52 protein-coding genes and 2 tRNA genes (1 of these 54 running past the window's edge) are annotated in these 57,671 nt (G+C 48.7%); 21 read left to right on the plus strand and 33 right to left on the minus strand.

The window, feature by feature from the left end; all coding sequences use genetic code 11:
• Window positions 1-1,057: 1,057 nt before the first annotated feature.
• The 6 genes from Y697_RS03970 (at window position 1,058) to Y697_RS03995 (ending at window position 5,235) form a co-directional block, all read left to right on the plus strand.
• Window positions 1,058-2,089, plus strand: a complete 1,032-nt coding sequence (locus Y697_RS03970; RefSeq protein ID WP_121550410.1) for an LVIVD repeat-containing protein — start codon at window positions 1,058-1,060, stop codon at window positions 2,087-2,089.
• Between the two features lie 42 nt (window positions 2,090-2,131).
• Complete coding sequence (locus Y697_RS03975) at window positions 2,132-2,545, plus strand: hypothetical protein (RefSeq protein WP_121550411.1); 414 nt, start codon at window positions 2,132-2,134, stop codon at window positions 2,543-2,545.
• 100 nt (window positions 2,546-2,645) lie between these two features.
• Window positions 2,646-3,011, plus strand: a complete 366-nt coding sequence (locus Y697_RS03980) for a hypothetical protein (RefSeq protein ID WP_121550412.1) — start codon at window positions 2,646-2,648, stop codon at window positions 3,009-3,011.
• 181 nt (window positions 3,012-3,192) lie between these two features.
• A complete protein-coding gene (locus Y697_RS03985; RefSeq protein ID WP_183083701.1) occupies window positions 3,193-3,597 on the plus strand; it encodes a hypothetical protein in 405 nt (134 codons plus the stop codon).
• A 171-nt stretch (window positions 3,598-3,768) separates the two neighbouring features.
• The gene (locus Y697_RS03990; protein WP_183083702.1) at window positions 3,769-4,203 is read left to right on the plus strand and encodes a hypothetical protein; all 435 of its coding nucleotides are present in this window, start codon (window positions 3,769-3,771) and stop codon (window positions 4,201-4,203) included.
• Window positions 4,204-4,227: 24 nt separating this feature from the next.
• A complete protein-coding gene (locus Y697_RS03995) occupies window positions 4,228-5,235 on the plus strand; it encodes a hypothetical protein (RefSeq protein ID WP_121550415.1) in 1,008 nt (335 codons plus the stop codon).
• On the opposite strand, the gene Y697_RS04000 is transcribed toward Y697_RS03995, so the two are convergent.
• The 5 genes from Y697_RS04000 to Y697_RS04020 all read right to left on the minus strand — a co-directional run bounded on the left by Y697_RS04000 (window position 5,232) and on the right by Y697_RS04020 (window position 12,688).
• Window positions 5,232-6,233 (minus strand): LVIVD repeat-containing protein, encoded by a 1,002-nt coding sequence (locus Y697_RS04000; protein ID WP_183083703.1) that lies wholly within the window; start codon window positions 6,231-6,233, stop codon window positions 5,232-5,234. The two genes, Y697_RS03995 and Y697_RS04000, sit on opposite strands and share 4 nt — an antisense overlap.
• A gap of 72 nt (window positions 6,234-6,305) precedes the next feature.
• A complete protein-coding gene (locus tag Y697_RS04005) occupies window positions 6,306-7,379 on the minus strand; it encodes an LVIVD repeat-containing protein (protein WP_259462320.1) in 1,074 nt (357 codons plus the stop codon).
• A 163-nt stretch (window positions 7,380-7,542) separates the two neighbouring features.
• Entirely contained in the window at window positions 7,543-9,054 is a 1,512-nt protein-coding gene (locus Y697_RS04010; RefSeq protein ID WP_183083704.1) for a PLP-dependent aminotransferase family protein, read from the minus strand.
• Window positions 9,055-9,239: 185 nt separating this feature from the next.
• The gene (locus tag Y697_RS04015; RefSeq protein WP_259462302.1) at window positions 9,240-10,955 is read right to left on the minus strand and encodes an ABC transporter substrate-binding protein; all 1,716 of its coding nucleotides are present in this window, start codon (window positions 10,953-10,955) and stop codon (window positions 9,240-9,242) included.
• Between the two features lie 14 nt (window positions 10,956-10,969).
• On the minus strand, window positions 10,970-12,688 hold the full coding sequence (locus tag Y697_RS04020; RefSeq protein WP_121550420.1) for an ABC transporter substrate-binding protein: 1,719 nt from the start codon (window positions 12,686-12,688) through the stop codon (window positions 10,970-10,972).
• 711 nt (window positions 12,689-13,399) lie between these two features.
• Here Y697_RS04020 and Y697_RS04025 point away from each other — a divergent pair.
• Window positions 13,400-14,092 (plus strand): N-acetylmuramoyl-L-alanine amidase, encoded by a 693-nt coding sequence (locus Y697_RS04025; RefSeq protein WP_121550421.1) that lies wholly within the window; start codon window positions 13,400-13,402, stop codon window positions 14,090-14,092.
• Window positions 14,093-14,295: 203 nt separating this feature from the next.
• Here Y697_RS04025 and Y697_RS04030 read toward each other — a convergent pair whose 3' ends face one another.
• The 16 genes from Y697_RS04030 to Y697_RS04105 form a co-directional block, all read right to left on the minus strand.
• Complete coding sequence (locus Y697_RS04030) at window positions 14,296-15,603, minus strand: MFS transporter (RefSeq protein WP_121550422.1); 1,308 nt, start codon at window positions 15,601-15,603, stop codon at window positions 14,296-14,298.
• Between the two features lie 15 nt (window positions 15,604-15,618).
• Complete coding sequence (gene era / locus Y697_RS04035) at window positions 15,619-16,515, minus strand: GTPase Era (protein WP_183083710.1); 897 nt, start codon at window positions 16,513-16,515, stop codon at window positions 15,619-15,621.
• A 7-nt stretch (window positions 16,516-16,522) separates the two neighbouring features.
• Entirely contained in the window at window positions 16,523-18,559 is a 2,037-nt protein-coding gene (glyS, locus tag Y697_RS04040; RefSeq protein ID WP_014730627.1) for a glycine--tRNA ligase subunit beta, read from the minus strand.
• Window positions 18,552-19,406, minus strand: a complete 855-nt coding sequence (locus tag Y697_RS04045) for a glycine--tRNA ligase subunit alpha (RefSeq protein WP_014730628.1) — start codon at window positions 19,404-19,406, stop codon at window positions 18,552-18,554. Before Y697_RS04045 ends, glyS begins: the two co-directional genes overlap by 8 nt.
• A 22-nt stretch (window positions 19,407-19,428) precedes the next feature.
• Window positions 19,429-21,093 carry a DAK2 domain-containing protein gene (locus Y697_RS04050; protein ID WP_121550424.1) on the minus strand — a complete coding sequence of 555 codons (1,665 nt, stop codon included), beginning with the start codon at window positions 21,091-21,093 and terminating at the stop codon, window positions 19,429-19,431.
• 15 nt (window positions 21,094-21,108) lie between these two features.
• Window positions 21,109-21,456: an Asp23/Gls24 family envelope stress response protein gene (locus Y697_RS04055; protein WP_014730630.1), complete on the minus strand. Its 348-nt coding sequence runs from the start codon at window positions 21,454-21,456 to the stop codon at window positions 21,109-21,111.
• Window positions 21,431-23,311, minus strand: a complete 1,881-nt coding sequence (gene dxs / locus Y697_RS04060) for a 1-deoxy-D-xylulose-5-phosphate synthase (protein ID WP_121550425.1) — start codon at window positions 23,309-23,311, stop codon at window positions 21,431-21,433. The genes Y697_RS04055 and dxs overlap by 26 nt, the downstream gene beginning before the upstream one ends.
• A 3-nt stretch (window positions 23,312-23,314) precedes the next feature.
• Window positions 23,315-24,136, minus strand: a complete 822-nt coding sequence (locus tag Y697_RS04065) for a bifunctional 5,10-methylenetetrahydrofolate dehydrogenase/5,10-methenyltetrahydrofolate cyclohydrolase (protein WP_121550426.1) — start codon at window positions 24,134-24,136, stop codon at window positions 23,315-23,317.
• Window positions 24,137-24,146: 10 nt separating this feature from the next.
• The gene (locus tag Y697_RS04070; protein ID WP_121550427.1) at window positions 24,147-25,814 is read right to left on the minus strand and encodes a formate--tetrahydrofolate ligase; all 1,668 of its coding nucleotides are present in this window, start codon (window positions 25,812-25,814) and stop codon (window positions 24,147-24,149) included.
• A gap of 10 nt (window positions 25,815-25,824) precedes the next feature.
• A complete protein-coding gene (gene nusB, locus Y697_RS04075) occupies window positions 25,825-26,271 on the minus strand; it encodes a transcription antitermination factor NusB (protein ID WP_121550428.1) in 447 nt (148 codons plus the stop codon).
• A 4-nt stretch (window positions 26,272-26,275) separates the two neighbouring features.
• Entirely contained in the window at window positions 26,276-26,740 is a 465-nt protein-coding gene (locus Y697_RS04080) for an Asp23/Gls24 family envelope stress response protein (RefSeq protein ID WP_014730635.1), read from the minus strand.
• Between the two features lie 19 nt (window positions 26,741-26,759).
• Window positions 26,760-27,317, minus strand: coding sequence for an elongation factor P (efp, locus tag Y697_RS04085; RefSeq protein WP_121550429.1), 558 nt, complete (start codon window positions 27,315-27,317; stop codon window positions 26,760-26,762).
• 21 nt (window positions 27,318-27,338) lie between these two features.
• Window positions 27,339-28,415, minus strand: a complete 1,077-nt coding sequence (locus Y697_RS04090; RefSeq protein WP_121550430.1) for a Xaa-Pro peptidase family protein — start codon at window positions 28,413-28,415, stop codon at window positions 27,339-27,341.
• A 35-nt stretch (window positions 28,416-28,450) separates the two neighbouring features.
• Window positions 28,451-30,904 (minus strand): DNA mismatch repair protein MutS, encoded by a 2,454-nt coding sequence (gene mutS, locus Y697_RS04095; protein ID WP_121550586.1) that lies wholly within the window; start codon window positions 30,902-30,904, stop codon window positions 28,451-28,453.
• A gap of 69 nt (window positions 30,905-30,973) precedes the next feature.
• On the minus strand, window positions 30,974-31,591 hold the full coding sequence (gene clpP / locus Y697_RS04100; RefSeq protein WP_121550431.1) for an ATP-dependent Clp endopeptidase proteolytic subunit ClpP: 618 nt from the start codon (window positions 31,589-31,591) through the stop codon (window positions 30,974-30,976).
• Between the two features lie 8 nt (window positions 31,592-31,599).
• Window positions 31,600-31,839, minus strand: coding sequence for a DUF370 domain-containing protein (locus Y697_RS04105; RefSeq protein ID WP_121550432.1), 240 nt, complete (start codon window positions 31,837-31,839; stop codon window positions 31,600-31,602).
• Between the two features lie 66 nt (window positions 31,840-31,905).
• Here Y697_RS04105 and obgE point away from each other — a divergent pair, with 66 nt between their 5' ends.
• The 6 genes from obgE to Y697_RS04135 all read left to right on the plus strand — a co-directional run bounded on the left by obgE (window position 31,906) and on the right by Y697_RS04135 (window position 38,123).
• Window positions 31,906-33,225: a GTPase ObgE gene (obgE, locus tag Y697_RS04110; protein ID WP_121550433.1), complete on the plus strand. Its 1,320-nt coding sequence runs from the start codon at window positions 31,906-31,908 to the stop codon at window positions 33,223-33,225.
• Window positions 33,209-33,781 (plus strand): nicotinate (nicotinamide) nucleotide adenylyltransferase, encoded by a 573-nt coding sequence (nadD, locus tag Y697_RS04115; protein WP_183083712.1) that lies wholly within the window; start codon window positions 33,209-33,211, stop codon window positions 33,779-33,781. Before obgE ends, nadD begins: the two co-directional genes overlap by 17 nt.
• Window positions 33,774-34,712 (plus strand): tRNA-dihydrouridine synthase, encoded by a 939-nt coding sequence (locus tag Y697_RS04120; protein ID WP_121550435.1) that lies wholly within the window; start codon window positions 33,774-33,776, stop codon window positions 34,710-34,712. Before nadD ends, Y697_RS04120 begins: the two co-directional genes overlap by 8 nt.
• Window positions 34,713-34,842: 130 nt before the next feature.
• Complete coding sequence (gene tdh, locus Y697_RS04125; RefSeq protein ID WP_183083713.1) at window positions 34,843-35,874, plus strand: L-threonine 3-dehydrogenase; 1,032 nt, start codon at window positions 34,843-34,845, stop codon at window positions 35,872-35,874.
• A gap of 23 nt (window positions 35,875-35,897) precedes the next feature.
• Complete coding sequence (locus tag Y697_RS04130) at window positions 35,898-37,082, plus strand: glycine C-acetyltransferase (RefSeq protein WP_121550437.1); 1,185 nt, start codon at window positions 35,898-35,900, stop codon at window positions 37,080-37,082.
• 72 nt (window positions 37,083-37,154) lie between these two features.
• Window positions 37,155-38,123: a calcium/sodium antiporter gene (locus tag Y697_RS04135; RefSeq protein ID WP_259459847.1), complete on the plus strand. Its 969-nt coding sequence runs from the start codon at window positions 37,155-37,157 to the stop codon at window positions 38,121-38,123.
• Here the strand turns inward: Y697_RS04135 and Y697_RS04140 are convergent.
• On the minus strand, window positions 38,113-38,766 hold the full coding sequence (locus tag Y697_RS04140; RefSeq protein ID WP_259462303.1) for an N-acetyltransferase: 654 nt from the start codon (window positions 38,764-38,766) through the stop codon (window positions 38,113-38,115). The two genes, Y697_RS04135 and Y697_RS04140, sit on opposite strands and share 11 nt — an antisense overlap.
• Window positions 38,767-38,840: 74 nt before the next feature.
• The gene (locus Y697_RS04145) at window positions 38,841-39,584 is read right to left on the minus strand and encodes a type 1 glutamine amidotransferase (RefSeq protein ID WP_121550438.1); all 744 of its coding nucleotides are present in this window, start codon (window positions 39,582-39,584) and stop codon (window positions 38,841-38,843) included.
• 49 nt (window positions 39,585-39,633) lie between these two features.
• Between Y697_RS04145 and Y697_RS04150 the strand changes: the two genes are divergently transcribed.
• Window positions 39,634-39,721: transfer RNA gene (locus tag Y697_RS04150), tRNA-Leu, on the plus strand.
• Between the two features lie 131 nt (window positions 39,722-39,852).
• Here Y697_RS04150 and hutH read toward each other — a convergent pair.
• The 6 genes from hutH to Y697_RS14565 form a co-directional block, all read right to left on the minus strand.
• Window positions 39,853-41,346 carry a histidine ammonia-lyase gene (hutH, locus tag Y697_RS04155; RefSeq protein ID WP_121550439.1) on the minus strand — a complete coding sequence of 498 codons (1,494 nt, stop codon included), beginning with the start codon at window positions 41,344-41,346 and terminating at the stop codon, window positions 39,853-39,855.
• A 101-nt stretch (window positions 41,347-41,447) separates the two neighbouring features.
• Window positions 41,448-42,110, minus strand: coding sequence for an amino acid ABC transporter permease (locus Y697_RS04160; protein ID WP_121509940.1), 663 nt, complete (start codon window positions 42,108-42,110; stop codon window positions 41,448-41,450).
• A gap of 14 nt (window positions 42,111-42,124) precedes the next feature.
• On the minus strand, window positions 42,125-42,877 hold the full coding sequence (locus Y697_RS04165) for an amino acid ABC transporter ATP-binding protein (protein WP_121509821.1): 753 nt from the start codon (window positions 42,875-42,877) through the stop codon (window positions 42,125-42,127).
• Window positions 42,874-43,521 (minus strand): amino acid ABC transporter permease, encoded by a 648-nt coding sequence (locus Y697_RS04170; RefSeq protein ID WP_121509822.1) that lies wholly within the window; start codon window positions 43,519-43,521, stop codon window positions 42,874-42,876. The genes Y697_RS04165 and Y697_RS04170 overlap by 4 nt, the downstream gene beginning before the upstream one ends.
• A gap of 49 nt (window positions 43,522-43,570) precedes the next feature.
• Window positions 43,571-44,293 carry a basic amino acid ABC transporter substrate-binding protein gene (locus Y697_RS04175; RefSeq protein ID WP_121550440.1) on the minus strand — a complete coding sequence of 241 codons (723 nt, stop codon included), beginning with the start codon at window positions 44,291-44,293 and terminating at the stop codon, window positions 43,571-43,573.
• A 36-nt stretch (window positions 44,294-44,329) separates the two neighbouring features.
• Entirely contained in the window at window positions 44,330-44,566 is a 237-nt protein-coding gene (locus Y697_RS14565; RefSeq protein ID WP_183083714.1) for a hypothetical protein, read from the minus strand.
• Between the two features lie 16 nt (window positions 44,567-44,582).
• Between Y697_RS14565 and mnmA the strand changes: the two genes are divergently transcribed.
• The 3 genes from mnmA (at window position 44,583) to Y697_RS04190 (ending at window position 48,355) form a co-directional block, all read left to right on the plus strand.
• Window positions 44,583-45,638, plus strand: a complete 1,056-nt coding sequence (gene mnmA / locus Y697_RS04180) for a tRNA 2-thiouridine(34) synthase MnmA (protein WP_259462304.1) — start codon at window positions 44,583-44,585, stop codon at window positions 45,636-45,638.
• A 14-nt stretch (window positions 45,639-45,652) separates the two neighbouring features.
• Window positions 45,653-45,728: transfer RNA gene (locus tag Y697_RS04185), tRNA-Pro, on the plus strand.
• Between the two features lie 158 nt (window positions 45,729-45,886).
• Window positions 45,887-48,355 (plus strand): vWA domain-containing protein, encoded by a 2,469-nt coding sequence (locus Y697_RS04190; protein ID WP_259462305.1) that lies wholly within the window; start codon window positions 45,887-45,889, stop codon window positions 48,353-48,355.
• Here Y697_RS04190 and Y697_RS04200 read toward each other — a convergent pair.
• The 4 genes from Y697_RS04200 to Y697_RS04215 form a co-directional block, all read right to left on the minus strand.
• Window positions 48,352-48,813 (minus strand): N-acetyltransferase, encoded by a 462-nt coding sequence (locus Y697_RS04200; protein ID WP_121550441.1) that lies wholly within the window; start codon window positions 48,811-48,813, stop codon window positions 48,352-48,354. The two genes, Y697_RS04190 and Y697_RS04200, sit on opposite strands and share 4 nt — an antisense overlap.
• Window positions 48,814-48,953: 140 nt before the next feature.
• A complete protein-coding gene (locus tag Y697_RS04205; RefSeq protein WP_220665723.1) occupies window positions 48,954-50,801 on the minus strand; it encodes an ABC transporter ATP-binding protein in 1,848 nt (615 codons plus the stop codon).
• Window positions 50,794-52,518, minus strand: a complete 1,725-nt coding sequence (locus Y697_RS04210) for an ABC transporter ATP-binding protein (RefSeq protein ID WP_121550442.1) — start codon at window positions 52,516-52,518, stop codon at window positions 50,794-50,796. Before Y697_RS04210 ends, Y697_RS04205 begins: the two co-directional genes overlap by 8 nt.
• 50 nt (window positions 52,519-52,568) lie before the next feature.
• Window positions 52,569-52,991: a MarR family winged helix-turn-helix transcriptional regulator gene (locus tag Y697_RS04215; protein ID WP_121509826.1), complete on the minus strand. Its 423-nt coding sequence runs from the start codon at window positions 52,989-52,991 to the stop codon at window positions 52,569-52,571.
• A gap of 193 nt (window positions 52,992-53,184) precedes the next feature.
• Here Y697_RS04215 and Y697_RS04220 point away from each other — a divergent pair, with 193 nt between their 5' ends.
• The 4 genes from Y697_RS04220 to Y697_RS04235 form a co-directional block, all read left to right on the plus strand.
• Window positions 53,185-54,402 carry an MFS transporter gene (locus tag Y697_RS04220; protein WP_099772131.1) on the plus strand — a complete coding sequence of 406 codons (1,218 nt, stop codon included), beginning with the start codon at window positions 53,185-53,187 and terminating at the stop codon, window positions 54,400-54,402.
• Window positions 54,403-54,794: 392 nt separating this feature from the next.
• Window positions 54,795-55,232, plus strand: coding sequence for a GNAT family N-acetyltransferase (locus Y697_RS04225; RefSeq protein WP_014730648.1), 438 nt, complete (start codon window positions 54,795-54,797; stop codon window positions 55,230-55,232).
• Window positions 55,229-56,206: a 2-hydroxyacid dehydrogenase gene (locus Y697_RS04230; protein ID WP_121550443.1), complete on the plus strand. Its 978-nt coding sequence runs from the start codon at window positions 55,229-55,231 to the stop codon at window positions 56,204-56,206. The genes Y697_RS04225 and Y697_RS04230 overlap by 4 nt, the downstream gene beginning before the upstream one ends.
• Before the next feature lie 110 nt (window positions 56,207-56,316).
• Window positions 56,317-57,671, plus strand: partial view of an HD domain-containing phosphohydrolase gene (locus Y697_RS04235; RefSeq protein ID WP_121550444.1) — the 5' portion only. Its footprint extends 1,024 nt past the window's final position; only the first 1,355 of its 2,379 coding nucleotides appear in the window; it begins with the start codon at window positions 56,317-56,319; its stop codon lies off the right edge, out of view.

Raw genomic sequence — 57,671 nt, forward strand, 5'->3', positions numbered from 1 at the left:
TTTCCTCCAGACTTATCCCGGGATAGTTGCACCCCCCGGTTTTGATGACACTAGTAGTTCTTACGACACGTTCACGGTGGTTCACTTGTATTCGTCTCCTCTGGTACTCACCTGACGGGATCACTGTCCCGCCTTTTCCCGTAACGTTCACTACCATGGCTCTTTACCACAGCAGCTTACGGTGGTTTGAAGCCTCCACCTGCATGACGGCTTCGAGGGGCCCACCCTCATCTTCGATTAAGCATGGCTAGAAGTTCCCTTCTTCGCCTTCTTGGCACACGACAACTTGCAACTTGGAACTGTTCCTTTGCTCTTTCCAACCCCCTACCTGCTGACCCCAACCCCGGTCTTTCAAAAGCCCAGATCCCGGATCAGGTCCGGGATGACTATCTTAGGTTGTCATGAATGCATCACATTGCGTCATGAACATGAGGTCCGTTCTTGATGTGCTCAGTGCACACACCCCGTCGATAATGGAGCCATTTACACCTCTCGAGAGTGGATTAAAGAGTTCTTCAGGGCTTTTCAAGATCCCAGATCCTTACCGATCCGCTCTGCTTTCCCCTTTTCTCTAAGCTCTTAATAAATGGTCTAGCCAAGAACGAAGAACAGTTCCTCATTCTGGAACGAATAACAGGTTCTCCTTGGAGAAAGAATAACCGTTCAACTATGGACCAGTTCTTTTGCTATTCCTACCACGAATCTGCGACCCCCAACCCCGGTCTTTCCCATTTTTAACCCTGCCAATTTGTGTCGGGAATTTCCGATAGTCTTCTTTCAACTGCTATAGTGCCCTCTATTAAATGTTTATAGAACAGAGTATTTCTTCAAAGAAAATTAAAGTGTTCCCCTGAACTTAGGAGTAAATGTACCCTTTGAAGGCGAAAAACGATCCTATACTTGTTTCAGGAAGATGAGGAACGGTCATTCAGAAGAGGTCCATATTTATCATAAAGGGGCCCAGACCCGAGGAAAAAGGTAGAGGGGGGCCAATGGCCCCCCTTGTATCTGAGAGTGAATTTTTACTGATTGAAGTTTCTAGAGCGAGGTGGACTGAATGAAGAGAGTTGTCGTTACAGCAGATTCTCACTTTCCATCAAAGAGCGATTGCGGCTTTGCACTGATAGACGTCAGCAATCCCCTTGAACCGGTGGTTCTAAGCAGAAGCAAGCTTCCCGATCATTGCGGGAGTTTCGCGAGCAGTAACGGCTTCCTCTATTGCACTCTTCCAGGCAGTTTCATGATCTTTGACATTTCTGACCCATTTGCGCCTAGATTGCTTTCAAGGCTCGCCGCAAACGGTGGCTGTCAGATAGTGATCTCGGAAAGAAAGAAGAAGGCCTTTCTTGCCGATTGGAAGAACGGTGTCTTAATAATCGACATAAATGATCCCTATGAGCCAAGAATGATTGGAGGAATGGGGTGTAACGGAGATGAAAGAAACAATGGAGAAATTCACCCCTATGGCGTCTCCGGTCTTGCAGTGCATAATGGGCTTCTCTTCGCCTCTACTATGGATTACGACATGCTCCAGAACAGAGAGGCTCTTTACGTCTTTGATATTTCGAGACCGCGCAGCCCAAAGTGGATCGCTAGAGTGAATACTTACCCATGTCGTGGCCACGGCATAGTACTGAAAAGGAATTACGTTGTCATAGTAGGCTTGAGAAGTACGATGGTTATCGATATCTCGAGGCCTGAAGAACCCGCAACCATCTCTTTGATAGAAACTCCCGACCGTTTTGGTATGAATCCCTGGCTTTCCGGTGATTATCTGTACGTTCCCGAAATAGTATATGAGCCCAACAAGAAGCTTGCAGGATTGAGGATACTCGACATTTCAAATCCTCTTCACGTAGAGAGTATTAGTGAGCTTCTGATTCCCGCAAGAGCGGCCACTAACGTCAAAGTTGTGGATAATCTCGCTTATCTCTCCTGTCAATGCGGCCTGGCGATAGTCGACGTAGCCGATCCCGAGAAACCTAAGCTGCTTAATCTGTGTACTCCTTGTGAAGTCGACAAAATTGCGGAAGGCATCGAGGTAATTGACTATCGGGATGAAGTGTTTAAAGAAGAAAGGGTTTCTTAGCCCATAGATCACGTTTCGAACCGATTATAGGAGGTGTTTGGTATGAAAAAGGTAGCGATTCTTCTTGTAAGCCTTGTACTGCTGTTCTCGGTCAGTGTTTTGGCTAGCACGGAAACAAGGACTATTTTCGAAGGCGGCGCCGGTCCCGAAATGCTCGCAGAAAGATCTGCAGTCAACAATTACCACGCTTCTCAGATCTTTGCCGTATACATTCACACGTCAGGAGGAGATGTTCAAGTCGCAGTTAACGAAAATTGCAGCGACTTCTGCAGTTGTGCATCCAGATGTTTGCTCTGGCAAGAAGTATGTAGGACGGCAATAGAGAGAGGCCTTTCGCTTTCAACAAGTGACAGGGTAATTGTCTTCTACATCGAAAAAGGTGTGGAGAAGGTTGCGGTACTGGCCGCAAATGAATGGAATTTCACGCATGATTATGGAACTACTATTGAAGCCTGATTATCTCGTACTATTCAGATGACTCTCAATGGTTTTGGAAAAGTGTGCATGGAATGATTCGATGAGACAATGAATTCTTTTCTGAAGGAGGTGCAAAAGAATGAGAAAGACTTTCATAATAATCTTTTTCCTGATAACGATATTTGCATCACTGGCAATTGCTAGATACGATCTCGATGGAACTGTGACAGTAACGCAAGTGTACGTCCACACAGCCGGGGGTGACTACAAACTGGACATCTCGGAAATCTGCCTGAATCTCTTCAGCAGAATAGGGATCGAAGTTCTGTGGAAGGAGCTTTGTCTGGGAGCAGAAAAGTACGGCTGCGTTCTCTGCCCCTTCGATAAGGTAATAGTCTTCTTCAAAGACGAAACCGGTCTGGAAAGCGTGGCAGTTGTCGCCGCGGATAAAGACAGATTTGCTCAAGAGTTTTTGAACGGCGTTCCCACTTATCTTACACTGTGATACAAGTCTCGATAAAAAGAGTACAAAACCCTTTTCCCTTCTAACTAGAGGATCGGCCCGCACAGCGGGCCATTTTTTTGATCAATGTTGGGCGAGAGACTGTTTTGGGATAGATGAAATAGATCCTTGTTAAGTATAATAATGCTGGATCAGGACCGATCAGAGAAGAGGTGCTCCGGTGATGAAAAGAGTCCTTGTTGTTAGCGAAAGCAATTTCCCGAAGGGAACCAAGTTCAGACTCAGTTTCATCGATGCGACCGACCCGTTTCGGTTGTCTTCGATATTTGAAATGGAGACTCATAGCTTAGTTGTATCCTTGGCATACAAAGACGGATTGATCTACTGCTCGATGTCCAAGGGTTTCTCAATATACGATGTCTCCGACCTGAATTCTGTGAAAGAGATCTCACATATTGACCTGTTTGGTGGAATCGATATGGAGCTTTCATCTGGCGGCGATTACGCTTATCTGACTTCCTGGAAGAGAGGAATCACTATCGTCGACATTCATGATCCGTATAATCCATCTTTGATCGGTAGGGCGTCGTGCAACTACCAGGTCTTGCCTGACGACGACAGTCCGTAAGGACCCTATGGGGTTGCAGGAATTGTGGTTCGAGGGAGATACGCTTTCTGCGTGACCTGTGACTATACTGACGACAAGCACAGAGAGGTCTTCATTGTTTACGATATTGCAGATCCATAAAACCCTCAGCAAAAGGGAATGATCAGCACCGCTCCCTGGAGAAGCCATGGAATGGTTGCTAAAGGTGATCTTGCTTATGCCTCGGGTTTTGAAAGCATACTTGTTTTCGACATTTCAGAGCCGCTCGATCCCGTTCTCATCAACAGGCATGAACAAAAGGCGAGAATGTGCTGTAACTCGGTTATCCGGGGAAACCTGCTTTACAATGCAGGGTCAGATTACGCTCCGGAAGGCTCTGCCGGGGTACTGTCGATTTTTGACATCACCAATCCCCTTCATATGAGGGAGATTGGAGAAACGCCGACATTAGGGCGTGTTAGCTGGAACTTGGCATTAGTTAAGGATCTTGTATATGTCGTAAGCGACGGTACTATTTCGGCAGTAGAAATCGCTAACCCCGAGAAACCTGCCGTTAGAAGTCTTTGTGGGCCCTCGGGAGCAGACATGGTCTATGATGCCATCGAGATCATAGACTTTTCTGCTTGAGATCGATGAGAGGCGGGAGAGATCATGAGAGACTTCGCGATTTCCATGGATTCTGATCCTGATGAGAGAGGTGACTGCGCCTTCATGGTGGTCGATATTACTCGTAATCAGACACCGGCGCTTGTTGGCAGGACACCATGTCAAGGTTTTTACAGAGACCTGTTCGGAATCGGCAATTATCTCGTCTGTTCAGGAAATTCCGAAGTCGATATCTACAATGCAGCAATGCTGCCGGAAGTAAGTCTTATCTCTCATTTCAAGGGGTTCGGAGGGAAGAAGATCGCTCCGGATGTACACAGAGATCTCATATTCGTTCTAAACGAAGTTCAGGGTGTTGGGATCATAAGCATAGCGGAACGAGAAGAGCCGAAGTTGCTCAGTCACATCTATCCTGGAAATCTTTCGGAAGATCTATTAATGACGGATATCGCCTTGCTCGACAACCGTCTTCTGTTGCTTGTTAATGATTTGAGCACTTCATCTCACCGTGAATGCCTGCTGATTTACGACGTCACTTCGCCCGAGAGTCCGCAAATGAAAGAAAGAGTGAGTATTGCCCCCTGCAAGGGCAACGTTCTTGCGATAAAAGGTGAGAGACTGTATATCTCTGGATTCAACAGTCTTATGATCAGGAACGTCAATGACATTAATGAAAGCGGACGTTCGGCACTTGTGGAAAGGGACGGGACCAGGGGAGTTGGATTGATTGTCTATGGAGACTTTGCTTATCTTGTCGAGCATGAATGGGCTCTTAGGTCGACAACGGCCTTTCTCAACGTTGTCGATCTGAGGGTATCAGATGAACCAAAGTTCATGGGAAAGACGCTTCTGTATATTAACTTTCTTTCAGACAATCAAGACGTGTCGATGAGAAAGACCGGGGAGAGACTCATCCTCGTCTCGAATTTCGGGCTGCGGGTCATCGACGTTAGTGATCCCGCTAATCCGGATATTACCCATCTGTTCCGCCCCTCCGACAGTTCCAGAATTGCTTCCGGACTGGAGATACTCACATTTGATCGAGCTTATTAGATATCATATACGTGTATTCCCGAGTTCCATTTGCCTTCAGGAGCGTTTCGAGCGGTGAGCAATCTCGGCGATTCCGGTCTGCCGATATCTACAATCGCCACGCCCGAGTCACAGACGACATAGGCTATCTCATTGTCGATCGTTATGCTGTCCCCGAAGAAACTCAACGGCAAGACAATTTCTCCAATGAGTCGAGGGTGCAGAGGGTTAGAGATATCTATTACGTCAAGAATTCCGTTGTGTTCGACGGAGCTGTGAATAACACCAACTGCAAAGAGAAAGTCATCTGCTAGCTTCGCGCTCACTAAAAAGTGATTGCCTGTCTTCAGCTCTCCAACAATCATGGGGTCTTCAGGAATGGAGATGTCGAATGATAGAACCCCGTGCGCACCGACGGCGAAGACATAGTTGCCTTTCGAATCCATGCCGTGCGCTCTGAATTCCGGAGTCGGGATTTTCGTGACTTTCTTTGGATTCGAAGGATCTGAAACATCGTACACGTACAAAGCTCCCAGGTTTCTCGACGTGACGTAATCCATGGTAGCTCCAAACAGGAAATTGCCTCTGAGACAAAGGCCGCTTGACATACCATATGGTCCATCATTTCCAACGGGATGAAGATCTACGCAGTCACAATCGGCGCTTCCCAGTGGAATCGGGTCGTCCCTTTTTGAGACATCCAGGATTGCAATTCCCCGCCTCCAGTTAGATAGGTAGAGCAGCTCCTTCATTTTATCTAAAAGAATGTATCCTCCACTATATCCTTCTATTCTTTTCAGCATTCTTATGTTCTCGATATCTGCGATGTCGAAGACCTCGAAGAACTCTCTTTCAAGGCAATAGAGTCTTCCCGAATCGACTAGGAAGGCCATGCAGTTTCCCGAAGCTTTAACCCTGGCGTTTACGGATATCTTCGCCGGGTCGGAGACATCTGCCAAGATGAATGAGGAACCGATATTCCAGCCAGATAGATTCTCGCCGAAAACAAGACGTTTCACAGAAATCATGCCTCCACCAGGCCCAAAATCATGAACCCGTTTTAAGAGTTAGAGGAGATATTTAAGACTTCTTCAGTCTGCTTCTACTGTTGCCACTCCTATGTATTCCTTTGTCTGATCCAGTTCATCAAAAAAAGCTAAAACTGTTGGGTTGTTTACATCTTTAACGTCCACAGTCGCGACACCGTTAGAGCAGGCCAGATAGGCGGTATCTTTATCCACGAGAAGTCCAAAGCCCTCTCCCGTGTCTATACGGGTCTCGCTCAAAAGACGAGGATGGATCGGGTTTGAAACGTCGATTACCTGAAAGAATCCATTCTGAGACCTGTCGCTCGAGAGGAGCGGCTTTGAAGACAATTTGCTGTCAGCCTTTGCATAACTCTCTTCTTCGGCGAATTCAAGTATTCTTCCCGAGATTAGGAGTCGATTCCTGTAATCTCGGGCGAAAACGCCGAATCTCCCTTCAAGCGGCAGTTCTCCAATCGTGAGTGGCTCCTCGGGAGATGATATGTCTATTGAGAGAATTCCGCATGCACCCACCGCGAACAAGTGGCTTCCTACTATTGCCATTCCATGACCCCTAACAGGGGTTGTACTCAATCTGGCAGCCTTCTCTATGTTTCCCACGTCTCCGACGTCGTAAACATAGAGAGCTTCACGCCCCTTTGTCATCGAGTAGTCCATAGCAACTCCATACACAAAGCTTCCCTTCTTTTCGATCTGGGAGATCCCATACGGTCCATAAGTGGCGGTGGGTTCAACCGAAATGTCGCAATCACATGACCCGAGCAGAACAGGCGAAGTCGGGTTCTTGACATCAATTACGCTTATTCCATGCTGATAGCTTGAAAGGTACAGGCGCTTTTCCGACACTTCATACAGTGTTGTGTTGCCTGGATGGTTTCCCTCAAACATGGATACTCTGGAGATTTTTGGAAGGCTCGAAACGTCGAAGATTTCCAGGTGGCCAATTTCACTGCAGAAGAGAAGCCCATTATGAGAAGCGAATGAAACGGTCGTACCCAGAGTCCTTATTCGATCTACGAAGGATATCTTGCGCGGATCGGTAACATCGAGAACGACGAAGGCCGGATCGTACGGTTCTATGGGGAGCTCGCTTTCCGAAGTGATCATGAACCTTTTCACAGACAATCACGCTCCTTCCAAAGAGCCAGGAGTGACTTCGAAACTTCACGTGTTAACGGCAGTCTTTGAATGAGTTTTCGATTAAGCTCCTTTGCACCGAACAGAAGTGAACTCTTCTCGTTGAATGAGCCACTTTCAACCTCGAAATCCACTACAGTGCACATCACCAGCTTGTGTATTCGAACTTCGTGACTGAGCCGAACTCGTGTTTTCTGTACCTCTCAATTGTCTTTCCTATTTCTATCAGCGCCGGTTCTATGTACTCTTCCTTCACATACAGTCCCAGTCTGAAGAAGTTGTACCCTTTTTCGTCATTGAAGAACCAGTTTCCCGGCGCAATCTCTATGTTCTTTCTGTTGAGATTCCTTCTTATGTCGCGCACATCAAAGCCCTTCGGAAGCTCTACCCACCAGCTGGTTCCCGAATCACAGATATTGGCTTTGGCATATGACGGCAGATATCTGTTACAGGCATGGATTAACAATTCTCGTCTTTTTGTAAGTTTCTCATGGACGAAGGAAAGATGGTGATCGTAAAACTCGGAGTTGAGTATCTCATTCGTCACCAGCTGAAGTAATCCTGCGACATCTCTCTCCATGACTCTCATTGAACTCCATAATATGTCCAAAGCTTTATCCGGGCCTACTATCCAGCCTGTTGTGACTCCAGCTCCAAAGGTTTTCACTATGTCATGTATTTCGAAAACAACGTTGTCTTCCTCAAAGTGGCGCATTGGAAAGGGAGTCTTTCCCGTGTACTGAAACTCGGAGCCGCCGGTCAAGTCGTCGACAATTGGAACTCTGTGACTTGCGGCAAGCCTTACAAGTTCCTGTTTCTTCCTGTCAGGCATAGTCGTACCCATCGGTTCACCCGCAGTTGACTGCAAATAGACAAGTTTCACCGAATTCGTTTTGAGTGCGCCTTCAAGTTGGTTAAGATCGATTCCTTCGATACTTCTTCTAACGGGAATTACCTTCAGATGCAGGGTCTTCAGAATTCCAAGCACGTTCATATTTGTGGGGTTTTCAATCACAACTGTTTCTCCCTGTCTGGTGAAGGCTTTGAATATCAAATGCTCCGATTCGACGTTTCTGCCGCTTACGATAACATTTTCCGGCTTTAGGCTCTCCCCATTACATCCGAGTCGCATACATATTGCTTTTCGAAGATCACGCAATCCTTTTGGATGCTCCACATAGTTAACCGTCTCCATGAAGATGTCACTTTTCATCGCTCTTTGCGTGAGGGCCTTAAGGAGCTGATGTGGGATCAGTTCATCGTCCGGCGATTCATTATGAAAAATCACCTGGAGACCGCGCGTCGCAGTTTCGCTCGTCGGTGATCTCTTCTTGAACTGATGTGTATGTCTGTACCAGGTATCCAGGTGTTTGCACCAGTCGATAGGTTCGGTGTCGGCTCCCTTCTCTTTTTTCGCGCGAATATATGTACCGCTGCCCACTTCTCGGTAGACAAGATCATCCACGTAGAGTTCGTTCATAGCTTTCAAGACAACATTCTTGCTTACGCCGAGAAGCTGTTCGATTTCTCTAACAGAAGGTAACTTAGAGCCGTCGGGATATTCACCTGAAAGGATTTTCTTTCTTAGCCTTTCGATTAACTGCAAATATAACGGAACCGTGCTGTCCTTATCCAGCTGAAAATCGATTCTGAACACCTGTCTCACCCACTTTTTGAGTCTAGTATATATTCAACTGACTGAAGTGAATCTATTCACCAAATTCATCTTGGTTTACCGGAGACTTCTGCAAAAAAAATAATCTTGCGCTCTCGAAAACACACAGCAGAAGGAAAGCACGACGATGAAGGCCGTTGATATGCGCTTCACCTGAGCATCTCCCTTCACTCTCTCCAGACATCCCATGGTCGCCATGGCAGTTCGAACATCGATCCATATATCCATGGCCCATGATGGATGCTATTGTCGTACGCATAGAGAAGAAGTTGTGTGGCCGTAAAGACGATCGGCAAATGTTGGGCCATCACCAACTGGAATTCGGAGAACAATTGGCATCTCTCTTCCAGATCAACAATGTATCTTTGCACTTCCAAGATCTCATCTATTCTCTTCTGCCAGTCGGGATAAAAATAGGTCTCCTCGGTTATGTGATCGCTTAGATTGTAATCTGGATGATAATTCCAGTAATGTCTCACCCCTCTTGAATGGTAGACCATTGTAAGGAGCCCCGGTTCAGCGCCTCCCTCTGCGAGAGTCATTGAGTCGAATGTTCCAGAATGGGCTTTGGTAACATATGTGTCCCAGTCCATGAATGCAGTAGTTGCGTTGATTCCAATCTTCGAAAGCTGATCTGAGAGAACTGTGACGATTCCCACCCACTGGCTGTTCCAAGGACAGGTTAGTATCTCGAATCGTACAGGATTTCCATAACTGTCGATACAGGTACCGTCGCTCCTCCATTCGAAGCCGCCTCGTTTTAGCTCAAGCCTTGCCCGGGTTGGCGAAAAGTCGTAACTGAACTCCTCCACCTTGGGATCGTAATAGATGCTCGATGAAGATAATGGCCCGTGAATAGAGGCGCCCAGTCCAGAAAAGATCGTGTTGAGAATCGATTCTCGATCCATCAAATAAGCTATCGCCTTCCTGAAGTGTTCGTTTCTGAACCACTCGCGCTTCACCGGATCGGGAGCATTGAAGTTGAACATGAGGAACTCAGTCAGCGGTCTCGGCTGACCGGCCAAAACACTCCAGCTCTTTTCCTCGGCCATCGAGAGCACACGGGGGAACTGTTCAGCCGATGGATTATAGACATCAAGTTCGCCAGCCTCGAAACGAAGAAGAGCTTGCTCCATGCTCGTGGAGACCTTGACAAAGATCTTATCTATATAGGGCAATCTGAAGCCCGAGCTATCGAATCTCCAATAATACGGGTTCTTCTCAAGTACTATCATATCTCCCAGGTGAAACTGCTCAATGACGAAGGGTCCCATAACCACAACTTTCTCGGTTTCTCCAATATTCCAGGCAGACGGAAAAGTCCCATTTGCGACATACTCTTCGAGAGAATGCTTCGGTAGTATGGGAGTCAGACCGATAGTCCTTGGTGCGAGGGCGTTTGGCTCGCTCCATGTGAATGAGATCGTGTTGCCCTCCACTTCCACCAATGGCAGATCACCTGCAGAGCTCATAAAAGTACTGTTTCCGAACAGAGTCATCTCCGCGACTAAATATATCTCTTCGAAAGTCCATCTCACGTCCTCAATAGTGAATGGTTGTCCATCTGACCACTGAAGGCCCTCACGAATGACAAAACTCAATGTACACCCGTCTTCCGAAATCCACCAATCCTTGCATAGAGCCGGATGCTCCGGGAATCCAAATTCATTTTCATCCAGAAGCGACTCTACAATGAATTTAAGTATGTTTAGAGAAGCACCGTCATTTCCGAAAGCAGGATTCAGAGATCTGGGATCCATTCCATCAACGCTCAGTGTCCCTCCCGGTTTGCCGGAGACTTCTGCGACATAATAATCTTGCGCTCTCGAAAACACACAGCAGAAGGAAAGCACGACGATGAAGGCCGTTGATATGCGCTTCACTTTAGCATCTCCCTTCAATCTCTCCAGACATCCCATGGTCTCCAGGGCATTCCAAGCATCGCCCCATAGATCCACGGGCCATGATGTATATCGCTATCATATGCATAGAGCAGTAGCTGAGTTGTCATGAAAATCGAAGGCATGTGCTCAGCCAACAGCAGCTGGAACTCAGAGAACAATTCGCATCTCTCGTCCAGTTCAATAACGGATTTTTGCGCTTCCAAGATCTCATCTATTCTCTTCTGCCAATCGGGATAAAAATAGGTCTCCTCAGTTATGTGATCGCTTGGATTGTAATCTGGATGGAAGTTCCAGTAATGACTCGTCCCCTTTGAATGGTAGACCGTTTCAAGGAGACCCGGCTCAGTACTTCCTTCCCCCATTGTCATTGAATCAAATGTCCCTAAATAGGCTCTGGTAACAAATGAGTCCCAGTCCATGAATGCAGTAGTTGCGTTGATTCCAATCTTTGAAAGCTGATCTGAGAGTATCGTGACGATTCCGATCCACTGGCTGTTCCAAGAACACGTTAGTATCTGGAAACTCACCGGATTCCCATACTCGTCGATACAGGTTCCGTCGCTCCTCCAGTCGAAGCCGCCTCGTTTTAGCTCAAGCTTTGCCCGGGTCGGCGAGAAGTCGTAACTGAACTCCTCCACCTGGGGATCGTAGTAAATACTGGATGAGGATACCGGACCGTGCAGTATGACTCCCAGACCACAGTAAACTGTATCCAGGACCGATTTTCGATCCATGGCGTAGGCTATCGCCTTCCTGAAGTGTTCGTTTCTGAACCACTCGCTTTTCACCGGATCGGGAACATTGAAGTTGAACATGAGGAACTCACTCAGCGGTCTCGGTTGACCGGTGACAGCTTTCCAGCCCTTTTCCTCTGCCATTGAGAGAATTCTCGGAAACTGGTCGGCAGTTGGATTGATTATGTCGAGTTCGCCTGCTTCAAACCTTATGAGAACCTGTTCCATGTTTGTGGAAACCGTTATGAAGATTTTGTCGAGATAGGGTAATCTGAAGCCCGAGCTATCGAATCTCCAGTAATAAGGGTTCCTTTCAAGAACTATCATATCGCCTTGATAATACTTCCCAACAACGAATGGACCCATGACGACTACTTTCTCGAATTCACCGATATTCCATGCGGTAGAGAAAGTCCCTTCAGTTACGTTCTTTTCCAGGCAGTGTTTTGGGAGAATCGGAGTTAGGCCGATAGTTCTCGGCGCGAGGGCATTTGGCTCGCTCCATGTGAATGAGATCGTGTTGCCCTCCACTTCTACCAATGGCAGATCACCTGCAGAGCTCATGAAATTACTGTTTCCGAACAGAGTCATCTCTGCGACTAAATATATCTCTTCGAAAGTCCATCTAACGTCCTCAATAGTGAATGGTTGTCCATCTGACCACTGGAGGCCCTCGCGAATGACAAAACTCAATGTGCACCCGTCTTCTGAGATCCACCAATCCTTGCATAGAGCCGGATGCTCCGGGAATCCAAATTCATTTTCATCCAGAAGCGACTCCGTAATCAGGTCGAGTGTAATTGCCGATCCCCCATCCATGCCAAACGCCGGATTTAGAGACAGTGGATCGGTGCCATCGATGCTCAGCGACCCTCCCGGCTTGCCGTTACAGTCGACAATGAAGTAATCTGGTTCTGAGGCCAATCCTGCGACAAATAAAATAGTAAGCATAGAAACGAGGATTAACACTCTTTTCATAATCCCATCTCCCTTCCAACAATTGTCCTCTCACAATGCGGACCCGGAGGACACATTTTTCTTGCACCTGCACGCTGAAAAAGCCTCGGTTCAACAGTAGGTTTCAGGGCAAAGCTTGTTCGCTGTTAGATGGAAGAACAGAGTGTGAAAGAGGAGTAATAAATGAGCCAGTATCAAGCTTCGTATTCCCTTTCCCTCCATCCAGATAGAGGGACACAAATGAAAATTCAATGAAGCGACACGGCATATGTAGCAAAACATCTTTTCGGTTACACGTAGATTATATTGCATGAAGTCTATCAATCAAACAACTGATCGAACAGTAGAGCATGATTTTTTGTAAAACAATGAAGTCACTAGAATTAAAATAAAAGCAAACGCAATTGAACCTACATCTAAAATCACTCCAGTCTATGACAGAAGTCAGTCTTGGGCCTTCATGGTTGATTATGTTCACTTGATAGTCCTAATAGCGTTTTAACGATCTCTCACATGAACATTCAGGCATTTCGAGAGATGTATTCTCTGCAAAGCCAATGACTTTCTATTAAGGTTCTGTCAAATGAAAAGTATCAGTCCTGAATGCAAATCCGAGAACGTCTCTTGAGACTCTTCTTTGAAGGAGAAACGCAATCTCATTTCGCGCTGCTTAACCTCGCGCATTCGTAAAGAAGTTATAATCTATATTGATTAAGAGTTAGGAGTGATTCAATGCATTCAAAGAGAAGAATAGTCCTTTCAACAATTGTAATGTTGTTTGCCACCCTGGGCCTTTCACTTACTATATGCATCGATCCCGGTCATCAGAAGGAAGCCGACTTTTCTCACGAGCAGATCGCTCCGGGTTCTGAAACGACCAAGGCGAGGGTTTCTACCGGAACGCGCGGCTCCTCTACCGGGATTCCTGAATACGTCTTCAATTTGGAATTCTCTTTCATGCTTAGGGATAGGCTTCTCGAAGAGGGGTACGACGTCGTGATGACTAGAGAGAGTCACGAAGTCAACGTGAGCAACATAGAGAGGGCAGAGATAGCAAACGAGGCAAAGGCGGATCTTTGTGTCCGGATACACGCAAACTACAGCTCCGAAAGCAGCCTGAAAGGATTTATGTTGCTTGTTCCTTCTGCGTCGTCCGTTCACACCGCACCGATCTACGAAGAGAGCAGGAAGGCTGCCGAGAAGATCCATGCGAGCTTGCTGCAGATAAGCGGAATAAAGTCTCTCGGAATCAGAGTTCGTGATGACATGACGGGGTTCAACTGGTCGAAAGTCCCTGTAATAATCTTCGAAGCGGGGTATATGTCCAATCCTGAAGAAGATGTCCTTCTCTCCACCCAGGATTACAGGGAAAAGCTTGTCGAGGCTCTCGTTACCGGAATCGCGGATTATTTTCTTACGAAGTAGGTATTGCTTATCAAAAGCAGAACTCAGAACAATTTGAATTTCAAGCGCTTTGCCGATGCTCTCAATATAATAAAAATTGCTGCCCTTTTCGAGGGCAGCGAAGCGGTCTGAGGGTTACTTCAGCAATTAGATTATACAACTTTATCTTCTATATTCCAAGTCAAAGTTACTCCTGGAAGCGATTTCGACCTCTTGACAAGCCTCTATTTTTCCTTCTCCATTGTGAGAGCGGCTTCTTTCATCTTCTTGTTCAGGGAGACAATGTCCTTTGGAAATACCAGCGCAGCGGTCAGCAAAACCAGTCCGCATGGGAGCCAGAACAATGCAGAGACGTTCATTGCCACACCTAGAGATCCAACCGCGGTCGCAAGCGTCCCGGCAAAGAACTGCCCGAATCCAGTCCCGAGAGAATCGGTTAGGTTGAAGATGGAAAAGATTCTTCCCCTGTTTTCCGGGGCATTGACATTCATAAGCATGGTCTTCATGTTGGGTCCGGTCATAGAAGCGGAAGCGGCAGCAACCATCCCCAGCGCACCAAGCATTACGAAGCCGCCTGCTCCTTCAACGGGCGGGAAGTTCAGTGCCAGAAGAGCGACGAACGTCCCTATTATCGTCATTATTCCGCTGAAAAGAGGCATGTAGGACGGCTTCTTCTTGTAGAGCAGGCCGCCGATAAGTCCTCCAAAGAATATTCCGAGCACGTTCCCGACTCCAAAGAAGATGAATATCATAGTTGCCGATTCCTTCGACAGGTTCTTCGAGGTTTCGAAGAAGTTCACCAGATAGTATGGAATCGCACCCCAGGGAATCGTGCCGAGGATCCCCTGTATGAAGAGGATCAGATTGGTTTTCACTTTGAAGAGATTCTTGTAGTCCGAGAGTCTTACTTTTCCTATGTAGTTTACGCCCTTGTCTACGAGATCGCCCACGGCCACTTCGGCGGCTCCCCTCTTTGGCTCTTCCGCAAAAAGAAAGAATAGGAGAGCGAGAAGTATATTGGGCAGAGAGACAATTATGAACGGGATTCTCCAGCCGAGCGATGCACCGGTGAAGCCGGCTATAACCATGCCCACTATGGCTCCCAGAGAGATCGCGGTCGAAAGAAAGGAATTTACTTTGGCTCTCTGAGACTCTTTGAAGGCATCGCCGGCATAAGAGAAGACTACCGGAAAGAGGGCTCCGACTCCTATTCCCGTTAAGGCTCTGGCAACGAAAAGCTGGGGAAAGGTCTGCACGAAGGCGGAAAGAAAACAAGGAATCTCGCCCACCAGAACGCTTAAGAGAAGGAGGAGCTTTCGGTTGTACTTGTCGGCAAAGAAGCCCCAGAGAAGTGAAATCAAGGCCCCTACGATAGTGAATGAACCCTGAATCAGCCCGATGTCTGCCTTTGTTATCCCGAATTCGGCCTCGATTTCCCCCATGTTCGGAGACATGACCATCTGGTCCGCGTTTAGAAAGACCATCATGAAGAGCAAAAGAAAGAGAACGAAAGTCGCCTTTCCCTTTTTCATCTAAAACCCCCCGGTCTATTGAAGTTCGTCTCTTAGATTAGTGAACTCCTGTATTAAGGTATCCTTATCTCTCCACTTTTCCCGCACTTTGACGAACAGATCGAGGAAGATCTTCTGATCGAATATATACTCGAGATCCTTCCTTGCTTCAGTGCCGATAATCTTGATCATTGAACCGCCCTTGCCGAGAATTATCGGCTTCTGGCTGCTTCTCTCAACGATTACATCGGCCCTAATCTTCAGTATGTTAGCCTCGTCGCTGAACTCCTGAACAACGACTCCCACCGAGTGGGGAATTTCCTGTCTGGTGTTCTGCAGAACCTTCTCACGAATAACCTCCGACGCCATAAATCTAGATGAACGATCGGTTATGAGGTCTTCGGGGAATAGCATTTTTCCCTCTGGAAGAAAATCGAAGATGGTTTCCAGCAGTTCTTCAACACCGTCTCCCTTCTTGGCAGATATCAGGAAGGTGCGGCGAATGTCGTTGAAAAGCTCTTCGGCCTTTGCCTGGAAATCCTGAAGAAGCCTTTCATTTTTGTATTCATCAACCTTGTTGATGGCAAGAAAGACGGGAATTCGGCTTTGGTTGACGTGATTGGCAACGAGCCTGTCCGATTCGCGGAGCCCGTCAGTCGGGTCGACTATTACCAGCAGCAGGTCTGAACCGGCGAGCGACGAAGTCGCGACCTTGAGAATGTATTGCCCTAGCCTGTGAAGAGGCTTGTGAATCCCGGGGGTATCGTAGAAGACGATCTGCCCCTTCTTCGTTGTCAGTATTCCGCCTATGCGGTTTCTGGTGGTCTGCGGTTTGTCCGAGACGATAGCGATCTTCTCGCCGATGATGGTGTTTATCAATGTGGACTTTCCCACATTGGGCTTTCCCACTAACGCTACAGTCCCGGACTTCACTGACACTTCACACTCTCTCTTCTTCGAGAAGCAGCGAGAGGTCGCCTATTTTCAAGAAGAGCTGATCTACCGATTTGAGGAAGCCGAGTCTGTTGAGGCGGATATCTTCCTGTTCGGCCATAACAAAGACATCGTCGAAGTATCTGTCTATATGAGGCTTTAGCGATGTAAGCAGCTGGAGTGATTTCTCGAAATCGTCACGCTCGAGCGCTTCCATGACATCGTCGAAGCATTTCAAATAGTTGTTCAGTAAATCGCGTTCGGCCTGCTCGATGAACTTAGACCCGTCAAAACTGTTTCCCGAATGACCTCTGCTTATATTGTGGACCCTCTGATAAGCAATCAGAAGGTCATTGAAATCCTCGTTCTTCACGTATTCGGAGATAGCCTCTGCGGCTCTCACTCCAAGATAAGGAAATCTCCACCACATCTTCACCGATCGAGCAATATTCATGGAGAAACCTCTTTCGAGAAGAAAGGCTTCATACCTGCTGGAGAAGAAGTCTTTCAACGAATCTAGAGTCTCTTCGGAAGTCTTGTTTAGATTGTTCAAAGCCCTTTCCAGGAGCTCGAGAAGATCGAGCTTCCATCCAAGATGATGCATGGTCCTGAATATGAAAGAGGCTTTTCTTCTCAGAGCGTAAGGATCTTTCGATGCAGACGGGATGTTTCCTATGGCGAAGTTTCCTGCAAGCGTGTCTATCCTGTCTGAGACCCCCACTACCGCTCCAGTTAGCGTCGTGGGCACGAGGATGTCACGGTAGTGCTCTTCTATGCCAAGTGCGACACCGGACTTCTCTCCCGATGCTTCCGCATAGATTCTTCCCATGATGCCCTGAAGCTCGGGGAATTCCTGCACCACTCGGGTGATCTGGTCGGCCTTCGCCAGAAGAGCCGTTCTTTCGACCTCGAAGAGTTCATCGCTCTTGGCCTTCAGCCTCCTCGAGATCTCTGAGGAAAGCGCTGTAGTCCTTTCCGTTTTGTCCCTCAATGTGCCGAGACCTCGCTGGAACAAGATACCCTGGAGCCCGTCCACGTACTGCTCGAAAGGTCTCTCTTTGTCCTTCTCGAAGTAGAAGAAGGCATCTTCGAGCCTAGCGTTTATGACCTCTTCATACCCCAGTCTGATATTTCCCAGAGGGTCGGCCGGCCCGTCCTGAAAGGCAACGAAGTTGTTGGTCAGCTTACCTTCTTTGTACACTGGAAAAGTTCTCTGATGGTGCTTTATAGTTACGATTATTACTTCAGGCGGGAGTGAGAGGTACTTCTCCATGAAGTTTCCCAGAACTGCCGTTGGGTATTCTGTCAAAGAGACGACTTCGGCAAGCAGTTCTTGATCAACAGGAATCTGGCTATGAATATCCGATTCAATTCTTCTGATTTCGGAAAGTGTTCTTTCTTCTCTATCGCTCTCTCGAGCGATCACCAGAGCATCTCTCATATTCTGAAAGTAATTCTCAGGCGATACTTCAACTTCATCGAAGAAGAAACGGTGTCCCCTGGACTTATTCGACGATCTCTTTCCGAAGAGCTCCATATCGAGGATTTCTGTGTCAAGCATTGCTGTTATCCATTTGACCGGCCTCGCGAATCTGTAAGTGCCGTCCCCCCAGCGCATCGGCTTCTTGAACTCGAGAGACCTCAGAGATTCCGAGAAGATTTGAGGCAGCAGTTCTTCCGCCATCTTCCCGATTATTTCTCTCTGCACATAGACGTATCCGCCCTCTACGCTGACGTCTTCAAGCTGAGCGTTGCTTCCCCTGAGGAAACCCAGCAGAGCCCTGGTAGGTTCACCTTCTTTGTAGGCGATTTTCTCGGACGGACCCTTCTTCTTCTCCACAAAGTCTGATTGCTTCAGCTCAATGCCGTGAATTAGCACTCCGAATCTCCTGCTCGCCACGAAGACCTCGAGCTCTCCGTAGCCAAGACGGTTATTGTCAAGCGATCTCTCTATTCTCTCCTTAAGCTGAGTTTTTATACCCTGAACTTCACTTGAGGGAAGCTCCTCTATTCCAACTTCCAGTAGAGCTTTGTGATCACTCATCTGTATCGCGCTCCTTAGCTACGTACGCTTCGGCCACTGCCTTCGCCATCTCTCTAATCGATTTGATGTAGCTTTGACGCTGGGATACGCTTATGGCATTTCTGGCGTCGAGCAAATTGAAGGCGTGAGAACATTTGATCATGTAGTCGTATGAAGGTCTTACTAGACCATGCTCCATGCACAGGTCGAATTCCTCCCTGTAGAATCTGTAAAGTTCGAAGAGCCTTGAGGTGTCTGCAACGTCGAAATTGTAGGCGGAGAATTCCTTCTCGTTTTCGAGGAAGACATCGCCGTATTTGAACTCTTCATTCCAGTCTATATCGAATATATTGGCTTTCTTCTGAAGGTACATCGTAATTCTTTCGAGCCCGTAGGTGATCTCGAGCGAAACCAGGTCGACATCGATTCCGCCGACCTGCTGGAAATATGTGAACTGGCTGACCTCCATTCCATCGAGCCAGACTTCCCAGCCCACACCCCAGGCTCCCAGAGTCGGAGACTCCCAGTTGTCTTCCACGAATCGAATATCATGTTCCTTTGGGTTTATTCCCAGAGCTTCCAGAGAACCTAGGTATAGCTCCTGAGAGTTCTCCGGGTTGGGTTTGATTATCACCTGATACTGGAAGTATCTCTGAACTCTCATTGGGTTTTCGCCGTATCGACCGTCGGTCGGTCTCCTGCTGGGCTGAATGAAGGCAACTTTCCAGGGTTTCTTTCCTAGCGACCTGAGAAAAGTTGAAGGGTGGAATGTTCCGGCCCCCATTTCGAGGTCGTAAGGCTGGTCTATGATACACCCCTGCATAGACCAGTATGAGTTGAGTTTCTCTACTACGTCTTGTAAGTACATCGTTCCCTCCTGAGCTTCTTGTCTATTCAATGGAAATCAGGTAGTAATAATAGGGCTGTCCGCCGCTGTGAATTTCGAATTCGAAATCGGAGAAACTTCCCGAAAGAGATTCAAGCAGTTTTCCTGCGGCTTCCTCCGACACTTCCGATCCGTAGAATATCGTGACGACCTCTTTGTCGTCATCTTTTCCAAGAACGGTCTTAATCGAGTCGTGAACGAGCTTCTCGAGCTTTCTGCCCGAGGTTATCAAACCGTCTCTACCGATTGCTATATACTCGCCTTTCCTTATCTTCTTTCCCTTCATGCTGGAATCGCGAACGGCGTATGTAATCGAGATCGGAGAAACTGCTTCAGCCGCTTCTTCCATTTCTCTTATTAGAGACTCGCTATCCATCTCGTCGTTATACACGGTCATCGCAGCTATCCCTTCCTGAACCGTGCGCGTAGGGATTATGTAAACTTCTTTTCCGGGATTGTCGTCGTGAATTGCGTTCGCCGCCTCTTTGGCAGTCAAAATTATGTTCGGGTTGTTGGGAAGGACAATCACTTTGTCAGCGGCAATTCTGCTGATTGCTTCGTAAAGGTCTTTTAGACTTGGATTCATCGTCTGACCGCCCTTAACGGCGTAGTCTACGCCAAGACTCTTCAGAACATCGGCAAGACCGTCTCCCGGTGAAACCACTATCACTCCGTGGTGCTTTTCCTTTCCGAACATCTCAGGTCCTCTCGACTGAATATCTACTATGTGCTCATGCTGGACCTTCATGTTGTCTATCTTCACCTTCTGAAGGAATCCTACACCGAGGAACTTCTCAATAACATCTCCAGGGTGGTCTGTGTGGACGTGAATCTTTATGATCTCATCCTGATGGACCATGACAATAGAATCTCCCATCTCTTCCAGGTATGCTTTCAGCAGTTCAGAGGTCTCTTCCTGGCTGTCAGACTCATCGAGTTTCACTATCAATTCGGTGCAGTATGTGAACTTGAGCTCTTCACGTACGATCTCAACTATACGCTCCGTTGAAGATCCCATCGCCTGCGGCATCTGCTGAAGCGGTCCTTCAAGCTCTATATCGCCTTTAGTAGCCAGCAGGAAGCCTTCAAATATGTACGCCAGACCCTTTGCGCCGGAATCGACCACTCCGGCCTCTTTCAGTTTCGGTAAGAGGGTTGGGGTCTTCTCAACCGTATCGAAAGCGACTTCTACGAGCTTCTCGAAGTACTCGTCAAAGTCCTCTATGCCTCCGAATTCTTCGTTGGCAGTATCTGCGGAGACCTTCATGACGGTCAACATTGTTCCCTCGACCGGTTTCATTACGGATCTATAAGCGATTTCTCTAGCTTTTGTCAGACCCTCTGTAAAGGCCTTGGTGTTGACGAATTTTCTGTTTCCTATCCCCTCGGCGAATCCTCTAAATATCTGAGAGAGGATTACACCGGAGTTTCCCCTGGCGCCCATTAACATTCCAGTCTTTACCGATTCCAGAACGCTCACCAAGTCATCTTTCTTCAATCTGTCGAGATATTCGCACGCCTCTATCATGGCGGCCGCCATATTCGATCCAGTATCTCCGTCTGGAACGGGAAAGACATTAAGCGCGTTGATCTCATCTTTATTTGCAAGAAGTCGTTCAGCGGCTTTCCGGAAGGCTGCGACAAAAAACTTGCCGTTGATACGTTTCATCTGCTTAGCCTCCCATCAATCCTGCAAGCCGACAACGTGAATATTCACCTTGATATTGGTCGCTTCAGTAAGCTCCTTCAACTTGTGAAATACGTTTTCCTGGATGTTCTCAACGACGGTGGGGATTCTAACGCCGTACTCGAGAATCAGATCGATATCAATCTCAAGCGTGCCGTCGATCTCCTCGGTTACTTTGATTCCCTTTCTAGAATCCTCTCCCGTGCCGAAAAGCTTTGTCAGAAAGCCCGTTTGGGGCGATCCGACGTTCACCGGCCCGTAAGACTCAGACACAACCTTTTTGACTATCGAAGATATCGCCTGAAGAGAAATATCGATCTTACCGAATTCTGTAGTTACTTGCATTCTTTTCACCTCTCAGTTTAGAGATTCTATTCTCTATTCCCCTGGCATCCAACCCCAGCTCATTCAATACCTCTTCCCTCGTGCCGTGAGAAGAAAAACGGTCCTCAATTGCAATAATATCGATTCTACCATTGTAGTTCTGCCTTGAAGCCTCAAGCGCCACATTGGAGCCGAAGCCTCCGCTCTTTATTCCCTCTTCAACCGTCACTATCGTGTCGTAATCGGCGAAGATCTTTCCCAGAGCCGCTTTGTCCAGCGGTTTTATTGATCTGCAGTTAAAAAGAGCGCATCCGTTCAAGAGAGCGGCCTCCCTGCTTCTGGAAACCATCGATCCCGTTGCAAGGATGGCAGTTTCCTTTCCGTCGATCACCTTTTCCCACTTGAACGGGTCCATCTTCCTCATGTTCGAGACAATCTCTTCGATGTTCTGGAGCTCCGTCTCTCTCGGATATCTTATCGCAGTGGGATGGTCCATCCACTTCTCGGTGAAGAGAGTGAAGATCATATTCGCCAGTTCCTTCAGGCTCGAAGGAGCGAGAATCTGCATATTTGGAATCATCGAAAGGAACGATATGTCGAAGATTCCATTGTGGGTCGCGCCGTCCTGACCTACTATGCCTGCCCTGTCTATCGCGAAGAGAACCGGAAGATCCTGGAGGGCAACGTCGTGGATCAGCTGATCCAGCGCTCTCTGCAGGAAGGTCGAGTACACAGCGAAGACGGGTTTCGTCCCGGCCGCAGCCATTCCGGACGCAAAGGTAGTGCAGAGCTGCTCGGTTATTCCAAGATCGAAGAACCTTGCGGTATGTTTCGCGGCAAACCCTGCCAGGCCCGTTCCGTCGGGCATCGCTGCCGTAATAGCGGAAATTGATGGGTCTTTCTTTGCCAGTTCCGTCAGAACATTTCCGAAGACTTCACTGTAAGTAAGTTCCCCATTTCGGGAGATCTTCTCGCCGTTTTCAGGGTCGATTCTGCTTACGCTGTGAAATCTAGTGGGATTGCTTTCGGCGTATTCGAGGCCCTTCCCCTTCTTAGTGACTATATGGACAAAGAAAGGTTCCGGCAACTGCTTTACGGCCGAAAAAACGGCCTCCAGCTCCTGAAAATCGTGGCCCTTCACAGGACCCACGTAGTTCAACCCCATGTCTTCGAAAATATTGCCGCCGAGAATCGAGGCTTTCAATCCGCTCTTTATCTTCGAAAGGAACTGCTCGAGGCTTCCGAGCCTCATCGTCTCAAGGGCGTTTTTCAAGTCGCCTTTCATTTCTCTGTAGACGGGGTTCAGCCTTAATTCGGCAAGAGAAGAAGAGAGGCTTCCCACGTTTTTTCCGATGCTCATACCGTTGTCGTTTACTACCACTTTTATCTTGGAGCCGATGTCCTTCATCTGATTAAGAGCTTCAAGAGCCAGACCGGAAGTCAGGGCTCCGTCACCTGCAACAACCACAATGTTCTTTGCGTGGCGGAATATGTTTTCTGCCTGCTCTATGCCCATTGCGGCAGGAAGTGCCGTTCCAACGTGTCCGGCCCCAAAGAAGTCGTAAGGGCTCTCCTTTCTGTTCAGGAAGCCGCTGATCCCGCCCTTCTTCCTGAGAGATCCGAAGGAACCGAACCGACCTGTGAGCAGTTTGTGAGTGTAAGCCTGATGCCCGGTATCCCAGATGATTATGTCTTCGTCGGGGTCGAATACCCGGTAGAGAGCTATCGTCAGCTCGACGGTCCCCAGGTTCGAAGCGAGATGGCCCGTGTTCGAGGACACGACTCTCGTTATGGTATCTCTTATCTCACCGGCCAGAACCTCCAGCTGGGTATAAGAGTAGTCTTTTAATCGTCTGAAGAGTGGCTGTTCGTTCATCAATTACGACTCCATTCTTTCGATAGATCTATAATAGTGTCTGAAAAGGAGCGCCGTAGTCACACTGCCGACTCCCCCGGGTACGGGTGTAATCGCAGCCGCTATCTGGCTTACCTCGTCAAAGTCTACATCGCCCACGAGCTTCCCATCCACAAAGTTAATTCCAACATCTATCACAACTGCGCCGGGCCTGATCATCTCGCGCTCGATAAACCCGGCAATTCCAACGGCACTGACTACTATATCGGCGTTGAATGTCTTCTCGGAGATGTCTCTACTCCTCGAATGGCAGACTGTCACGGTTCCGTCCACACCTTTCTTCAGTAAGAGCAGTGCGAGAGGCTTCCCGACCGTATTTGATCTGCCGACAATGGTTATGTCTCTCCCCTTCACTTCGATCCCGTAATAGTCAAGAATCTCCATGACGGCTTCGGCAGTCGGGGGAGCGAAGAACTCCTCATCGTTGATTATTCCGCCGAGATTCGATACGGTTCGGCCCTCAAGATCCTTTCCGGGATCGAGCGCAGCCAGCACGGCCTTTTCGTTGGCGGTCTTCAGCGGATGCATCACCATTATTCCCGCAACGCTCTTGTCTTTGTTCAGTTCAGAGATCTCCTCGACGGGATTGCTGCCACTATCTCTCACTATCACTTCAATGCCGAGTTTCTCCCCCTGCTTCCTTATCGATTTCATATAGGTCTTGTTGGACGGGTCCGGTTCGTCGCAGAAGAGAACTAGTGAAGGAAGCTCTCCAGTTCTATTGCCGATCTTCTCCTTTATTTCTGCATATATGCTCTTTGAAACGATCTTTCCATCAAGTATCATATGCACCACCTCAAAAGAGCCCGCTTATCTTTCCGTCCGCGTCCACATCTATCTGCTTGGCGTTGGGATCCCTGCCCAGTCCCGGCATCAGCATTATCTTTCCGGCGACAACAACTATAAACCCGGCGCCGGCAGAGAGATTTAGATCTCTCACCTTGAAAGTGTAACCCTGCGGAGCCCCCAGTTTCTTGTCGTCGTCGGAGATGGAATACTGAGTCTTGGCAACGATTATCGGTAGACGATCGACTCCCTGCTTCTTGAAGAGCCTTAACTTGCTTTTTGCCGCCGGCTCAAGATCGACTCTACCGGCTCTATATATCTCTTTCGCCAGCTTGTCCAGCTTTTCCTCGAAGGAGAGATCCATCGGAATCAATGGCTTGTAATCGCTCGGACCGTCGACAAGCTCGACAAGCTTCCTGGCGAGGTCTACTCCCCCGGCGCCGCCTTCGGCCCAAACACTCGACCGCTCGTAAGGTATCGAGTTGGACTTGCAGAGGCCGTCGAATTTCTCTCTTTCCTTCTCAGTGTCTGTCGGGAATTCATTAAGGGCAACTATTACTGGAATACCGTACTTGTGAATGTTTTCGAAGTGAACCTTCAAGTTTTCAAAGCCCTTTTCAAGTGCCGACAAATCTTCTTCCAGAATGTCCTTCTTTGAAGCTCCCCCGTTCAACTTCAGGGCTCTGATCGAGGCGACCAGAACAACTGCGCTTGGGTTCAAGCCTCCGACAGGGCAGACGAAGTCGAGGAATTTCTCTGCTCCCAGGTCTGCCCCGAAGCCCGCCTCGGTTATCACATAATCGGAAAGCTTCAGAGCCATTTTTGTCGCAGTCAGGGTGTTTGTTCCATGTGCTATGTTCGCAAAAGGTCCTCCATGAACAAAGGCAGGAGTTCCTTCAATAGTCTGGACTAGATTCGGGTCGAGAACATCTTTCAGAAGCGTGGCCATCGCCCCCTGAACGTTCAAATCCTTGACGGTTATGAAGTCGCCATCGTAGCTTCTACCAACGATTATTCTGGCCAGCCGTTCCTTTAGATCGACCAGGTTCTTCGAAAGACAGATGATCGCCATAATTTCGGAGGCGGCAGTTATGACGAAGGAGTCCTCCCTCGGATAACCGTTCGCCGACCCTCCAAGGCCTACGATTATCTGTCTGAGAGCCCTGTCATTCATATCCATGGTTCTCGGCCAGTATAATTGCGCCGGATCGATTCTCAGTTCGTTGTCGAAATTAATGTGCGCATCGATAACTGCAGAAAGAAGATTGTGTGCCAGCGAGATCGCGTGAAAATCGCCAGTAAAGTGAAGGTTAATCTCTTCCATCGGAAGCACCTGAGAGTAACCGCCGCCGGCGGCTCCCCCCTTGATTCCCATGATCGGGCCGACAGACGGCTCCCTAAGAGTAACAAAGGATTTCTTCCCTATCTTGTTCAGGGCCATCGCCAGACCGACAGAAGTGGTCGTCTTCCCTTCGCCCGCGCTTGTGGGGCTTATAGCTGTCACAAGAACCAGTTTTCCGTCTGATTTGTCCTGCAGCTCATTAAGATACTGGTGTGAGATCTTTGCAATGTGCTTTCCATATCTTCTAATATGTTTGTCAGGGATAGAGACGGATGAGGCGATTTCGTCTATTTCTTTCAATTCTGCTTTCTGTGCTATCTCCAGATCAGTCAGCATGAAAAACCTCCTATAGATGCTTTTTCTCTGTTGATGCGCACTCTCGAGCGATTTTGTCGAGAACGCCATTTACGAATTTGCCGCCCTGTTCCGAACCATACTTCTTTGCGATGTCTATTGATTCGTTCAGTGTAACTTCGATCGGTATGTCCGGCTCATAGATTATCTCGTATGCTCCAAGCCTCAGGACGTTCTTGTCGGTTGAGGCAAGTCTCTCGAAAGTCCAGTTGGTGAGGTGTTTTCTTATTATCTCGTCTATCTCATCGCGATTCTTCAAAATGGTGTCGAAATACTTTCGTGTTCTCAATTTCATCTCCATCTCCATCGAAAAGAAGCTGAGCTCCTGTTCGAGATAATCCGATGAAGACTCCAAATCCTCATTGAAGTCGAATTGATAGATCGCGCTGAAAACAATTTCTCTCATCTTTCGTCTGCTATTGTTTGGACCTGCCTTCACCTCTTCAAACCTCTTTCTCTCTGTCTTCGTCTTCAGTCTCTTCGACCGTTTCCTCGGACTTACTTTCTTGAAGCTCGGGCTTCACTTCGGAGTTCTCAAACTCCTCTTCCTCTTCAAACATTGCAGGTTTCTGAGCCTCTTCATACACGTCTTCAATCGTTATGGAAACGTCTTCAACCTTTATCCCGCTGAAGCTCTCCACGTCGTTCTTCAATTTCTCCTGCATCTTCCTGGCATGAGAGGGTATCGAGACGCCGTACTTAATCTTCGTATTCACGGTTATCTTCACTGTCTTGGTTCCATCGACCTTCTCATCGAGATCGATATCTACGGTCGACTTGGCCTCTTTCCGCGCTTTTGCTTCCTTAGGATCGAATTTCAAGAATTCTATGTAGGAGTGAATAGCGATATCCCGGATTACAGCCTCCGAGATCTCGATTCTGCCGAGATCAGTCTCTTCAAAATCCATAATTCTCCCTCCTTTCTCCCTATGCTCTCTCGATATATTCGCCTGTTCTTGTGTCCACACGAATCCGCTCTCCATTCTCTACGAAGAATGGAACCGTTACCTTCAAACCTGTTTCAAGAACGGCAGGCTTGCCGCTTCCCGAAACCGTATCGCCCTTATATGCCGGCGCCGTATCGGTTACCTCAAGGACCACGGTGTTAGGAAGAACTACCCCAATAGGCCTCTCTTCGTGGAACTGAAGGTCGACTTCTTCGTTCTCCTTTATGTAGTCCAGAGCATCTCCCATCTCGTCTACTCCAATTGTATACTGCTCGTACGTCTCGAGGTCCATGAAATGGAAGAGCTCATCCTCAGAGTAAAGATACTGGACATGCCTGAATGAAAGCGCCGCTTCTTCTACCTTTTCGCTTGCCTGAAACGTGAACTGCCTTACAAGGCCGGTCTTCAAGTTCTTCATCCTCGTCCTTATTATGCCGTCCCCTCTTCCCATCGAATGCTTGTTTGCCTCGATAACAATGTAGATCTCACCTTCAATCATAAGGGGGTTTCCCTTTCTGATTTTTCCAACTTCTATCATCTAGAAGCCACCTCCGGATCGCTAAAGAATCTTCAACTCTCTATCTAGATTAGTTAGAACCTCAATTCCATTTTCACAAAAATAACAATCGTCTTCTATTCTAACCCCAAATTTACCGGGAAGATAGATACCCGGCTCAATTGTGATGACCGCTCCTGCGGGGATCGGATCGCTGTTCTTCGGAGACAGACCGGGACCGTCGTGAGTATCCATTCCCAGACTATGGCCAAGGCCGTGACCAAAGAATTCGCCGTAGCCCGCCTCTCCAATTATACTTGCTGCCACTTCGTGCAGGCTGCTTCCGATAACCCCTGCCTTTGCAGCTTTCTTTGCTTCAGTCTGCGCTTTGAGAACTGTTTCGTACACTTTCACCATCTCTTCTGTGGGATCGCCAATACAGTATGTCCTGGTTATGTCGGAATTGTAGCCGTTCACCCTCGCTCCGTAGTCTATCAGGAGGAAATCGCCTTCTTGCAGTTTCCTTTCAGACGGTCTGCCGTGGACGATCGCGCTTCTCGGCCCGCTGCCGACTATCGTTTCGAAGGCGAGGTTGCCACCTCGTTTTCTTATTTCGTATTCGAGCGCTGCACAAATCTCTTCTTCAGACCTGCCCGGCTTCACGAAATTAAGAGTCTCTGTGAGCGCATCTTCTGCAATCTTTACGGCGAGTTTGATCCTTTCCACTTCTCCCGGCGTTTTGACCATCCGCATATCTTTGAGAAGACCGTCGGCGGGTTTCAATTCAACTCCAAGCTGAGAAAAGACCCTGTTGTAAAACCCCAAACTGATCGTTTCTTCTTCAAATCCTACCCGAGTTGCTCCGTCTCTGACCAAAGTCGTCTTAATTATATCCTTGAGTTCGTCGCCGTTCCTGTAAGGAATGAGTTTGAACTTCGTCTCCATCTCGGCCTGTGTGAAGTATCTCGAATCAGTCACAATGTACTCGTCCTTTGGGGTTACGATCAGAACTGAGAAGGAGCCCGAAAAGCCAGACAGATACCAGGAGCTGGAGCGGTTGCTTGCCTCCATGTTATAGAGTACAAACCCCTCAAGATTGCATTCTTTCAGCTTCTCTCTAAATCTTTCGATTCTCGACATACCCGCCTCCGGAATTCAGAATGATATTTGATACATCAGAATAGAGTGATCTGATTTCTGTTCATCTTTCCCTTTTTCGATTGCCTGATCTCCTTTAGATCGTCTGCGGTCAGAACCCTGACTGCCTTGTCGAGGGCAGACTGCTTGGAAATCACCTTCAGGATTTCCTTTGCTCTCGAGAGTACGGTCTCGGGAACACCGGCAAGCTTCGCCACCTCTATTCCATGCGAGCTATTCGCTACCCCGTCGATCACTTTGTGGAGAAAGACGATCCCGCTATCGGTCTCGATTATTCTTACAGTCTTGTTCTTTATGCCCGGGTACATATTGGAAAGTTCGGTCAGCTCGGTGAAATGAGTAGCAAATATCGTGTGGCAGCCGACTGCTTCGTATATGAATTCCGAAACGGCCCAAGCGATGGAAATTCCGTCAAAGGTACTGGTTCCCCTACCCACTTCATCTAGAATAACTAGACTGTCTTCGGTTGCCTTCGAGAGGATAGTCGCCGTCTCCATCATCTCCACCAGAAACGTCGATTTGCCGCTAGCCAGTTCATCTCTGGCACCGATTCTCGTGAAGACCCTGTCGTGGATCGAAAGGAGTGCTTCATCTGCAGGCACAAAAGAACCGACCTGGGCCATGATCGAGAGCAAGGCGACCTGTCGAATGAAAGTCGACTTCCCGCTCATATTTGGCCCGGTCACTATGAAAAAGTTCTCACTTCTGCTAAGAGATACGTCGTTCGGAGTGAAATCCGAAACGAATCTCTCCACTATCGGATGTCTGGAATTCGAGATCTTAACCTTTCCGTCGTTCGAAAACCGGGGCCGGGAGTAGTTGTTCTTTCTCGCCACTGCTGCAAGCGACTGAAGAGAATCGATCTCCGAAAGGACCTTTGAAACAGCCTTAAGTCTCTGTAGAGAGTTCAGGAGCCGCGAGCAAACATCCAGGAAGAGTGCCCTTTCCAGTATCTGAATCTTGTCGTTTGCGCTCAGAATTTTGTCTTCGAATTCTTTGAGTTCCTCCGTGATATATCGTTCCGAGTTGACTAGGGTCTGCTTTCTAGTGTAGTTCTGGGGCACCTTGTCCGTCTGACTCTTCGGGACTTCCAGGAAGTAGCCGAAGACTTTGTTGAACTTCACCTTCAAAGAACTTATCCCGGTAGACTTCTTTTCGGCTGCTTCGATCGCCTTCATCTTCTCGACGGAGTGCTCGAGAAGGTCGCGAAGAGAATCCAGCTCATGATCGAACCCTTCCCTTATGACCTTTCCGTCGCCAACTGCGGCAGACGGCTCATCCATGATACTGCGCTGAAGAAGAGCGAGTTCTTCGGGAAAAAGCTCCAGCCGATCGTTCAACCTTTCGAAGGACGCTTCAGTTGAAATCAGCTCTTTGATCAGAGGAAGTGCCGCCAGAGAGGTTCTTAACGATTGGAGATCTCTGGGGGTAGTCTTGTCCGTTGAAAGCCGCGTTGTGATCCTTTCGATATCGAATACATTTTCAAAATACTCTCTCAGCTCATCGAGGAGGTGACGGTCAGAATAGAAAGTCTGAACCGCATCGAGCCTCTCCTCTATCTTCTCTCTGTCGGTCAGGGGCGAGAGTAGCCACTGCCTCAGCCGTCTTCTTCCCATTCCAGTAATCGTTTCGTCGAGGATTTCGAATAGAGAGCCCTTTCTCTCAAGACGAAAGAGATTGAGGTTTTCAATTGTAGAGGCGTCAAGCTGCATCGAATCGGATTTTCTGATAACTCTCGGAAGGGAAAGATGTTTCATCGGACCGAAATTGATCGTTTCCAAATACTTGAACAGAGCTCCGAGAACTTCAATCTCTTTGTTATTCAGCTCAAGATGATCTATGGAGGCAATCGAATAGAACTCCTTCACGTAGTTGATGCCCGATGAAAGAGCAAAATGCCAGTCTTCAACTATTTCAATCATCGCGAAAGTGATCTCGGAAATCTCCCGCTTCAGTGCCTTCAAGCTCTCCCGCAGAAGTATCTGTGAGGGTCCAGTTGCTGCGATGAAGTCTTTCATCGATTCGAGGTCATCGGCGGCAGAAAGGGCCACTTCGCCCGTTGAAACATCTGCCGTGGCCATTATGAAGAGTTCGTCCGCTTCTCCCACGGCGATGATGTAATTGTTCTCGGATTCAGGAAGCAACTCGTCTTCAACGATCGTTCCCGGAGTGACAACTCTTGTGACCTCTCGTTTCACAAGGCCCTTTGCGAATGCCGGATCTTCCGTCTGTTCGCAGATTGCAACTTTGTAACCTGCAGTCACCAGCTTTTTGAGATAGCCGTTTATCGAGTGGTAAGGTACGCCGGCCATCGGGACTCCGTTTCTCGAAGTGAGCACTATCTGCAGCTCTTTAGAAACCAGCTTCGCGTCGTCGAGGAAGGTCTCGTAGAAATCTCCCAACCTGAAGAGAACCAGGCAGTCCTTGTAGCTGTTCTTGACTTCAAGGTACTGTTTCATCATCGGTGTCATTTCGGCCACGTCATTCACTCCGGATACATCAAAAGCCGGCGCTCAGCGCCGGCCACTTATGCTTCTCTTTTATTCCTTGCCTTTTTCTTTTGGCTTCTGTTCGATGACTTTATCTATCATCCCGTATTCGACTGCTTCAACAGAGCTCATAAAGAAGTCTCTGTCTGCGTCCTTTTCTATCTTCTTTATTGACTGACCAGTATGCTTGGCAAGGATCTTGTTCAGTTCGTCCCTGAGATAGAGAATCTCCTTGGCCCTGATTTCGATATCCTTGGCCACTCCCTCTGCTCCACCGAAGGGCTGATGAATCATTACCCTGGAGTTCGGAAGAGCAAACCTCTTTCCCTTTGTTCCGCCGGCAAGGAGTATCGCGCCCATAGAGGCGGCCATGCCTATGCAGATTGTAGAGATGTCGGGCTTTATGTACTGCATTGTGTCATAAATCGCCAGACCGGAAGTGATCGAGCCACCCGGGCTGTTGATATATAGGTTTATATCCTTCTCCGGGTCCTGGGACTCGAGAAAGAGCAGCTGTGCGACCACGATATTAGAGACTTCATCGTCGATTGGCCAGCCGAGAAAGACTATTCTTTCGGAAAGCAGTTTGGTGTAAATATCAAAAATCCTTTCTCCCCTTCCTCTGTCTTCCACTACGTAAGGGACGAAAGGTGCCATGTTTATGTCCATAAGACCTCCTAATTCGTGAAGAGTTTTTCTATGATTTTCTTTGGCGGAAGAAAGGAGAAAATTATATGACCGCTGTCCGTTATCAGTATGGCCTTAGTCCTCTTTCCGAAAGTAAGGTTCACGATCTTTCCGGTCTCCATACCGAGCTGTTTGAGCCTTCGAACGGCCGAGCTTTCAATAGGAAGAACGGCCAGAATCCTATCCCTTACCACAAAGGACTCAAAACCAACGTTGACAACGCGATCCACTTCTACTTTCCCCCTTCCAATAACAATGTTATTATAACATAATGGAGATACGGCGGAGGTGTTCCAATGCTAGCTAACGATCAGGAAAGCCTCGTTGATACGGGGCGGATTTACGTCAAGGCGGGAGATGGAGGTAACGGCTCTGTCTCCTTCAGGAGAGAGAAGTACATACCGTTCGGAGGCCCGGATGGTGGAGATGGCGGCAGAGGAGGTCACGTCTTTCTCAGATCGACCAATTCAATAAACACGCTCTATGAATTCAAGCACAAGAGAAGATTCATCGCCCAAAGCGGGGAGAGCGGCCACGGTTCAAACATGGCCGGAAAGAAGGGAAAGGATCTGGTCATAAGAGTGCCCGTTGGGACGATTGCATATGACGCAGAGAGTGGAGAGATCATTGCAGACCTCTGTAATCCCGGTCAAATCGTCGCTATTGCCAGAGGCGGAAAGGGAGGAAGAGGCAACGCGAGGTTCGTTTCTTCAACGAATCAGGCGCCCAAGGCCGCAGAAAATGGCGAACCCGGCGAGGAACTCTTCGTTCGACTTGAGCTGAAGATTCTAGCCGATGTCGCACTGGTCGGGTTTCCAAACGTCGGAAAATCGACGCTCATATCCGTTATATCTAATGCGAGACCGAAGATAGCAAATTATCACTTCACTACTCTCTCGCCCAATCTCGGAGTTGTTATGGCCAATTACGAGCAGGGATATATAGTGGCCGATGTGCCCGGGTTAATCAAAGGAGCACATGAGGGTATTGGACTGGGGCATAAATTCTTGAGGCACATCGAACGGTGTAAAACAATCGTTCATCTTCTGGACATCTCAGAGAGCGAGGAAAGAGATTTCATTCAGGATTACAGAGATATACGTTACGAACTGGAATTCTACAAGCAAGAGCTTGCAGATAAGCCCGAGATTATTGTCGCGAACAAGTGCGATCTCATTACAGAAGAAGAGAGGCGGAAGAGGCTTCAACTATTCAAAGAAAGCACCGGCAAAGAGATAATTCCTATTTCGGCGGCGACTCACGAGGGAGTTCAGCCTCTGAAAGAGGCGATCTGGAAGTATATCGAAAGAGATCCCTCGTACTTCTCATACATGAAGGCCGATGAGGAGAGCCCTCTGCCTCAAGTCGAACCCGTCGTCCTAACGGCACCCTACCCCGAGGATTTCAGAGTGGAGAAGGACTCTTCCGGAAGGTATGTGGTTCTGGGACCGGCAGTCGATTTCTACGTGAGAAAGATCAGGGCCTTCAAGTACAGAGACCGTTTCATAATGGATAAGCTGGAGAAGGGCGGTCTTTCTTCGAAGCTTAGAAACGCCGGCATAATGGAAGGAGATACTGTAGTAATAGATGACAGAGAGTATGTGTTCAAAGACTAGAATCGGAATCTTTGGCGGTTCCTTCGATCCCGTACATACGGGCCATCTTGTCGTAGCAATACGGGCGATCGAACAGCTGGAACTGGACAGACTTTACGTTATTCCTGCGTACATGCCCCCTCACAAGGTCTCCAGTACGACCTCTCCATTTGAGATCAGAATGAGATGGCTCGAAACGGTTTTCGAAGGAATCGATGAAGCTTACGTGTCGGACTATGAAAGGGAAAGAGGGGGGATCTCCTATTCTCTCTTCACGGTTAGGCACTTCTCGAAACTTCACAGTTGCAGACCCTTTCTAATCGTTGGCGAAGACAGCTTCGTCTCCCTCGACACCTGGTTTGAATACGAGGCTCTTCTCGAAGAAGCGACGATCGCGGTCTACCCAAGAAGTATCACAGAGAGAGACCATTCCTTCGACGGGCAGGTAATCTGGCTTGACGCGCCTCGATTCGACATATCTTCGACTGAAATTCGCAAGAGAATTAAGGAAGGGAAATCGGTTGTCGGGCTGGTCCCGGATTCAATACTCGACGAGGTCCAGTCTTTCTATGAATAAGCAGATCGGGCTGTCGCCGATGGCCGGTTACACGGACGTGACAATGAGGGAGCTTTCCGTCGAATGGGGGGCCGACTTCGTTTTCAGCGAAATGATCAGCGCCGAGGGCGCGTTGAGATCTTCGGGAAAGACCGATGAACTTGTCCCGTCAACTCCGACCAGGATTCAGCTTTTCGGTTCGAACGTATCGAGGATGGCCAAAGCCGCGGCGAAACTCTCGAATGTGGCAACCTGGATTGACATAAACGCCGGATGCCCCGTAAGAAAAGTGACTCGAAAAGGCGCCGGAAGCGCCTTGCTGAAGACCCCGGAAAAGATCGCGGAAATGATCATCGCTTTGAAGAATACCGTAGAAGTGCCTGTCTCAGTGAAGATAAGACTGGGCTTCGACTGCATCGAGAGTGAAGAGATTATCTATCCGATTATGAAGGCAAGGCCGGAAGCGGTTTTCGTGCACGGCAGGACAGTCGCACAAGCATATTCGGGCTCTGCAAACTGGGAGGAGATCGACAGGATATCTCTTTTGCTTCACGGGGAAGGCATACTCTCTTACGGTTCGGGAGACATGTTCACTCCGGAGGCGATCGTGAACGCGTTAAGAAGTTACTCTGTCGATGGCGTGGTAGTCGCCAGGGGCGCCATCGGCAACCCCTGGATCTTCAGACAGAGTAAGGATCTTATACGGAAGGGCTTTTACGATGACCCTGATCTATCTGAGAGACTCGGTCATTTTTCGGCGCATCTGGAGTTGCTCGGAAAGAGAGTAGGCGAAGAGCAGGCAATTAGAGAGCTTCGAAAGTCCTTCGCCGGATACACTAGAAATGTTCGCAACGGCGCCAGGCTCAGAACGGAATACATGAAGTGCAGTTCAATGGAAGATGTACGAGATTTTCTCACAGTCTACGGAACCGTTAACAGCAGTATAAGATAATTCTGGCCTTTCCAGCACTTCCATTTGCTCATAGCCGCCTCAGAACCAACTTCAAAAAGTCAGAAAGCTATTCTAGACTGGTGATATACGAATATTGTGTCAAGGAGGAATACCTTTGGAATCTGATACTATGGTCGCAATAGTTAAAGAGAAGCCTGGAATTGGATTTTCCTTGAAAAGAGTGCCGGTGCCGAACGAGCTCGGTCCCCATGACGTGCTGGTCAAAGTCAAACGAGCTTCGATTTGCGGGACGGATGTCCATATTTACAATTGGGACAAGTGGTCTCAGGAGAGAATTCGACCGCCTCAGATAGGCGGTCATGAGTTCACCGGAGAGGTCGTTAAGACCGGAAAGGAAGTTACGTCGGTTTCGATTGGAGACTCGGTGGTTTCCGAGACCCACATACCGTGTCAGAAATGCCTTCAGTGCAGGACCGGCAAGATGCACATATGCAAGAACATGCAGATTCTCGGTGTGCACAGGGACGGAGTCTTCGCAGAATATGTGAGGGTCCCCGAGGTTGTCTTATGGAAGGTAGATCCTTCGATCCTTCCGGAATATGCTTCGATAATGGAGCCCTTCGGCAATGCCGTTCATACAGCGCTAGTGACTGATCTCACCGGAAAGAATGTCCTGATTACTGGGGCCGGACCTATCGGAGTGATGGCGGTAGCGGTGGCGAAGGTTGCAGGGGCGGCGCAAGTAATCGTCTCTGAGATCAAAGAGTTCAGAAAGGATCTGGCGAGAAAGATGGGAGCCGATATAGTGATCGATCCGTCAGAAGAGGATCTTCCTTCCAGAGTGAGAGCCCTTACCGAAGACAACGGAGCCGATGTGCTTCTCGAGATGTCGGGAAACTCTACGGCCTTCATTCAGGGTCTTCAGAGTCTTACTAACGGGGCCGTCGTTTCTCTTCTCGGAGTCTTTCCCGGTGAGTTATTATTTGATGTAAACGGGCTGTTCACTTTCAAGGGTCTGACTATGTACGGTATTACGGGGAGAAAGATGTTCGAGACCTGGCAGGTCGCGACTCAGCTGCTTAAGAACAGTAGAATCGACCTTTCGCCTGTCGTCACTCACATTCTTACCGCAGATAGATTCGAAGAGGGTTTTGATGTCATGATGAGAGGTATTTCCGGAAAGGTAATCCTTGAATTCTGAATTGACTTGTCGGAGGTGTTTGGATGTTTGATTTTGATGTTCTTAAACGGGAAATGGAGGAGCTTGAGGAGAAGGGTCTGCTCGTCAAGATAAGGACACTTGAATCGCCTCAGGGTGCCTGGCTGAACATCGAGGGGAAGAAAGTTCTTAACATGTGCTCAAACAATTACCTTGGACTGTGTTTCGACGAAGAGCTCAAGGAGGCGGCGATCGACGGCATAAGAAAGTGGGGAGTTGGACCCGGAGCCGTTAGGTCGATCGCGGGAACACTCGAATTGCACAACGAGCTCGAAAGGGAACTGGCAAAGTTCAAGAGGGTCGAATCTACGCTGGTTGTCCAGTCGGGCTTCAATGCAAACCAGTCGGTAATTGCGCCGATCGTTACTGAAGAGGACGCTATTCTCTCCGATGAACTGAACCACGCAAGCATAATTGACGGAGTCAGGCTGACGAAAGCCATGAGATATGTCTGGAAGCATAAGGATGTGAACGACCTGGAGACTCAGCTGAGAAAGGCCGAGTCCGACGGGGCCAGGAGAAAGCTGGTAATAACGGACGGCGTTTTTTCGATGGATGGAGATCTTGCTCCGCTTCCCGAGATTGTCGAAAAGACGAACAAATACGGAGCGATTCTGATGGTGGACGACGCTCACGGCGAAGGTGTTCTCGGAAGCCATGGAAGGGGCATAGTCGACCACTTCGGATTGCATGGAAGCGTAGATATCGAGGTCGGGACTCTTTCGAAGGCCTTTGGAATAGTGGGAGGCTTTGTCGCCGGCAAGAAGACACTGATCGATTATCTGAAGCAGAAGGCGCGTCCATTCCTCTTCAGTTCATCACTGTCTCCGGCCGAAACCGCAGCCGCCATCGCGGCCGTGAGGAAGCTTTCTTCATCTGACGAACTGGTCAAGACGCTGTGGAGCAACGCGGGCTATTTCAAGGATCAGCTCAAGGCGCTCGGTTTCGATACGGGACATACTGAGACTCCGATAACTCCTGTTATGCTTTACGACGCGAAGCTTTCCTCGACATTCTCAAAAAGACTCTTTGAAGAGTCCATATTTGCAAGTTCGATCGGCTTCCCAACCGTTCCCAAGGGAAAGGCAAGAATAAGAGTCATGATAAGCGCTTCCCACTCGAGGAAGGATCTGGACTTTGCAGTCTCCAAGTTCGAACTGATCGGGAAGGAACTTGGCGTCATAAAGTAAAAACACGGCTTTAACTTCAGTTGAATATAATCTTTGTTGTTGCAGCGGCAATGGCCGCTGCTTTTCGTGGAGGTGAAACGCTTGTTTGTTTCGTTGCTGATGCTGGCCGCTGGATTTGCTTTGCTCATAAAGGGTGCCGATTATCTGATCGAGGGATCTGTCGCAATAGCCAAGAATCTGGGAATCTCCGAACTGCTCATTGGCCTCACGATAGTTGCTCTGGGCACGTCGGCGCCGGAACTCGCAGTGAGTATCCAGGCGGCGATCAAAGGTTCAGACATCGCTCTGGGAAATGTTCTGGGGTCTAACATCGCGAATATTGGTTTGATTCTCGGTGCGACCGCCTTGCTCACTCCGCTGGGAGTTAACAAGACCACCATGAGTTACGAAATACCTTTCGTTATTCTGATCACCGTCGCCAGTGGAGCGTTGATACTGGGAAACGGCAACGGTCTGAACAGGAGTGACGGCATAGTCCTGATTACTTTTTTCTTGATCTTCATGATGTACGTGTTCACAATGGCTAAGAGGGACAGGAATATTTCGGACATCGTCGAGGTAGAAGGAAAGCGAGATATCGAGATTCTCGAAAAGAGTCCTGCGCTCGCCTGGGTAGCCACTATCGGAGGAACCGTAGCCGTCATTCTCGGAGGAAATTTCGTGGTCGACGGAGGTTCTTCGATTGCACGGATATTCGGAGTGAGCGATATGCTGATTGGTACAACTATTGTGGCGATCGGAACTTCTCTTCCGGAGTTAGTGACCACAATTTCGGCAGGAAGGAAAAACCGCAGCGATCTTGCCATAGGGAACGTGGTAGGGTCTAACATCTTCAATCTGCTCCTGGTTCTAGGGATTTCGGCCACCATCTCGCCTATCACGGCACAGAGATCGCTTGCCGGGGAAATCATCTTTGCATCGCTTCTCGCGATAGTCCTGCCCTTGCTTCTCTTTAGAAAGAAGGAGCTGGACAGGCCAAGGGGCGCTCTACTCCTGATAATCTACACTGCATTCCTCGTTTCAACAATAGTCAGCGGTTAGAGATTCTGGAGCAAATTGAATTAAGGTCATTTGATGTAAGTGAATTACTGTATAGATGTCTTTTTGCAGACTGGCGGATGTTGAGAAGAGAGACTTCCTGAATGCCTGCATTTGATCTAGAGAAGATAGTGAAACTCGAGGCGGACCTCGCGTCTTTCAATATCTTCGTTTGAATAACAGGAGTATCGAAACCGGCCAATTCGAAACCGTATTTCAGGTAGAAGGAGATGGCCGGATAGTTGCAGCTTTGAGTCTCGAGAACCAGGCGTCTCATGCCAGAAGTGATTGCGTAGTCTCTTGCTGCATCCATCAATTTCCTTCCGACTCCCATTCGTCGGCACTCCTCCCAGACCAGAATGTCCCAGATGCGAAGCGAATTGTTCCACTCTCTTTCGAAGAGAATTAGGCCCAGTTCCTTGCAGCCGTCGAAGGCTCCGTACGCTATCGGATGCTCTTTGAAAGGATCGAGGAGATTGTAGGATTCCTCTTTCACGAATGGGGCCGGGAATTCCTTCAATAGGAGATCAACCGTCCATCGGTCTGAATCGTTTTCGATAACGAGATCGTAGTATCTCTCGCTGGAATAGCTATATCTTACGGTCCTTCTGGAAAGCGATTCGGGATCAAGCGCGATTGTCTCCAATTTTTCCTCCTATCATGAGTCTCCTTCGTAAAGGCGAAAGGCGCGAATTCGAATTCTGTTGCAGTCGAGTCGGATCAGTAAGGGAAGACCTTGCGCCCGTCTTCGGGCAAAGGAGGATCCACGACACTGACTCCTGCAATTTTCGCGAAATTCTTTATAAGCTGCCAGCCTGGCGGATTCCGCAGAAAGCCGCCCTGTGTCTCCGGGTGAAATTGAACACCGTATATCTCCTTCTCTTTGTGCTTCATCATCTGGATAGGAGTGACATTTCCTCTTGCGAAGAGTTCAAATTGATCTGGAATGGAGGCTACTGCATAGGCATGGTTCTCCCATACGAGAAGGCCGTTGTCGAAGCCTTCAAGGATCTTATCGTCTTTCAGAAGAGTCATCTCGTGCCAGCGGCGTTCATCGCTGTAGTAGAGAACCGAGCCGAAAACCCTGGAGATTATCTGGTGTCCGAGGCAAATACCCAGTATCGGGACCTCGCCTCTGAGGATTATCTCTCCGCCCTGGTAAACGTTGTCGTTCCAGTCAATATAGTTCCGCATAGAATCGCCGCCGGCAATAATAACGCCTGCGTATTCTTTTTCATTTTCGGGAAGCTCATCGTTGAATATCTTGAAGATCCTGTACCTGATACCCTGTTCCGCAAGAGAACGCTCTATCGGTGATAGCTTGGCTTCATATGCCGGGTCGTTCAGAAAGAGGGCAACGACGCCTCTATTATCGTACGAAGCAGTAAGCATAGTTGGAAAGAAACATGCAAACACAACCAGTGCAAACAAACGTATTATTGACAGAACAGTCTTTTCCTCCATTGACTCTTGACACCTCTCACAGCGAATGATAAACTACTATTTGTGCGATGCCGGGGTGGTGAAATTGGCAGACACGCATGATTCAGGTTCATGTGGGCATACCGCCTGTGCGGGTTCAAGTCCCGCCCCCGGCACCAGATATTCAATAGAGGACGAACGACGTCCTCTTTTTTGTTTTTCTCCCGACTCGAACCAAAAAAATCGCTTGTCAAATCCCACTTCCTCCTAAAGGCTGTTCAGATGATCATTTTGCAGTAAAGAACACGTTCTAGAGGTTCGACAGTCCCGCTTTCCTGAAGAGAAGTCTTCTTACGTCGGAAAACTCCTTTCCGAAATAACGATCTTCCTTATGATCGGGAACTATCTCCTCGATATCTTTGAACAGACCTTCAATTACCGCACTGGACCTTTTCGGGTGTCTGAAAGAGAGCGCCCTGAAGGCCAGAAGCGCCTCTATGGAGATCAGAGTCGCAACGTTGTCTACTATTTTCCAGAGCTTTCTTGCGCCCCAGGCTCCCATACTCACGTGGTCCTCCTGAAAGCCCGAAGTGGGAATAGAGTCTGCGGATGCGGGGTGAGCGAGCGTTTTGTTTTCGGAAGCGAGTGCAGCCGCAGTGTACTGCCATAGCATGTAGCCGGAATTGAGGCCTTCCTCACCGTTGGTCAGGAAGGCGGGGAGGTCGTTGAGCTTCGGATTGACAAGTCTATCTATCCGCCTCTCGATCATGTTGCCCATGTCTGTCAGGGCGATCGAGAGAAAATCCACGGCCAGCGCGACAGGTTCTCCGTGGAAGTTGCCTCCGGAAATAGCGTCTCCGTTCTCGAATATCAGGGGGTTGTCCGTTGCAGAATTTACTTCTATATTAAGTACCGATCCAACATAATCGATAGTGTCTTTCACCGCCCCGTACACCTGAGGAATGGTCCTTAGCGTGTAGGCGTCCTGAACGCGGTCACAGTCCAGATGGGAAGTCCTGATCTCGCTTCCTTCCAGCGTCTCTCGAAGTCTTCTGGCAACGTAACTCTGCCCGGGATGCCTTCTTGCCTGCTGAACTCTCGCATCGAAGGGTGAAGTGCTTCCCATGAGGGCATCGACGGACATCGCCGCAACGAGAATTGCCTGTTCGAAGAGCTGCGTCGCGGTGTGTGTAGCACAGGCGCCGATTCCCGCCATGAAGGCAGTGCCGTTGAGAAGGCTTAGCCCCTCTTTTGATTTCAGTACGAGAGGCTGGAGTTTTGCCCTCTCCAAAGCCTGAGAGGAGGAAACCACTTTCCCGTCGAAAAAGCACTCTCCTTCACCTATCAGCGTCATAGCGATGTGCGCAAGGGGAGCCAGGTCTCCGCTGGCTCCGACGGAGCCTTTCTCGGGGACCATAGGGGTGATTCCATTGTTGAGAAGGTCGAGAATCCTCTGAACGACGCACTTTCTCACTCCTGAATATCCCTTCAGGAGAGAATTCGCCCTAACCAGCATTATCGCCCTTACGAGTTCTCGTTGGACGGGCTCCCCTACACCCGCCGCGTGAGAGAGCACTATGTTCTTCTGAAGGGCGTTGACATCGTCGGGAGAGATGCGATGATCGGCAAGAATTCCGAATCCAGTGTTCACTCCGTATATCGTTTTCTCTTTGCTGATGATCTCAAGGGATCTTCGCCTCTCGTCCAGAAGCCCGGCCGCGGTTTCTTCAATACTACATGGCTCATTTTCGAACGCGACACCGAAGATATCCGAGAGCCTCAAATGTTCTCCGTCTATTTGCACTGACCCACCTCCGGGAGAGTCCGTTTTATCGGTAAAGATTATATTGGATAAACCTTAAGCTGGCAAGTCTGCGACGACTCTCGATGGACGGCAGAACGTGCCTATCTAACCCATTCAAGACCTGGAATCTCCACTTTTTTCTCCAGTATGCTGAAAAGCTTTGTGAAGAAGAGAACCACCACGAGATATATAATCGCGACAACGAGATACACTTCGAAGAACTGGAAGTTTCTCGAAGCGATGAACTTCGCCTGTGCCATCAGTTCAGGCGCACCGACTATATAGGCCAATGAAGTGTACTTCAGCAGGTAGATGAATTCATTTGTCCAAGCCGGGATGACTCTTCTGAAGGCCTGAGGCATTATCACCTGCAGTATCGCCTGTCTCTTAGTCATTCCAAGAGATCTGGCGGCCTTCATCTGGTTGCCGGCAATCGACTGTATTGAGCCCCTGAGGTATTCGGCCTGGTAACAGCCGCTGTTGATAGCAAAGCCGATAATCGCCGCCGTGAAGGGCGACAGGTTCACTCCAAGTGGCGGAAGGCCGTAGTATAGAATGAAGAGCTGAACGAGGAGCGGCGTGCCCCTAATCACCTCTATGATTGCGGTCGAAATTCCGTAGAAAAACTTGTTTCCGTACACTCTTGCGATCGCCAAAACCACGCCGATCACAAATCCAATCACCACGGCGATCATTGTCATCTCAAGAGTGACGCCGAGTCCCTCAAGTAGTTTCGGCCAGTTGTCTACAACTATCTTCCACATTCTCTCCAATTCATTCACTCCCCGTAGAGCTCGTTGAGCTTGAAGAGAAATTCCTTCGTTCTGGGATTCTTGGGATTCTTGAACATCTCTTCGGGAGAGCTCTGTTCGACTATATGGCCGTGCTCCATGAAGATGATCTCATCCGATACGGTTCTGGCGAATCCCATTTCATGAGTTACTACGAGCATCGTCATCCCGCTTTCGGCAAGATTCTTCATAACAGAGAGAACTTCCCCGATCAGTTCCGGGTCGAGTGCCGACGTAGGCTCGTCAAAAAGGATTATCTTTGGCTGCATTGCTAGAGCGCGCGCGATACCCACTCTTTGCTTCTGACCGCCCGAGAGCTGTGCGGGATACATCTTCGCCTCTCGCTCCAGCCCGACTCTCTTGAGTTCCTTCATCGCCAGCTCTTTTGCTTTCTCCTTCTCCACCTTCTTGACCTTGGTCAAACCGACCATGACGTTCCTGAGAGCTGTAAGATGATTGAAGAGACCGAAGTCCTGGAAGACAAAACCTATCTCCTGGCGAATCCTGTTTATGTTCTTTGCAGAAGTCACTTCTTCCTCTTCCAGCCATATTTTGCCTTCATCTGGAGTCACGAGCATGTTTATGCAGGAGAGCAAAGTGCTCTTGCCGGTGCCGCTGGGGCCGATTATCACCTTGGTCTCGCCTTCATTCATATCGAATGAAACGCCTTTGAGAACCTCCTTGTCTCCGAAAGATTTCTTAAGGTTCTCGACTCTCAATACGACTCTGTTTTCGCTCATCTTACCGTCTCCTTTACATCGAATCCAGGTATAGCAAGCCGCTTCTCGACGCTTCCCAGAGTCTTGTTGATAATGATCGTCACTACGAAATACATTACGGCAACCGTGAGATAGATAAGCATCGGTTCGTACTTCGTAGCGATTATGTATCCACCCTGGCGAAGAAGCTCCGTGACTCCAAGCGCATAAGCCAGTGACGAATCTTTAAGTACTATCGTGAACTCGTTTGTCCATGGCGGCAGGGCGATCCTTACTGCCTGGGGAAGGACTACATTTATGAATCCCTTAAGATTGGTCATTCCCAGTGATCTGGCAGCTCTCATTTGAGCCGAGCTGACGGAGTTTATTGCTCCCCGGAAGATCTGAGACTGATAGGCGGAGGATCTGAAGCCCAGTCCTATCACTACCGCGACAAATGGGGAGAATCTGATTCCAATTCTCGGAAACCCGTAGAATATTAAAAAGAGAATTACCAGTTCCGGAATGCTTCTGAGGATCTTTTCATAGCCTGCAATGAAAGCCTTGATCCACTTGTTTCCGTAGACCTGGCCAAAAGAAATGGGGAGGGCCAGAACAAGGCCCAACCCCAGAGTCAAAAAAGTGATTTGAAGTGTTACCCACATTCCTTTCAGAAGAGCGGGCAAAGAATCAACTATTAATCCGAGTTTATCTATGACTTCCTCCGCCCTTCAATCAGAAGTGCTTGAGGTTCAGTTCATTGAGCTTTCCGGACTCTTCAAGTCTCGAAATGCCTTCGTTTATGAGATTGAGTAGATCCTTGTTCGCCTTGTTTACTGCGATACCGTAGTCTTCGTAAGTCTTGATTACTCCAATGACCTTTACCGGTCTTACCTCAGCAAAGCTCTCTGCTACCGGTTCATCCAGGACTATTGCATCGATGTTCTTGTTTACCAGGTCGGTCATTGCAAGAACGTATGTGTCGTATCTCTTGAAATCGCCCGTAAGGATCTTTGTCTCGACAAGATTTTCCTCGACCCAGAGATCACCGGTTGTACCAGTCTGGACACCGACGTTATGCTTTCCGAAGAGAACTGTCACGGTCATTTCGCTGTCTTCTCTCACAACTACGCTTTGATCGGCAGTCCAATAAGGTTTCGAGAAAGAGACAACTTCTTCTCTTTCAGCAGTAATCGTCATTCCCGAGACGACGAGATCGAGATTTCCAGATACGAGAGCTGCAATAAGAGAATCGAAACTCATATCTCTTATTTCGACCTCAAAGCCCATCTCCTCGGCGATCGCTTTGATTAGGTCGATGTCGAACCCCACGAACTCTCCGTTCTCTACATATTCAAATGGCTGAAAATCTGCGCTTGTGCCGACCACATACTTGACTCCAAATGCAAAGCCAACTGAAATCAGCAGCGCGAGCAATACTAACAAAGTTTTCTTCATAATACCCCTCCTTATAGAAGATAAAGTGATTGTATATCAAGATGCTTTCATTACCAAGAACCTCTCTTTCATCTTCTGCAAAGAATTGATGCAAAGTGATGTGAGAGCTTCGATTATCGTGCCCAAAAAACCTCTCTTCAAAAACCGGCCTGAGCTAACCATTTTCAACGCTACCGGCACCCAAACTACAATGCGATCCACCGACTCGAAGAGATATTTCCCACTGACATTATACCCTTTAGAAACACTTGAGCCAAAAACAACTGTTAACATAGTGATGGTGATGGAGATGAAAATTGGTATTGCATTGAGCGGCGGTGTCGACAGTGCCGTCGCGGCCGCTCGATTGATTAGACAGGGAAACGACGTAATTGGTTATCACATGATAGTTCTTGAGGGCAACCCGCTCGCGAATGCGACTGTCGATGATGCAAAAGCCGTCGCCGACCATCTCGGCATTGAGCTGAAGATCGTAGATTTGCGCGAGGAGTTTAGAAGGATACTCTATTACTTCGCCACTTCCTATATGAGCGGGGAGACGCCAAATCCATGCGTCGTATGCAACGATTCGATGAAATTCGGATTGCTGCTCGAGCAGATGTTCTCTTTCGGTGCAGAGAAGATAGCCACAGGCCATTACGCAAGACTTGTCTCCCTGGATGAAACACTTTTCTTGGCGAGAGCACTTGACAGAGCGAAGGATCAGTCTTATTTTCTTTCGAGAATCAAGAAGCACAAACTGCACGACATTCTCTTTCCTCTGGGTGAAATGACGAAGGAAGAAGTCAGGCAAGAGGCTTCGGGGATTGATCTTCCCGTCCATTCGAAGAAGGACTCTCAGGAGATCTGTTTCATTCCCGACGGAGACTACAGAAGCTTTCTGAAGTCGCGGGGAATCGATGGTAAGCCGGGATCCATAACGGATGAAAATGGAAATCTGTTGGGAAGACATAACGGACTGTCGGGATACACCGTCGGTCAGCGAAAGGGCCTAGGAGTCTCCGGGGGGGAACGCTATTACGTCAAGAGGCTAGATCTAGAAAGAAATAGGCTCGTTCTGGCGCGTAGAGAGAGCCTGATATCGGAGTCGCTGACAGCGAAGGATCCAAACTGGTACATTGATCCGGGTGATGGATTTGAATGCCTTTGCATGATAAGAAGCTCGATGAGAGCCGTTCCTGCCAGCGTCAACGTTCTGGCGGACAAAAGGCTTAAAGTGCACTTCCCGGAAAAAGTATGGGCAGTAGCCCCCGGCCAGCTGGCCGTCTTCTATATTGATGATCGCGTGGTTGGCAGTGCCTTCATAGAAGGGAGTTCCGTTCTTGAAAGTGGAGACGACACGTGATAGAATTTTCCAGACAGGAAGTAGTTCAGTTGGTAGAACGCTGGTTTCGGGAACCAGAGGTCCGGGGTTCAAGTCCCCGCTTCCTGACCAGAGCAGGCCCATTAGGGTCTGTTTCTCTTTTTTGTGGGCCCGGGCAATCGGCAGACTCTCCAGATGATCGTTTGTTTGAGTTGATCTGCTAGAATATTCTTACAGAGAGTAGTTCTCTTTGTCTTCTCCTCTGATCGATCGATCTGGAGGTGGATCTAGTGAAAAGGATAGGCTTCCTGTTTCTATTATTCTCACTTCTTCTGATCACAACCGTTTATTCGAGAACGCTTGAACTGAAAAGCTGGCAAATATGGGATTTCAGCTACAACGGCATTCACGAAGTTTGCTGCGCCGTCAGTGTCAAAGACGGAGAGATCCCCGTCACGGGACTCTCAATTGAAGACTTCACCATAACCGAGACTCTCGTAGACGAGTACGGGAATGTCTTGTCAAAGGCCGAAATTGCTCCGGAGCAGAGAGAAGACCAGTTTGGTGGCATTGGATTCTGGGAAAGATCAGTATCTTCCTCGAAAATCGATCTGGTCTTCCTGATCGATGCGACTGGCTCAATGGCTGATCAAATCGAGTCGATCAAGTCAGAACTGAAGGAATTCGTGAATCGACTCGAAGAGGATGCAAGTGATTTCAGGGTGGCGGTTTTGCTCTTTGAAGCATCGTCACTGGAAGAGCCCGGAAGAAAGTCACCGGACCATCCATTCTACGGAGTTATGGAAAGGGACGAACTTCTTCTCGCTATCGAGGAAATCGAAACGGCCGGTGAATGGCACATAAACACCTGGAGTTATGACGCAATCCTCTTCGGAAGTCAGCTTGAATTCCGTGAAGACTCCAGGGCAGTTATGGTGGTCATTACAGACACTCTTCCGGAGACTGTTTACGGACCATTCTGGTACTTCGCCGGAGGCAGTGTTGCCACGAAAAGAGCCGTGGAAATCGCGCTGGAAGAAAGGGGCATCGAGCTGAAATACTTCCAGCCCGAGGAGTCTGCACTGGCGCACATGGAGAATTATGACAGGCTTATAAATCCCGCGTTGAGCGAGTCGAATTTCAACCGTCTGGCAGGGGCCGTTTCTCTTGGCTGGCCATTCAAACAGGATCTCATCGAAGTCGACGCACTGCCCGTTTCTGAATCGATTTATTACCTCTCATGGAAATCCGGTCTTGATGAGATTACAGATTACTATCGGAAAGAAGGTTTCGAAGTTGAAGTGGACGTGAAATGGGGTGATGAACATGCCTCTTTGGCGTATTCGCCATTTTTCGATGAAGAAGGCTATCTCCAGAGTTCAGAGGACTACCATCTTCCCGTTCTCGACGAAGAGGGCAATGCGTTGCCCGACAAGGCCTTGGAAATGGATTTGCTGAGAGAGTTGGGCGACCTGAAAGCATTCAGCGAAACCTATATTATGAAGGATGGGGTTCTGCAACTGCGGTCGGTCGATCCGGGAGAGTACCTCTACAGACTCTATGGATATGGAAGAAGCTCTCACCGCTATTCCACACTTCGACTAGATGGTTCAGGAAAAATTTCATTCGTTCAGGGAGAAGCGTTACCGGATTTTGTTGTTGCCCGTACGGGCGATGCATTTCTCGAGTCGGTTAAGATCAGAGGCCTCATGGATGAATTTGTAAGCAACGAGATCGCAGTGAATGAATCTAAAGAGTTTGCAGAAAAGTCGTTGAAATGGATGGGTACGATCGCTTCTGACGGACTGAACCTAAGGGAAATGGAAGCTATGAAGAGATTCTACGTATCCGTGGGGGCATTTCTCAATGGAATGTCCTATGCGGCAATTGAATCGGAGAGAGTAGAGAGTGATCTACTGCAGATGGTGCGTGATACGAGGAGCATAGTTCAGCATGCAGAGGAAGTGGCCGCAATGATATCTTCTGCAAAGAACATAATACTCTCCACCGCTTCGATCATCGCCGACATTATCTCGGGTAACTGGAGCGGCGTGGCACAGCAGATATCAATCGAAGCACTGCTGGATGAGTTCGTAGATTATGTGAAAAACGACCTGCTCGACGATGTGCTTGAGGCCGTGAAAGATAAGCTCAGGGCATACCTTTCCGATCCTTCAAAGGCCGAGGAGCTTCTGAGTCTAATAAAGGGCGACATGGTCGGATGGGTAAGAGGCGGCGAAGACTCGGATGAAGGAAGCGTCAGGGATGAAATCCGGCAGGTAGTCTACACCGACCTCACTTACCGCAATTTCACAAAACCGGTAATAAGAGAGCTTGAGGAGTCTCTGTCGGGGGCGGCTCGTCTGGCTTCACTGTCAATTTCAGATCTCGATCTCTACGCTGCGAGCTGGAGTATGAACAGGGATTTCGCAAGCATGAGAAGTAAAGTGATGGGACCTCTGCAAGACTGGTCGTTCGAGGTGCTCGGAGAACATGAGAGAATAGACAACTGGGAAACGATCCTCGAGATCTTCGAAGAGACGGTTCCTCTGATTGTAGAGCTTTTGAGGCTCATGGAGCACAAAAACCCCGTCCTCGGCGATATTGCAGAGGAGCTGTCGAAGCTCTCTTATGTGCTGGATGCCGTAGGTCTCCTTACACTGGCATATGAAGTATCGCTGAAAGCCGATCAGCTTACAACGATGGCAGGAAAGCTCGATAGGGTCAACGACTATCTCTTTTCCGAAGCCGGTTACTAGAGGTCTCTCATCAGTATCTTTTCATCATCGTCCCACTCGCCAGTATCGACGAAGCCCAGCTTCAGGTAGAACTGGAGCGGAGAAGGTTCATTGACGACGCATGAGGTGAAGAGTTTCTCATAACCCTGGGCCTTGAGATACTCAATCAACAAGAGGATAGCGTCTCTTCCATATCCCATCTTCTGATACTTGCCGCCGATCATGAAGCGCCACATAGAGGCATGCTTGAAATCTTTCATTCTCGGATCGGGCGTGAAATCCAGCATAATGAAGCCCACCATGTCATCTCCAGCATAGATCGCCCGAAACCAGGCGTTCTTTGCGAAGTGGGCTTGAGCTATCGAAACTGCATTTGAGGCCACGGCCCTTTCCTGTCCTTCGAGCAGCGTGCCACTCAAGCGGATAGCGTCGAGCACCGTCTCCTCCGTGATCTCTTCGAATCTAACTGCATGTTCCATGACTCCTCCTGATGTCTAACGATAGATTTCGCTCCAGTCGAAACAAAGATCAAATATTCGTGCAGCGCCGAAAACATTCCTAGGCAGGCTGGCCTTGCCGAAAATGCTCTTCTATGCTGCATTATATCATCGGGTTGCGCTCAAGCCACATCATGTCCCGGAAGGGCCAGCTGGGTTGTGTAGAGACTGTAATAGAAACCCTTCATACGGATCAGCTCATCGTGAGTGCCGCTTTCTATTATCCTTCCATTGTCGATCACGTAAATTCTGTCCGCGTTCTTGATTGTACTGAGTCTGTGGGCCACAACGAAGCTGGTGCGGTCCTTCATCAGATTCCGCATCGCCTCCTGAATGTGCATCTCCGTTCTGGTGTCGACATTGCTAGTAGCTTCATCGAGTATTAGTATCTGGGGATCTATGAGCATTATCCTAGCGATCGCCAGCAGCTGCCTCTGCCCGCGGCTGATGGTGTCCCCGCTGGAGGATAGAACAGTTTCATACCCTTCCGGCAGCCCCATTATGAAGTGATGGGCGTTTGCCATCTTTGCGGCCTCTATAATCTCTTCATCTGAAGCTTCCTGTCTTCCATAGCGAATATTGTCCTTTATGGTGCCCATAAACAGCTGTGTATCCTGCAGAACAATGCCGAGCTCTCTTCTAAGCTGCTCTCTGTCGAAGCTAGATATATCATGACCGTCTATCATGATTTTTCCGTCCTCTATGTCGTAGAACTTCGTAAGGAGATTCACGATCGTGGTCTTGCCTGCTCCCGTCGGTCCCACCAGCGCGATGATCTGCCCTGGCTCGGCCGTGAGAGAGACATCCTTCAATACTATGGTCTTGCCGTCGTAACTGAAGTCAACTTCTTCAAGCGTTACTTCTCCCTCGATCTTCTGCGGGAAGAAGGTCTCTTCCGCTCTCTTTTCCCCTTTTTCATCAAGAATTTCGAAGACCCTCTCGGCCCCCGCTAGAGCCGCCTGAATCGCATTGAACATCTGTGCTATCTGATTTATCGGTCGGTTGAACTGGCCGACATATACGATGAAGCTGGCGACCAATCCGACAGAGAGTATCCCCTTCACGGACATCCACCCTCCGGCAAAGGCAACTATTGCATAACCGAAGTTGTTTACCATATTCATTATCGGTCCGAAGGAGCCTGCGAATATCTGGGCCATAATTGCAGACCTGCGATAAGACTCGTTTATACTCTGGAATTCTTGAACGGTCGACTCTTCCCTGCCGTAGGCTTTCACGACTTTGGCTCCGGAGATCCTCTCTTCGACGTAACCGTTGAGTTCGCCAAGAGCCTTCTGTTGAGCGAGGAAGTTCTTTCTGCTCTGTTTCGCAATTATGGCCGTAACAATCATAACGAATGGAACGGTAGACATCGCGACCAGTGCCAGGATCGGATTGAGAAAAAACATGATGACTACTATCCCGACAAGAGTCAGAAGACTGCTAACTAGCTGAGTAACGCTTTCACTAAGAGTATGGGAAATGTTGTTTATATCGTTGGTCAGTCTGCTCATCAGTTCTCCGTGAGGCTTAGTATCGAAGAACTTGACTGGCAGCGTTTGAAATTTGTCGAAGAGGTCTTGCCTGAGTCTCCTTATGCTTCTCTGCGCAACTCCAACCATTGTATAGCCCTGTAGCCAGAGGAAGAAAGATGAAGATATGTAGACTGCCGCCATGACAATCGAAATCATTGCGAGACCGGCCATGTCGCCCACGAGCATGTATTTGTCGATAGCTACTCCCAGAAGAAAGGGACCGAAGACGCTTGCACCGGTGGCCAGTATCGTAAATGCTATTGCAAGTATCAGACCTTTCTTCTCATTTCTGAAGTATCCTACTAGTCTCAGAACGGTCTGCTTCGAGTTCTTTGGCTTCTGAACGGGTCGCGCTCTGCCCGCTCCAGGTCCGCCTCTCCCCGGGCCGGCGGGCATGGTGACTTCGGGTTGAGTCGCTTTCTTCTCTTCAGGCATTCACTTCACCTACCTCACCAAACTGAGACCTGTAGATATCCCTGTACAGATCGCTTTCCTTCAGCAGTTGCTTGTGGGTTCCACTTCCTGCTATCTTTCCATCATCCAGAAGGAATATCCTGTCGGCATTTACTACTGAGCTTATCTTCTGGGCTATGATTATCTTAGTGCAGTCAAGCTCTTCGCCAATTGCCCTTATGACCTCGGACTCCGTCTTTGCATCCAGAGCGCTCGTACTGTCGTCAAAGATTAGGATTGGCGATCTCATCGCTACGGCCCGCGCGATCGCCATTCTCTGCTTCTGGCCGCCGGAGAGGTTCGTCGCCATCTGGCTCAGGCGGGCGTCGTATTTCTCTGGAAGAGTATCGACAAAGTCTGCGATTTGTGCAACTTCGGCCGCCTTGGCGATTTCTTCGTCACTGGCACCCGGCCTTCCGTAACTTATGTTGTCCTTGATCTTACCTGAGAAGAGAACGGCTTCCTGGAATACCATGGATATGTTCTTTCTCAACTCGTGGCGTGAAATCTCCTTAATATCTATTCCATTCAGAAGGATTTTACCGGAATCTACTTCGTAAAGCCGGGGCAGAAGACTGACCAGGGACGATTTGCCCGATCCCGTGTCGCCAAGAAAAGCGACCGTCTCACCTTGATTGATCGTAAAGCTTAGATTGTGGAGAATCTTGTTGCCTCCACCATCGTAGCTGAAGTCAACATTCTCAAAGACAATCGGACCCCTAAGGTCATGGGATATGCCCGCCTTCACATCTTCTTCTTCGCTCTCTTCAAGGACTTCGGCCACTCGCTTGGCGGAGGCCTGCGCCCTGGAGACAAATACGAGCATCATTCCGATCATCATCATCGACATGAGCATTCTTCCCAGATAGTTTACGAATGCCATTATCTGGCCCGTCTGCATCCCTCCGGCTTCGACTTGAATGCCTCCGAACCAGATCACTGCAACGATTCCAAGGTTCAGTATCAGTGAAAGAAGCGGCATGATGATTACCATGGTCCTCGCAGCTTTCATAGCTATCTGTGTATATTTCTCGTTTGCATCTTCAAACTTGCTCGATTCGAACCTGGAGGATGCGAAGGATTTGACGACTCTTATTCCCAGGAGATTGTCCCTGACCCGTGTATTGACATTGTCCATCTCCTTCTGAACGCGGGAAAAGAGAGGCAAGACCCTTTTCATGATCGCGAAAGTCAGGTAAGTAACGAGCGGAATGACAACCAGGAATATGAGAGAGAGTTTCCAGCTAATCAGCAAGGACATGATCAAGCTTCCAATGAAAAGCATCGGTGCCCTCACAAACATTCTCAGCAAAATCATTATAAACTGTTGAAACTGGACTATATCGTCTGTGATTCTCGTAATAAGTGAGCCTGTCCCGAACTTGTCGAGTTTAGCAAATGAGAGATACTGAACCTTTGTGAAAACGCTTCGCCGTATATCTGCCCCGGCATTCTGAGCAGCCAGGGTTGAAAATATGACGCAGGCGATTCCTCCCAGCACACCGATGAAGGTAATTATCAGCATCTTCGTTCCTGCGCTCACGACTACGTCAAGATTCTGATTCATGATACCTACGTCTATGATTTCCTCAAGAAGCTTTGGCTGAAAAAGATCTATGGCAACTTCGAGAAACATTGCCAGAGGAGCCAGAACGACAAAGATCCAGTAAGGCTTCAAAAACTTGAACAGTCTTTTCATCTAGTCTTCCACCCCGCATTCCGTTGTTTAGGTAGGTCGGGTCAAGATTATCACTTCGAAAGGCTTTCCTTTAGTTTTCTCAAGAACCGCTCGAGCAGGTCGCGCTCCTCTGCAGAAAATGCGGAAAAAGTTTGTCTTTCTACATCGAGCATCGTTTTCTCGAGTTCTCCCTCAATCTCTCTGCTTTTTGCCGTCAAGTAGATCCTGAAGATTCTCATATCCGATTTATCCTGCCTTTTGTGGACAAAGCCGGACAGCTCCATTCTTTGAATCATCTTGCTGACTGTCGCAGGAGAAAGACCCATCTCTTTTGAGAGATCCCCCACAGTCCTTCCATCCCTTTCGAAGAGAATGAAAAGCAGTGGAGGCTGGCCTCTGTGAAGACCGAACCTGGAGAAAATAGAGCGCTTCTTCATGAAGTTCGCCCTGCAGACGTCAATCAGTAGTCTATCCAGTTTTCCGGTCTCATTCATCTTTACATCCTCACATAAAAAGTATTTAGTCGGCTAAATAATTCTAACAGATCTCGGTTCTTTTTTCATTGCTTCGAACGGGGAGATTCAAATCCTTGAAGGGTGACGGTTCGCTTTCGGTCGAATTGGCGGATGATATACTTTTCATTATCGGGCCTGGACGAATTGGCGGATTTATGTTTTGAGGTGAGAGTTGGAAAGCGATAGAGGACATTATTTGGGCTTTATTTGGCACGCCTCGTTTCTTGCGCTGACAATGGCCTTTGTTGAGGTGAACACGGTCCTTCCATCGATGATCCTGGCGGCAGGAGGAGGGAGCTTTGCAATAGGCCTCGTTACCGCAATTTCGACGGGGATTCCTCTTCTGGCTCAATTGACATTCGCTGGATACCTTATGTCGAAACGGATGAAGAAACCGTATTTGCTTCTCGGCATCTATTTGAGAGTCGGCGCCCTCTTCTCCATAGGCTTTCTCTTGCTTTCGCCTGTCGGAGGCACCGCTCTTCTCGTACTCCTTTTTTCCGTAATCTCCGTCTTTTCCTTTGGAGGAGTCTTTGCGGGAATCAGTTACACTCATCTGCTCGGTCAGTCAATATTGAAGCAGGATAGACGCGGTTTCATGTCGTACAGACAGATTGCCGGGAGCGCTTTGTCACTTCTCGGAGGCTTTGTCGCAAAGTACATAGTTGGAAACGTGAGTTATCCGGTCAACTATTCGCTGATGTTCTTCATTGGAGGGAGTTCGCTGTTCGTTGCTTCGCTTGGATTCGCGGGAGTACGGGAGAGGGAGGTTCAGGGAAGTGAAATTCCCGGCTTCTGGAAGATCATGAAGAGCATTCCAAAAACACTGAAGAACGATGCGAACCTGCTTAACTACATCGTCTTCAACAACGTGACAGGCTTCGGATTGGTCTTGATCCCGTTTTATGTTCTCCTGGCGAAGGACAGCTTCGGGTTGAACGGAAGCGATGTGGGCAGTTTTCTCCTGTTTCAGATGATAGGTATGCTTGGAGCCGGGGTTCTATGGAATCGCTTTCTTAAGAGGAGAGGTTTGAAAAGACTGCTTATAACCTGCGCAACGATTGGCAGCTTTATTCCACTAATTGCATATCTTCTATCTGCCTCTTCTCCTGACTTCTATCTTATAGTCTTTTTCCTTTCAGGTATAACCCTGAGCGCACGAAAGATCGGATTTGAGTGGCTTCTTATAGAAATCTCCAACGATACGAACAGACCTTTGTATACAGGTGTATCGGGCGCGCTCAGTCTTGTGACCGCTCTTCTTCCTCTGATTCTGGGTAGTGTGCTGCGACTTCTGGGCTTTCCGGTCGTTCTGGTTGTCTCCAGCATCGCGATCGCCTCGGGAGTGTATTTCATAAGGAAGATCGACATCACCGATGACCTGGGATGAGGTAACCGCTGCTTTACGCGGCTCAAATCCTCGTTAGAGGCTTCCCAATGACTGGCCTTTCACCTTAGCAGAACTTCAATTTTCTTGCTGTCCAGGAGCTTAGAGATTACGAAATGAGAAGAATCAGAAGAAAAACTATCGAGGCAGGGTTGTGTTGGCTGCCCTATTTTGCGCTAGGGAAGCTCGGTTAAATCATTTTGAAGAGCATCGACTCGCTTCACCTGTTTGGCCAAATGTTAGAATTGTAGATGAGATACAATTGAATTTGAAAGTGAAGCTGGTTCTGCTTTGTCTTCGCGAAGGTCTGAGAGATTGAGCTGAGGCCAACCGAGATATCGCTTGAGAATGCTTCCGATCTCGGGCGGCAGATTCAGAAAGCAAGGAGTTGAAAAATGATTAAGGAAGTCGAGTTCGATAATCTTCCCGGAAGGTTCATAGAGATTTTTTCTGGTTGTCTGGGAAGACCGGAGCAGTCCGACGAAGTATTGAAGATGTATCAGGCTCCGGAGAGAAGGCTCTTTGTGATGAGACAGGGAGGAAGCATAGTTGCTGTAGCCGGTTTGAAGCTCCATGAGCTTGAAGAGCCCGAGCTTCTGCATCTTGCCGTCAGGAAAGACAAGCGAAGGAGCGGCTTCGGCAGCACACTGATAAAGACAATGATAAATTCCTTCATGATAGATACTCTTGCAGTGTGGACAGATGAAGATGCCGTCGGTTTTTATGAGAAGATAGGGTTCATCGTTGTGAACGAAGTCCAGACTCAGAACGGTTTGGTTCGCTACAAACTCCGATTTTCTCGCGCAAAATCCCGTGGGAGGTTAGAAACGTGAAGATCTTATTCCTGAATAGACTTGACAGATACTGGGAAGGAAAGGTTGAAGAGCTTGCAAGAGCATTTCCCGAACACTCTTTCATCTCGTACTCCAGCGACAGCGATCCGAAAGCCCATATTTCCGATGCCGAGGTAATAGTAAAGGGAAATCTTTCGCAAGCCGACCTCGATAAGGCCAGAAATCTCAGAATGGTCGTCGTTCCCTGGACCGGTGTTGATGGTCTTCCACTTGAACGGTTAAGAGAACGTGGCGTCATCGTTTCAAACACCCATGAGAATGCCGAGGTCGTTGCCGAAAGGGCCGTAGCTCTAGCCTTAGCTGTTACGGGAAGAGTTGTCGAACTTCATAACGATCTTGCGCAGGGGGTATGGTTGGGTCGGCCATCCAATAAGGAGGCGACCTGGTATTCCATCATCGGGAAGCGGTGCTCTGTTCTCGGCCTGGGCAAGATCGGGCAGGCGATAGCAAAACTGATCAGCGGCTTTGAATGCGAAATAACGGGATTCAAAAGAACCTCCGGCGGCGAGTTCCCTTACGTGAAGAGAGTGACAGACGATATTCAAGATGCCGTTCGGGCCGGTGATCTCGTCTTCGTTGCTCTTCCGCTGACGAAAAAGACAGCGGGGATCATCGGTTCCGATCTGCTAAGTCAGATGGAGGGCAAATATCTGGTAAATGTGAGCAGGGGAAGAGTAATCGAGGAGAAGGCACTGTACGATGCTCTGAAAAGCGGAACTCTCGCCGGCGCGGCAATAGATGTCTGGTACGAGTATCCCTCGAGTGATCGGCCCGCAACACTTCCATCGAGATATCCAATTCATAGGTTTTCCAATGTAGTCATGTCTCCGCACGTCGGAAGCTGGTCGGTAGAAAGTATGCAGTCCATGGTGAATGGCGCCTTGAAAAACATTGAGAGTTTTCTTCTTAAGGGAAGGCCGGAGGAAGAGATCGATCTTGACGAACTGTACTAGCCGGCTGTAGAGGGGAAGTCGCTATCTCTTCGCCAGTGCATGTTTCGGTTGAAGAGATGTCCTGTGTTAAAATCTGGTCGAGAAAGCTTTTCGATGAGGGGTGTCCATAAATGCCTTTGATAAGAGGTGCCGGCTCTAGACTTTCCAGAAGACTGACTGGCTTTGCTGCCGGTCTGTTGGGCTTTGCTGTCGTCGTTATTTCCGTCGTTCTAATCCTTCTTCTGGGGGTTCTGCTTTCATTTGCCGAGATAGCCAGGGGAAGAAGGGAATTTTCGGACAGGCTTTTGAGACAGGGTAGATTTGTCCAGAGCGGTCTCAATTTGGACGAACTCTCGAGGCTTTCAGGGAGTATAGATGATCTAGACAAGCCCGAATACTGGAGACTGAAGAGCCAACTGGAGCAGGAATGTGCGCTATTTCCGGAATACCGCTTCATCTACCTGATGGGACAGAAGGAAAATGGAGAGTTGTTCTTCTTCATTGATTCCGAGCCGCACGGTTCAGATGACGAATCTCTTCCAGGGGACATTTACGCCGATGCAACCGAGTACGATCTCGAGGTCTTTCGGGAGAAGAAGGCGAAAGTGCTGCCAGTAATTACTGACAGCTGGGGAACATGGGTATCGGTGATGGTTCCCGTTATTGATGAGAATTCGGGAAGACTGCTTGCCGTGCTCGGAATAGACGTTGAGGCCAATGACTTCTGGAAAACCGTTCTATCGTATGCGATCAAACCGGCCGTCTTCTCTCTGGTTCTGGTGCTGATGGCGATACTTTCGGGATTCTTCATCATCCGTAGAGGCAAGCTGTCACAAGAGAAGAAGGGAAAGAGAGTTCAAAGGTACCTTGAGGCGATCGTCTTTGCCGCATTTGGATTCGCTGCCACCGTCATGGTCTCATCTCTAGTTCGTGACAGGCAAGAGGCGGCGCGGAACGATGCCTTCGCCGATCTGGCCGCAACTCATGTAACTTCGCTTTCAAGGGCGATGAAGAATACTAGAGACTTTCAGGTCGAGGCTCTTGCCAGGTTCTTTGAGTCAAGCAGTTTTGTCGGCAGGCAGGAGTTCCGGAACTACGTAGGTTCGCTCTCGAAAAACAACGAACTGATTTCCTGGTTCTGGATTGAGAGTGTTTCATCGAGCGGGATAGAGTCGTTCGAAGAAGGCATCAGAAGGGAAGGCTTTCCGGACTTCTTCGTCTGGGAAGCGGGTAATTCTGGCGCAAAGGAAAGAGTTCCTTATCGCGAGTCATATTACCCGATACAGTACATTGAGCCTCTAGAGAGCAACAGAAATCTGCTTGGACTGGACCTGGGATCTCTCGGGTCGGCCCACGAAGTTATTGAAGAGGCAGCTGGTTCAAAGCTGATGTGGGCAAGCGACCCTGTCGTGATTCCGACGGACGAAGAGAAAGACCTCCACTTCTTTGTCTTCAAACCGATTCTGGCGGAGAGCGCGCAAGGTCA

The organism is Mesotoga sp. BH458_6_3_2_1 (assembly GCF_003664995.1).
In the GTDB taxonomy this organism is placed as follows: Bacteria; Thermotogota; Thermotogae; order Petrotogales; family Kosmotogaceae; genus Mesotoga.

What these genes read in the sequence shown, in the direction of transcription:
- Y697_RS03970 (WP_121550410.1), top strand. Translation starts at nt 1,058, where the DNA reads ATGAAGAGAGTTGTCGTTACAGCAGATTCTCACTTTCCATCAAAGAGC.
- Y697_RS03975 (WP_121550411.1), top strand. Translation starts at nt 2,132, where the DNA reads ATGAAAAAGGTAGCGATTCTTCTTGTAAGCCTTGTACTGCTGTTCTCG.
- Y697_RS03980 (WP_121550412.1), top strand. Translation starts at nt 2,646, where the DNA reads ATGAGAAAGACTTTCATAATAATCTTTTTCCTGATAACGATATTTGCA.
- Y697_RS03985 (WP_183083701.1), top strand. Translation starts at nt 3,193, where the DNA reads ATGAAAAGAGTCCTTGTTGTTAGCGAAAGCAATTTCCCGAAGGGAACC.
- Y697_RS03990 (WP_183083702.1), top strand. Translation starts at nt 3,769, where the DNA reads ATGGTTGCTAAAGGTGATCTTGCTTATGCCTCGGGTTTTGAAAGCATA.
- Y697_RS03995 (WP_121550415.1), top strand. Translation starts at nt 4,228, where the DNA reads ATGAGAGACTTCGCGATTTCCATGGATTCTGATCCTGATGAGAGAGGT.
- Y697_RS04020 (WP_121550420.1), bottom strand. Translation starts at nt 12,688, where the DNA reads ATGAAAAGAGTGTTAATCCTCGTTTCTATGCTTACTATTTTATTTGTC.
- Y697_RS04025 (WP_121550421.1), top strand. Translation starts at nt 13,400, where the DNA reads ATGCATTCAAAGAGAAGAATAGTCCTTTCAACAATTGTAATGTTGTTT.
- Y697_RS04030 (WP_121550422.1), bottom strand. Translation starts at nt 15,603, where the DNA reads ATGAAAAAGGGAAAGGCGACTTTCGTTCTCTTTCTTTTGCTCTTCATG.
- glyS (WP_014730627.1), bottom strand. Translation starts at nt 18,559, where the DNA reads ATGAGTGATCACAAAGCTCTACTGGAAGTTGGAATAGAGGAGCTTCCC.
- Y697_RS04045 (WP_014730628.1), bottom strand. Translation starts at nt 19,406, where the DNA reads ATGTACTTACAAGACGTAGTAGAGAAACTCAACTCATACTGGTCTATG.
- Y697_RS04050 (WP_121550424.1), bottom strand. Translation starts at nt 21,093, where the DNA reads ATGAAACGTATCAACGGCAAGTTTTTTGTCGCAGCCTTCCGGAAAGCC.
- Y697_RS04055 (WP_014730630.1), bottom strand. Translation starts at nt 21,456, where the DNA reads ATGCAAGTAACTACAGAATTCGGTAAGATCGATATTTCTCTTCAGGCG.
- dxs (WP_121550425.1), bottom strand. Translation starts at nt 23,311, where the DNA reads ATGAACGAACAGCCACTCTTCAGACGATTAAAAGACTACTCTTATACC.
- Y697_RS04065 (WP_121550426.1), bottom strand. Translation starts at nt 24,136, where the DNA reads ATGATACTTGATGGAAAGATCGTTTCAAAGAGCATATATGCAGAAATA.
- Y697_RS04070 (WP_121550427.1), bottom strand. Translation starts at nt 25,814, where the DNA reads ATGCTGACTGATCTGGAGATAGCACAGAAAGCAGAATTGAAAGAAATA.
- Y697_RS04080 (WP_014730635.1), bottom strand. Translation starts at nt 26,740, where the DNA reads ATGGATTTTGAAGAGACTGATCTCGGCAGAATCGAGATCTCGGAGGCT.
- efp (WP_121550429.1), bottom strand. Translation starts at nt 27,317, where the DNA reads ATGATAGAAGTTGGAAAAATCAGAAAGGGAAACCCCCTTATGATTGAA.
- Y697_RS04090 (WP_121550430.1), bottom strand. Translation starts at nt 28,415, where the DNA reads ATGTCGAGAATCGAAAGATTTAGAGAGAAGCTGAAAGAATGCAATCTT.
- mutS (WP_121550586.1), bottom strand. Translation starts at nt 30,904, where the DNA reads ATGACACCGATGATGAAACAGTACCTTGAAGTCAAGAACAGCTACAAG.
- clpP (WP_121550431.1), bottom strand. Translation starts at nt 31,591, where the DNA reads ATGGACATAAACATGGCACCTTTCGTCCCTTACGTAGTGGAAGACAGA.
- obgE (WP_121550433.1), top strand. Translation starts at nt 31,906, where the DNA reads ATGCTAGCTAACGATCAGGAAAGCCTCGTTGATACGGGGCGGATTTAC.
- nadD (WP_183083712.1), top strand. Translation starts at nt 33,209, where the DNA reads ATGTGTTCAAAGACTAGAATCGGAATCTTTGGCGGTTCCTTCGATCCC.
- Y697_RS04120 (WP_121550435.1), top strand. Translation starts at nt 33,774, where the DNA reads ATGAATAAGCAGATCGGGCTGTCGCCGATGGCCGGTTACACGGACGTG.
- tdh (WP_183083713.1), top strand. Translation starts at nt 34,843, where the DNA reads ATGGTCGCAATAGTTAAAGAGAAGCCTGGAATTGGATTTTCCTTGAAA.
- Y697_RS04130 (WP_121550437.1), top strand. Translation starts at nt 35,898, where the DNA reads ATGTTTGATTTTGATGTTCTTAAACGGGAAATGGAGGAGCTTGAGGAG.
- Y697_RS04145 (WP_121550438.1), bottom strand. Translation starts at nt 39,584, where the DNA reads ATGGAGGAAAAGACTGTTCTGTCAATAATACGTTTGTTTGCACTGGTT.
- Y697_RS04160 (WP_121509940.1), bottom strand. Translation starts at nt 42,110, where the DNA reads ATGTGGAAGATAGTTGTAGACAACTGGCCGAAACTACTTGAGGGACTC.
- Y697_RS04165 (WP_121509821.1), bottom strand. Translation starts at nt 42,877, where the DNA reads ATGAGCGAAAACAGAGTCGTATTGAGAGTCGAGAACCTTAAGAAATCT.
- Y697_RS04175 (WP_121550440.1), bottom strand. Translation starts at nt 44,293, where the DNA reads ATGAAGAAAACTTTGTTAGTATTGCTCGCGCTGCTGATTTCAGTTGGC.
- Y697_RS14565 (WP_183083714.1), bottom strand. Translation starts at nt 44,566, where the DNA reads ATGTTAACAGTTGTTTTTGGCTCAAGTGTTTCTAAAGGGTATAATGTC.
- mnmA (WP_259462304.1), top strand. Translation starts at nt 44,583, where the DNA reads ATGAAAATTGGTATTGCATTGAGCGGCGGTGTCGACAGTGCCGTCGCG.
- Y697_RS04200 (WP_121550441.1), bottom strand. Translation starts at nt 48,813, where the DNA reads ATGGAACATGCAGTTAGATTCGAAGAGATCACGGAGGAGACGGTGCTC.
- Y697_RS04205 (WP_220665723.1), bottom strand. Translation starts at nt 50,801, where the DNA reads ATGCCTGAAGAGAAGAAAGCGACTCAACCCGAAGTCACCATGCCCGCC.
- Y697_RS04210 (WP_121550442.1), bottom strand. Translation starts at nt 52,518, where the DNA reads ATGAAAAGACTGTTCAAGTTTTTGAAGCCTTACTGGATCTTTGTCGTT.
- Y697_RS04215 (WP_121509826.1), bottom strand. Translation starts at nt 52,991, where the DNA reads ATGAATGAGACCGGAAAACTGGATAGACTACTGATTGACGTCTGCAGG.
- Y697_RS04225 (WP_014730648.1), top strand. Translation starts at nt 54,795, where the DNA reads ATGATTAAGGAAGTCGAGTTCGATAATCTTCCCGGAAGGTTCATAGAG.